Origin of the sequence: Parasynechococcus sp., assembly GCF_042954325.1 — a bacterium.
Classification (GTDB): Bacteria; Cyanobacteriota; Cyanobacteriia; order PCC-6307; family Cyanobiaceae; genus Parasynechococcus.
The window spans coordinates 1-51,775 of the sequence record NZ_JBGKDS010000017.1 but is presented as its reverse complement, the minus strand read 5'-3'; the positions used below and the strand labels follow the sequence as shown (position 1 = coordinate 51,775).

The 51,775-nt window shown below is 56.8% G+C and carries 66 protein-coding genes and 1 tRNA gene (1 of these 67 cut by a window edge); 40 read left to right on the top strand and 27 right to left on the bottom strand.

Annotation, left to right across the window (positions count from 1 at the left end):
* Both ACGVKB_RS02735 and ACGVKB_RS02730 read left to right on the top strand, forming a co-directional pair.
* Positions 1–1,640, top strand: the 3' portion of a protein-coding gene (locus ACGVKB_RS02735) for a M61 family metallopeptidase (protein ID WP_392349739.1). The gene continues 58 nt to the left of window position 1, outside the view; 1,640 of the gene's 1,698 nt are visible here — the last part of the coding sequence; its start codon lies off the left edge, out of view; its stop codon occupies positions 1,638–1,640.
* Entirely contained in the window at positions 1,622–2,557 is a 936-nt protein-coding gene (locus ACGVKB_RS02730; protein ID WP_392349738.1) for an N-acetylmuramoyl-L-alanine amidase, read from the top strand. Before ACGVKB_RS02735 ends, ACGVKB_RS02730 begins: the two co-directional genes overlap by 19 nt.
* Positions 2,558–2,561: 4 nt before the next feature.
* Here the strand turns inward: ACGVKB_RS02730 and ACGVKB_RS02725 are convergent, their stop codons facing one another.
* The gene (locus tag ACGVKB_RS02725) at positions 2,562–2,819 is read right to left on the bottom strand and encodes a hypothetical protein (protein ID WP_392349737.1); all 258 of its coding nucleotides are present in this window, start codon (positions 2,817–2,819) and stop codon (positions 2,562–2,564) included.
* 225 nt (positions 2,820–3,044) lie between these two features.
* Between ACGVKB_RS02725 and ACGVKB_RS02720 the strand changes: the two genes are divergently transcribed.
* The 3 genes from ACGVKB_RS02720 (at position 3,045) to ACGVKB_RS02710 (ending at position 4,477) form a co-directional block, all read left to right on the top strand.
* Complete coding sequence (locus tag ACGVKB_RS02720; protein ID WP_392349736.1) at positions 3,045–3,257, top strand: hypothetical protein; 213 nt, start codon at positions 3,045–3,047, stop codon at positions 3,255–3,257.
* A gap of 180 nt (positions 3,258–3,437) precedes the next feature.
* On the top strand, positions 3,438–3,734 hold the full coding sequence (locus tag ACGVKB_RS02715; RefSeq protein WP_392349735.1) for a hypothetical protein: 297 nt from the start codon (positions 3,438–3,440) through the stop codon (positions 3,732–3,734).
* 314 nt (positions 3,735–4,048) lie between these two features.
* Positions 4,049–4,477 carry a hypothetical protein gene (locus tag ACGVKB_RS02710; RefSeq protein WP_392349734.1) on the top strand — a complete coding sequence of 143 codons (429 nt, stop codon included), beginning with the start codon at positions 4,049–4,051 and terminating at the stop codon, positions 4,475–4,477.
* 82 nt (positions 4,478–4,559) lie between these two features.
* Here the strand turns inward: ACGVKB_RS02710 and ACGVKB_RS02705 are convergent.
* The 6 genes from ACGVKB_RS02705 to ACGVKB_RS02680 form a co-directional block, all read right to left on the bottom strand.
* Positions 4,560–4,633, bottom strand: a tRNA-Pro gene (locus tag ACGVKB_RS02705).
* A gap of 14 nt (positions 4,634–4,647) precedes the next feature.
* The gene (locus tag ACGVKB_RS02700) at positions 4,648–4,995 is read right to left on the bottom strand and encodes a hypothetical protein (protein ID WP_392349733.1); all 348 of its coding nucleotides are present in this window, start codon (positions 4,993–4,995) and stop codon (positions 4,648–4,650) included.
* A 74-nt stretch (positions 4,996–5,069) separates the two neighbouring features.
* A complete protein-coding gene (locus ACGVKB_RS02695; RefSeq protein ID WP_392349732.1) occupies positions 5,070–5,234 on the bottom strand; it encodes a hypothetical protein in 165 nt (54 codons plus the stop codon).
* Positions 5,234–5,941, bottom strand: coding sequence for a peptide-methionine (S)-S-oxide reductase MsrA (gene msrA, locus ACGVKB_RS02690; protein ID WP_392349731.1), 708 nt, complete (start codon positions 5,939–5,941; stop codon positions 5,234–5,236). The genes ACGVKB_RS02695 and msrA overlap by 1 nt, the downstream gene beginning before the upstream one ends.
* 24 nt (positions 5,942–5,965) lie before the next feature.
* Entirely contained in the window at positions 5,966–6,232 is a 267-nt protein-coding gene (locus ACGVKB_RS02685; RefSeq protein ID WP_392349730.1) for a hypothetical protein, read from the bottom strand.
* A gap of 67 nt (positions 6,233–6,299) precedes the next feature.
* A complete protein-coding gene (locus ACGVKB_RS02680) occupies positions 6,300–8,060 on the bottom strand; it encodes an ABC transporter ATP-binding protein (RefSeq protein ID WP_392349729.1) in 1,761 nt (586 codons plus the stop codon).
* 235 nt (positions 8,061–8,295) lie between these two features.
* On the opposite strand from ACGVKB_RS02680, the gene trpD reads away from it, so the two are divergent.
* The 8 genes from trpD (at position 8,296) to ACGVKB_RS02640 (ending at position 18,321) form a co-directional block, all read left to right on the top strand.
* On the top strand, positions 8,296–9,342 hold the full coding sequence (trpD, locus tag ACGVKB_RS02675) for an anthranilate phosphoribosyltransferase (RefSeq protein ID WP_392349728.1): 1,047 nt from the start codon (positions 8,296–8,298) through the stop codon (positions 9,340–9,342).
* A 29-nt stretch (positions 9,343–9,371) separates the two neighbouring features.
* Entirely contained in the window at positions 9,372–10,517 is a 1,146-nt protein-coding gene (carA, locus tag ACGVKB_RS02670) for a glutamine-hydrolyzing carbamoyl-phosphate synthase small subunit (RefSeq protein WP_392349727.1), read from the top strand.
* A 77-nt stretch (positions 10,518–10,594) separates the two neighbouring features.
* Entirely contained in the window at positions 10,595–10,942 is a 348-nt protein-coding gene (locus ACGVKB_RS02665; RefSeq protein ID WP_392349790.1) for an STAS domain-containing protein, read from the top strand.
* Positions 10,939–11,364: a ribonuclease III domain-containing protein gene (locus tag ACGVKB_RS02660; RefSeq protein ID WP_392349726.1), complete on the top strand. Its 426-nt coding sequence runs from the start codon at positions 10,939–10,941 to the stop codon at positions 11,362–11,364. Before ACGVKB_RS02665 ends, ACGVKB_RS02660 begins: the two co-directional genes overlap by 4 nt.
* Entirely contained in the window at positions 11,361–12,923 is a 1,563-nt protein-coding gene (gene rlmB / locus ACGVKB_RS02655; protein WP_392349725.1) for a 23S rRNA (guanosine(2251)-2'-O)-methyltransferase RlmB, read from the top strand. The genes ACGVKB_RS02660 and rlmB overlap by 4 nt, the downstream gene beginning before the upstream one ends.
* Before the next feature lie 54 nt (positions 12,924–12,977).
* The gene (locus ACGVKB_RS02650) at positions 12,978–13,217 is read left to right on the top strand and encodes a DUF1816 domain-containing protein (protein WP_392349724.1); all 240 of its coding nucleotides are present in this window, start codon (positions 12,978–12,980) and stop codon (positions 13,215–13,217) included.
* Positions 13,218–13,267: 50 nt separating this feature from the next.
* The gene (gene gatA, locus ACGVKB_RS02645; protein ID WP_392349723.1) at positions 13,268–14,728 is read left to right on the top strand and encodes an Asp-tRNA(Asn)/Glu-tRNA(Gln) amidotransferase subunit GatA; all 1,461 of its coding nucleotides are present in this window, start codon (positions 13,268–13,270) and stop codon (positions 14,726–14,728) included.
* Positions 14,729–14,799: 71 nt separating this feature from the next.
* Positions 14,800–18,321, top strand: a complete 3,522-nt coding sequence (locus tag ACGVKB_RS02640) for a DNA polymerase III subunit alpha (RefSeq protein WP_392349722.1) — start codon at positions 14,800–14,802, stop codon at positions 18,319–18,321.
* A 34-nt stretch (positions 18,322–18,355) separates the two neighbouring features.
* Here the strand turns inward: ACGVKB_RS02640 and ACGVKB_RS02635 are convergent, their stop codons facing one another.
* From ACGVKB_RS02635 to ruvA, 3 genes are all read right to left on the bottom strand, one after another.
* Positions 18,356–18,775, bottom strand: a complete 420-nt coding sequence (locus ACGVKB_RS02635; RefSeq protein ID WP_392349721.1) for a PAM68 family protein — start codon at positions 18,773–18,775, stop codon at positions 18,356–18,358.
* Positions 18,776–18,814: 39 nt separating this feature from the next.
* The gene (gene rpsO, locus ACGVKB_RS02630) at positions 18,815–19,084 is read right to left on the bottom strand and encodes a 30S ribosomal protein S15 (RefSeq protein WP_392349720.1); all 270 of its coding nucleotides are present in this window, start codon (positions 19,082–19,084) and stop codon (positions 18,815–18,817) included.
* Between the two features lie 63 nt (positions 19,085–19,147).
* The gene (gene ruvA / locus ACGVKB_RS02625; RefSeq protein ID WP_392349789.1) at positions 19,148–19,804 is read right to left on the bottom strand and encodes a Holliday junction branch migration protein RuvA; all 657 of its coding nucleotides are present in this window, start codon (positions 19,802–19,804) and stop codon (positions 19,148–19,150) included.
* An 85-nt stretch (positions 19,805–19,889) separates the two neighbouring features.
* Between ruvA and ACGVKB_RS02620 the strand changes: the two genes are divergently transcribed.
* The 11 genes from ACGVKB_RS02620 to ACGVKB_RS02570 all read left to right on the top strand — a co-directional run bounded on the left by ACGVKB_RS02620 (position 19,890) and on the right by ACGVKB_RS02570 (position 27,563).
* Entirely contained in the window at positions 19,890–20,261 is a 372-nt protein-coding gene (locus ACGVKB_RS02620; protein WP_392349718.1) for a hypothetical protein, read from the top strand.
* An 87-nt stretch (positions 20,262–20,348) separates the two neighbouring features.
* Positions 20,349–20,687, top strand: a complete 339-nt coding sequence (locus ACGVKB_RS02615; protein ID WP_392349717.1) for a cation:proton antiporter subunit C — start codon at positions 20,349–20,351, stop codon at positions 20,685–20,687.
* 5 nt (positions 20,688–20,692) lie between these two features.
* Positions 20,693–22,210, top strand: coding sequence for a proton-conducting transporter membrane subunit (locus ACGVKB_RS02610; RefSeq protein WP_392349716.1), 1,518 nt, complete (start codon positions 20,693–20,695; stop codon positions 22,208–22,210).
* Positions 22,210–22,659, top strand: a complete 450-nt coding sequence (locus ACGVKB_RS02605; RefSeq protein WP_392349715.1) for a hypothetical protein — start codon at positions 22,210–22,212, stop codon at positions 22,657–22,659. Before ACGVKB_RS02610 ends, ACGVKB_RS02605 begins: the two co-directional genes overlap by 1 nt.
* On the top strand, positions 22,656–22,943 hold the full coding sequence (locus ACGVKB_RS02600) for a hypothetical protein (RefSeq protein WP_392349714.1): 288 nt from the start codon (positions 22,656–22,658) through the stop codon (positions 22,941–22,943). Before ACGVKB_RS02605 ends, ACGVKB_RS02600 begins: the two co-directional genes overlap by 4 nt.
* 5 nt (positions 22,944–22,948) lie before the next feature.
* Complete coding sequence (locus tag ACGVKB_RS02595) at positions 22,949–23,224, top strand: monovalent cation/H(+) antiporter subunit G (RefSeq protein WP_392349713.1); 276 nt, start codon at positions 22,949–22,951, stop codon at positions 23,222–23,224.
* A complete protein-coding gene (locus ACGVKB_RS02590) occupies positions 23,221–23,778 on the top strand; it encodes a hydrogenase subunit MbhD domain-containing protein (RefSeq protein ID WP_392349712.1) in 558 nt (185 codons plus the stop codon). The genes ACGVKB_RS02595 and ACGVKB_RS02590 overlap by 4 nt, the downstream gene beginning before the upstream one ends.
* On the top strand, positions 23,775–24,473 hold the full coding sequence (locus tag ACGVKB_RS02585) for a Na(+)/H(+) antiporter subunit B (protein ID WP_392349711.1): 699 nt from the start codon (positions 23,775–23,777) through the stop codon (positions 24,471–24,473). The genes ACGVKB_RS02590 and ACGVKB_RS02585 overlap by 4 nt, the downstream gene beginning before the upstream one ends.
* 7 nt (positions 24,474–24,480) lie before the next feature.
* Complete coding sequence (locus tag ACGVKB_RS02580; protein ID WP_392349710.1) at positions 24,481–25,272, top strand: potassium channel family protein; 792 nt, start codon at positions 24,481–24,483, stop codon at positions 25,270–25,272.
* Positions 25,273–25,386: 114 nt separating this feature from the next.
* On the top strand, positions 25,387–26,232 hold the full coding sequence (locus tag ACGVKB_RS02575; protein ID WP_392349709.1) for a substrate-binding periplasmic protein: 846 nt from the start codon (positions 25,387–25,389) through the stop codon (positions 26,230–26,232).
* Positions 26,233–26,240: 8 nt separating this feature from the next.
* On the top strand, positions 26,241–27,563 hold the full coding sequence (locus ACGVKB_RS02570; RefSeq protein WP_392349708.1) for a cation:dicarboxylate symporter family transporter: 1,323 nt from the start codon (positions 26,241–26,243) through the stop codon (positions 27,561–27,563).
* Here the strand turns inward: ACGVKB_RS02570 and ACGVKB_RS02565 are convergent.
* Positions 27,554–28,438 carry a DMT family transporter gene (locus ACGVKB_RS02565; protein ID WP_392349707.1) on the bottom strand — a complete coding sequence of 295 codons (885 nt, stop codon included), beginning with the start codon at positions 28,436–28,438 and terminating at the stop codon, positions 27,554–27,556. The two genes, ACGVKB_RS02570 and ACGVKB_RS02565, sit on opposite strands and share 10 nt — an antisense overlap.
* Positions 28,439–28,533: 95 nt before the next feature.
* On the opposite strand from ACGVKB_RS02565, the gene dnaG reads away from it, so the two are divergent.
* The 3 genes from dnaG to ACGVKB_RS02550 all read left to right on the top strand — a co-directional run bounded on the left by dnaG (position 28,534) and on the right by ACGVKB_RS02550 (position 31,200).
* Positions 28,534–30,576 (top strand): DNA primase, encoded by a 2,043-nt coding sequence (gene dnaG, locus ACGVKB_RS02560; protein WP_392349706.1) that lies wholly within the window; start codon positions 28,534–28,536, stop codon positions 30,574–30,576.
* A gap of 66 nt (positions 30,577–30,642) precedes the next feature.
* Entirely contained in the window at positions 30,643–30,900 is a 258-nt protein-coding gene (locus ACGVKB_RS02555) for a hypothetical protein (RefSeq protein WP_392349705.1), read from the top strand.
* A gap of 3 nt (positions 30,901–30,903) precedes the next feature.
* Positions 30,904–31,200: a hypothetical protein gene (locus ACGVKB_RS02550; protein WP_392349704.1), complete on the top strand. Its 297-nt coding sequence runs from the start codon at positions 30,904–30,906 to the stop codon at positions 31,198–31,200.
* Between the two features lie 21 nt (positions 31,201–31,221).
* Here the strand turns inward: ACGVKB_RS02550 and ACGVKB_RS02545 are convergent, their stop codons facing one another.
* The gene (locus ACGVKB_RS02545) at positions 31,222–32,505 is read right to left on the bottom strand and encodes a Y-family DNA polymerase (RefSeq protein WP_392349703.1); all 1,284 of its coding nucleotides are present in this window, start codon (positions 32,503–32,505) and stop codon (positions 31,222–31,224) included.
* A gap of 5 nt (positions 32,506–32,510) precedes the next feature.
* On the bottom strand, positions 32,511–32,891 hold the full coding sequence (locus tag ACGVKB_RS02540) for a LexA family protein (RefSeq protein ID WP_392349702.1): 381 nt from the start codon (positions 32,889–32,891) through the stop codon (positions 32,511–32,513).
* 121 nt (positions 32,892–33,012) lie between these two features.
* On the opposite strand from ACGVKB_RS02540, the gene ACGVKB_RS02535 reads away from it, so the two are divergent.
* A complete protein-coding gene (locus ACGVKB_RS02535; protein WP_392349701.1) occupies positions 33,013–33,426 on the top strand; it encodes a hypothetical protein in 414 nt (137 codons plus the stop codon).
* Here the strand turns inward: ACGVKB_RS02535 and ACGVKB_RS02530 are convergent.
* From ACGVKB_RS02530 to ACGVKB_RS02510, 5 genes are read right to left on the bottom strand one after another with little or no spacing between them, the layout of a single operon-like run.
* The gene (locus ACGVKB_RS02530) at positions 33,396–33,989 is read right to left on the bottom strand and encodes a 2OG-Fe(II) oxygenase (RefSeq protein ID WP_392349700.1); all 594 of its coding nucleotides are present in this window, start codon (positions 33,987–33,989) and stop codon (positions 33,396–33,398) included. The genes ACGVKB_RS02535 and ACGVKB_RS02530 overlap by 31 nt on opposite strands.
* Positions 33,990–33,991: 2 nt before the next feature.
* Entirely contained in the window at positions 33,992–34,825 is an 834-nt protein-coding gene (locus ACGVKB_RS02525; RefSeq protein ID WP_392349699.1) for a hypothetical protein, read from the bottom strand.
* 54 nt (positions 34,826–34,879) lie between these two features.
* Positions 34,880–35,314: a 23S rRNA (pseudouridine(1915)-N(3))-methyltransferase RlmH gene (locus ACGVKB_RS02520; RefSeq protein ID WP_392349698.1), complete on the bottom strand. Its 435-nt coding sequence runs from the start codon at positions 35,312–35,314 to the stop codon at positions 34,880–34,882.
* A complete protein-coding gene (locus tag ACGVKB_RS02515; protein WP_392349697.1) occupies positions 35,311–35,733 on the bottom strand; it encodes a hypothetical protein in 423 nt (140 codons plus the stop codon). Before ACGVKB_RS02515 ends, ACGVKB_RS02520 begins: the two co-directional genes overlap by 4 nt.
* Before the next feature lie 11 nt (positions 35,734–35,744).
* Positions 35,745–36,233, bottom strand: coding sequence for a pentapeptide repeat-containing protein (locus tag ACGVKB_RS02510; protein ID WP_392349696.1), 489 nt, complete (start codon positions 36,231–36,233; stop codon positions 35,745–35,747).
* A 60-nt stretch (positions 36,234–36,293) separates the two neighbouring features.
* Between ACGVKB_RS02510 and ACGVKB_RS02505 the strand changes: the two genes are divergently transcribed.
* The 8 genes from ACGVKB_RS02505 (at position 36,294) to ACGVKB_RS02470 (ending at position 43,022) form a co-directional block, all read left to right on the top strand.
* Complete coding sequence (locus ACGVKB_RS02505) at positions 36,294–36,665, top strand: YraN family protein (RefSeq protein ID WP_392349695.1); 372 nt, start codon at positions 36,294–36,296, stop codon at positions 36,663–36,665.
* A gap of 407 nt (positions 36,666–37,072) precedes the next feature.
* Positions 37,073–37,897 carry a 16S rRNA (adenine(1518)-N(6)/adenine(1519)-N(6))-dimethyltransferase RsmA gene (rsmA, locus tag ACGVKB_RS02500; RefSeq protein WP_392349788.1) on the top strand — a complete coding sequence of 275 codons (825 nt, stop codon included), beginning with the start codon at positions 37,073–37,075 and terminating at the stop codon, positions 37,895–37,897.
* Positions 37,898–37,910: 13 nt separating this feature from the next.
* A complete protein-coding gene (ispE, locus tag ACGVKB_RS02495) occupies positions 37,911–38,843 on the top strand; it encodes a 4-(cytidine 5'-diphospho)-2-C-methyl-D-erythritol kinase (RefSeq protein WP_392349694.1) in 933 nt (310 codons plus the stop codon).
* Between the two features lie 10 nt (positions 38,844–38,853).
* Positions 38,854–39,174 (top strand): DUF3082 domain-containing protein, encoded by a 321-nt coding sequence (locus ACGVKB_RS02490; RefSeq protein ID WP_392349693.1) that lies wholly within the window; start codon positions 38,854–38,856, stop codon positions 39,172–39,174.
* Between the two features lie 183 nt (positions 39,175–39,357).
* Positions 39,358–40,341: a pyruvate dehydrogenase complex E1 component subunit beta gene (locus ACGVKB_RS02485; RefSeq protein ID WP_392349692.1), complete on the top strand. Its 984-nt coding sequence runs from the start codon at positions 39,358–39,360 to the stop codon at positions 40,339–40,341.
* Between the two features lie 4 nt (positions 40,342–40,345).
* Entirely contained in the window at positions 40,346–41,827 is a 1,482-nt protein-coding gene (secD, locus tag ACGVKB_RS02480; protein WP_392349691.1) for a protein translocase subunit SecD, read from the top strand.
* 3 nt (positions 41,828–41,830) lie between these two features.
* Positions 41,831–42,814 (top strand): protein translocase subunit SecF, encoded by a 984-nt coding sequence (gene secF, locus ACGVKB_RS02475; RefSeq protein WP_392349690.1) that lies wholly within the window; start codon positions 41,831–41,833, stop codon positions 42,812–42,814.
* A gap of 10 nt (positions 42,815–42,824) precedes the next feature.
* A complete protein-coding gene (locus ACGVKB_RS02470) occupies positions 42,825–43,022 on the top strand; it encodes a hypothetical protein (RefSeq protein WP_392349689.1) in 198 nt (65 codons plus the stop codon).
* Here ACGVKB_RS02470 and ACGVKB_RS02465 read toward each other — a convergent pair.
* From ACGVKB_RS02465 to mnmH, 5 genes are read right to left on the bottom strand one after another with little or no spacing between them, the layout of a single operon-like run.
* Positions 43,016–43,237, bottom strand: a complete 222-nt coding sequence (locus tag ACGVKB_RS02465; RefSeq protein WP_392349688.1) for a hypothetical protein — start codon at positions 43,235–43,237, stop codon at positions 43,016–43,018. The two genes, ACGVKB_RS02470 and ACGVKB_RS02465, sit on opposite strands and share 7 nt — an antisense overlap.
* A 45-nt stretch (positions 43,238–43,282) precedes the next feature.
* Positions 43,283–44,284 carry an AI-2E family transporter gene (locus tag ACGVKB_RS02460; protein WP_392349687.1) on the bottom strand — a complete coding sequence of 334 codons (1,002 nt, stop codon included), beginning with the start codon at positions 44,282–44,284 and terminating at the stop codon, positions 43,283–43,285.
* Positions 44,281–45,363 (bottom strand): AI-2E family transporter, encoded by a 1,083-nt coding sequence (locus ACGVKB_RS02455; protein ID WP_392349686.1) that lies wholly within the window; start codon positions 45,361–45,363, stop codon positions 44,281–44,283. The genes ACGVKB_RS02460 and ACGVKB_RS02455 overlap by 4 nt, the downstream gene beginning before the upstream one ends.
* Positions 45,360–45,755 (bottom strand): photosystem II reaction center protein Psb28, encoded by a 396-nt coding sequence (gene psb28 / locus ACGVKB_RS02450; protein ID WP_392349685.1) that lies wholly within the window; start codon positions 45,753–45,755, stop codon positions 45,360–45,362. The genes ACGVKB_RS02455 and psb28 overlap by 4 nt, the downstream gene beginning before the upstream one ends.
* A 24-nt stretch (positions 45,756–45,779) precedes the next feature.
* Positions 45,780–46,823, bottom strand: coding sequence for a tRNA 2-selenouridine(34) synthase MnmH (mnmH, locus tag ACGVKB_RS02445; protein ID WP_392349787.1), 1,044 nt, complete (start codon positions 46,821–46,823; stop codon positions 45,780–45,782).
* A 40-nt stretch (positions 46,824–46,863) separates the two neighbouring features.
* On the opposite strand from mnmH, the gene ACGVKB_RS02440 reads away from it, so the two are divergent.
* Positions 46,864–47,568, top strand: a complete 705-nt coding sequence (locus ACGVKB_RS02440; protein ID WP_392349684.1) for a GUN4 domain-containing protein — start codon at positions 46,864–46,866, stop codon at positions 47,566–47,568.
* 98 nt (positions 47,569–47,666) lie between these two features.
* Positions 47,667–48,107, top strand: coding sequence for an ATP-binding protein (locus tag ACGVKB_RS02435; protein WP_392349683.1), 441 nt, complete (start codon positions 47,667–47,669; stop codon positions 48,105–48,107).
* Here the strand turns inward: ACGVKB_RS02435 and ACGVKB_RS02430 are convergent.
* Positions 48,099–48,362, bottom strand: a complete 264-nt coding sequence (locus tag ACGVKB_RS02430; RefSeq protein ID WP_392349682.1) for a DUF6439 family protein — start codon at positions 48,360–48,362, stop codon at positions 48,099–48,101. The genes ACGVKB_RS02435 and ACGVKB_RS02430 overlap by 9 nt on opposite strands.
* 73 nt (positions 48,363–48,435) lie before the next feature.
* On the opposite strand from ACGVKB_RS02430, the gene ACGVKB_RS02425 reads away from it, so the two are divergent.
* On the top strand, positions 48,436–48,678 hold the full coding sequence (locus tag ACGVKB_RS02425) for a hypothetical protein (protein WP_392349681.1): 243 nt from the start codon (positions 48,436–48,438) through the stop codon (positions 48,676–48,678).
* On the opposite strand, the gene ACGVKB_RS02420 is transcribed toward ACGVKB_RS02425, so the two are convergent.
* The 3 genes from ACGVKB_RS02420 to ACGVKB_RS02410 all read right to left on the bottom strand — a co-directional run bounded on the left by ACGVKB_RS02420 (position 48,651) and on the right by ACGVKB_RS02410 (position 51,315).
* The gene (locus tag ACGVKB_RS02420) at positions 48,651–48,974 is read right to left on the bottom strand and encodes a copper-binding protein (protein ID WP_392349680.1); all 324 of its coding nucleotides are present in this window, start codon (positions 48,972–48,974) and stop codon (positions 48,651–48,653) included. The genes ACGVKB_RS02425 and ACGVKB_RS02420 overlap by 28 nt on opposite strands.
* Positions 48,975–49,050: 76 nt before the next feature.
* The gene (locus ACGVKB_RS02415; protein ID WP_392349679.1) at positions 49,051–50,124 is read right to left on the bottom strand and encodes a class I SAM-dependent methyltransferase; all 1,074 of its coding nucleotides are present in this window, start codon (positions 50,122–50,124) and stop codon (positions 49,051–49,053) included.
* Positions 50,125–50,319: 195 nt separating this feature from the next.
* The gene (locus tag ACGVKB_RS02410; protein ID WP_392349678.1) at positions 50,320–51,315 is read right to left on the bottom strand and encodes a matrixin family metalloprotease; all 996 of its coding nucleotides are present in this window, start codon (positions 51,313–51,315) and stop codon (positions 50,320–50,322) included.
* A 274-nt stretch (positions 51,316–51,589) separates the two neighbouring features.
* On the opposite strand from ACGVKB_RS02410, the gene ACGVKB_RS02405 reads away from it, so the two are divergent.
* Positions 51,590–51,775: hypothetical protein (locus ACGVKB_RS02405; protein ID WP_392349677.1), on the top strand; the 186-nt coding region annotated here is incomplete at its 3' end.

The window sequence follows — 51,775 nt, the reverse complement described above, 5'->3', positions numbered from 1 at the left end:
GAGTCCGTTTGCAGTGGCAACCGACCTCGCGTCGGCAGCTGCTGCAATTGCCGGTTTGGACGCCTGGCTCTTACACCGTGAGAGATCACGTCCAGCACCTCCACAGCCTGCGTTTATCCGCTGGATTGACCGAGGTTCCGACCCGCCGACTTGACCCGTCGCGCTGGGTGGCTGATCTGGATCAGCTTGAGCCTCTCACCCTCGAGTACACCGTTTCAGCAAGAGATCTCACGGTGCGCACGTGTTATCTCGATCCGGATCTGGCCTCGCTCTGTCTGGCGGGGCTGGTGATGGAACTCGATGGTTGCCGTTGGCTCACCCATGAGCTCAGTGTTTTGGCGCCAGAGCACTGGCAGGTCCATGTGCCTTTGCCCCAGGTGGGCAGGGTGTGGTCCGCGCCTGATCTCGATGGCCTGATCGACAGCCCGGTGCACGCCGGTCCGTTTCCTGCACAACCCTTCACGGTTCAGGGCCAGCACCATGAGCTGCTGCTGATCGATGCCCCGCCCAATGGATGGCCAGAGACCTTGCTGGCCGATGTGGAGGCGGTTTGCACGGCCACCTGCCGCTTGATGGGCACTGACCCTCCGGCCGGTGATCGCTATCAACTGGTGATTCAGCTGCTCGAACGCGGTTACGGCGGACTGGAACATGACCACAGCAGTGTCCTGCACTACAGCCGCACCGAGGTCCAGACGGCGGATGGTTATCGCAAGCTTCTGCAGCTGATTGGCCATGAATACCTGCACCAATGGAACGTGCGCCGGTTACGGCCGTTGGAGTACAGGCCGTACGACTACAGCCGTGCGGTGGTCAGTGAAGGCCTTTGGTTTGCTGAGGGCATCACGAGCTACTACGACCTTGCTTTTCCATTGCTTGCGGGCCGCAGTGACCGGCGCACGCTGCTCAAGGATCTCGGCGATGACCTGTCCAGGGTTCTGCTGACACCGGGCCGGCAGATTCAGTCGCTGGCGGCCAGTGCCCGTGAGGCCTGGGTAAAGCTCTACAAGGCCACCCCAGCCTCCCGTGATGAACAGGTCAGTTATTACGGCCTGGGAGCGGCAACCGCCTTTTGTCTGGATGTGCGGCTTCGCGCTTCAGGGTCGTCGCTGGCGAATGTGTTGCGTGCGCTCTGGTTCAGCCATGGTGTGAGTGGTCGTGGGTACACCCGCAGCGACATCCTGGGGTTGATCGGTCAGGACAATCCCGATTTGGCCGTGTCGCTGGCTGATTGGCTGGATCATCCCGACGCCCTGCCACTGCAGCAGACCGCTGCGATGGTGGGATTGGAGCTGGTGGCAGTGCCCACGAAGGACCCCGACCATGGACTGACCCTGAAGCTGGACCAGAGTTGCATCGTGATTTCCCGTGTTGCGGCGACGAGTCCGGCCCAGGCCGCACAGCTCGTGGCGGGAGATGAGTTGATCGCCATTGAGGGCTTGCGGGTGCGCCGCATCGAGGACGTGGCTCGGCTGCTCAGTGATCGTGCGACGTCGCGGATCACCTACGCCCGACGGGGCCGCCTGGCAGAAGCGTCACTTTCCCCGGTGTCTGGGGTGGACCATTGGCAACTCAGTTGGGACCCTGGAGCGTCAGTGCAGCAACGTGAGCTCCGCGATCGATGGTTCGAGTTCCTCTGAATCGAACTCTCCAATCCGCCTGGCAGCGTTGTCGCCGTCATCCATGGGCGACGGTTGGAATCATGGCCACCGCGGCCGTTGGTACATCAGCCGTCATCGTCTTGTCAGGGAGCAGTGGCAGCCCGCTGCAGGCCGATGGTCGAACCTCTCTTCTGGAGCTGCTGGAGCAGGTCAGCCGGGAGCGGGGGCAGACGCAGGACGTGGCCCCCATCGGCTCATCCCCTCAACCACCGTTCGCCCGCAGTTGGTCGTCGCCCCTGTCGCGCCAGTGTTCTGGCATTGACCCTGCCGTGCGTCGACGTCTGGAATCACTTCTCCATCGCGAAGCCTCATGGAGAGCAACGGTCGCCATTGACCCGACCAATTTCGGTGTGCGCCATGCTGAAGATGCCTTTGGGCAGCCCTTGGACACCACCCCACGGGTTGTTGTTCTCCATGAGACCGTCTATTCGTTGAATTCGGCGGTCAACACGTTCTTGACCCCGCACCCTCGGGATGAGGACCAGGTGAGCTATCACACCTTGATCGGCCTCAACGGTGAGGTGCTTGATCTGGTCCCACCGACAAAGCGGGCCTTTGGGGCGGGCTATTCCGCATTCCTAGGCGAATGGGCCATTACGAACAAGCGCTTTGAAGGATCCGTGAATAATTTCGCGCTCCATCTCAGTCTCGAGACCCCTTGGTCTGGAGCCAACAGCAACAGCTCCCACAGCGGGTACACGCGACAGCAGTACGACGCCATGGCCCTGGTGTTGTCGGACTGGATCAAGACGTTCAATCTGCCTCCGGCGGCGATCACCACCCACCGCCATGTGGACATCGGTGGAGAGCGCAGTGACCCGAGAAGTTTCAACTGGTCGGCGCTTCAGTCGCGACTGGCGGCCCTGGGTGACCTCTGTGTGGCCGAAGCGCCGTAATGGGTTAGCTCAGGTTGATCCCCTCGGGAAAACTGGGCAAGTCCAGTTGCGGTTCACGTCCCTCAAGAACAGCAGTGAGCGAGCTGACCATGACCTTGTTTCCGGCCTTCTGAGCCGCCGCAAGAGCCATCTCCAGCCGTTGCTGCCGGGTTTTTGTACCGTCAAATGTGGCGTCGCTGTTCGTGGTCACCACCGTCGTCATCCGTGTGGATGAGCGCACACTCTCCAACTGACTGGACAGGTTTTCCCAGAGAAGGGCCATGGTTCCCGATCTGCAGCGGCTTCCGTTCATAAGCCGTCGCTGATCGCTGTTTGCCTGGATGAGAGACAACGTCACATGGGACGGCAGGGTCTGTTGACTGATCCAGGTGGATGTGGCCTGTGCCACCGTGAAGCTGCAGGATTGCCCCGGCTTGATCTAATCCGTTGTTGACCACCTGTGGAAACCTTGGAACAGCTTGCCGCCGTCATTGTCACTGTCGGATTGGTGGCAGGAAACTTTCTGTTGTTCACACCCTGGCGTAATGGGGTTGATCCCCGTGAGCGCAACCGACGCAGTTCCACTCCAGGACTGTTGTTGTCTCAGCTGTCAGCGGTTGTTGCTCCGGAGCGTCAGCATCCAGACCCAGATGGCAAAGAGTGTCCCCACTGGAAGAATGATCACCAGAAGTTGCTGGATGATCAACTTCTGAACCTCTGAATCCATGGCCTCAGCGGGGAGCGGTTCTGTCGCAGATCATCTTGCTTGGATTGGTTTGCAGTTGTGGAATGGTTAAGTACCTAGTTACAGACAACGTTGCCACGGGTAGGACATGGAAACAGAAGCTTGATCGTTTGAGCAAGCTGAGCTGATTACTTGTTGTCCTTCGCCGGTGGAATGATGGCCACAACGCAGCGCTTCTTTCAGGACCACCCTCTTTTGATGTCGACCACTGCGGCGGAAGAGTGTCGGGTAAGGAATGATCGTCAGTCTTACTTTTCCATTGTTCGTGATCTTGTTCTGGCGCAATTTGTTCTTGGTGATCAGGAGTTGACCGCCCGTATTTGGAGAGATGTTGGGGATCGTAATCTTGATGTTGGCCGTATCGTTAATCTTCTTTATCGTTGTTCTGTTCATGACGACGATGAGCTGATGCGGCAGCTTGATGATGAGTTTCTATCTTTGGATTTGTATTGAGATTGTCCGCGTCATGGGGTTGTGTCTGAGTATCTAATTCATTGTGAGCACTGTGGCTTTCAGGGGAAGGGGAACTCCAAGTGGGTTCCTCTCAGTCAGATCCCGGAGAGGAACCGCCATTGCCCTCAATGTGGTCAAGAGGTGGAGCTTGAGGCCTGGTGCACGCTGCCGACGGACGTCTCCTTGCCCGATCGCTAGTTGAGTGGGGATGGCCGCCGCTGGATGGGCCGGCTGGTGAATCCAGCGGTGCGTGTTGCAGTTGCCGCCCGTTGGGTCGACAGGCATGGAACTTGCGATGAGTGTGGAGTGGTTCCTTGGCGGTCCCTGTCGTCGCGGCTCCCCTCACCATGCAGTTGTTGCCCATCAATGTCCGCTGTTGGCGCTACCGGGGGGACAGTGCCTTGGAGGACATGGTCCTCGGAATGGACGAGTGTGCCGTGCGTGATCAGGGCAATCAGCTGTCCTCTGAGGAGTTTGATGAATGCCTGGCGCTGGTGTTCTGTCAGATCCAGGACAACTATTTCGCCCACTTAGGTCAGATCGTGGGCCATTACAAAGGCCATGCGGCTGAAGTTTGGGATCGCAGTCGAGGCGCTGGTCCGGGGCCTGGTGCGACCTATGAGATGAAGTCGCTGACCCGAATTCATCGCGTGCCAACGGACCTTGTGGGCGACCCAGGAGATGGTGCGATTCAACCGCAGAAATGCATCGCCGTTGTGCACTATCTCCTGGATATGGGCTGACAGAGCGATCGGGGTTGCAGGCCAAAAAAAAGCGCCCCATGGCTGGGACGCTTTGAATCTGGGGTGACAAGGATGGAAAGGATCGGAGCGGCGGGATTTGAACCCACGACCCCCACTACCCCAAAGTGGTGCGCTACCAAGCTGCGCTACGCCCCGTCAGATTCAAGTTATCACAGTGCATTCCAGCGATGGCGCAAGCGTCGCCGCATCCGTCGCAGCAGCCGTCGGGTCAGCTTGTCCCTCGAGTCGGAGGCGTAGCCGATCAAGCGCATTCGGGAGGCCAGGATCCGCAATTCAGCCAGTGAAAGGGCTGCGAGTTGTAATTCCGGGATCGCTTTCCATGCCGGACCACTCATCGGTAGTGGGTTCCTGACGACCCGTCCACCGAGGTTGAGGGTTCCGTCGGCGATCCATTCCGGGATCAGCACCACCAAAACGGCGATCAGGCCGTAAACCTCCACAAGGCCTTTGGGGAGCGGGTGCAGTTGCCGTGGCTCACCTTGATCGCGGGAGTCCATCAAAGTTGTGGGGCTCCGCGCGACGCGTCAGCGACAGATTGCCATCTTGGCCGGACCGGCAAGCCCACCAGTGGTCAGATCTGCAAAGTTGGTGCGGGTGCGGCCGGTGAATCGCGCCAGAGCAAGGGAGCTCTGTTCTGCTCGACAGAATGCCGTAGGCCGAAGATCAACCCGAAGACGATCAACAGCGTTAACAGAATGGCCAGAAGCACTTGACGATCGCTCAGTTGGTCTGGCATCAGCTCAAGGCGATGGGCGCATTGTCTCCTCGTAGGACACAGTGATTGATGCTCCAGTCGTAGTGATTCCAAACCTGTTCCGGAAGTTTGTAGGAACTGCCAGGGAAGTCACCCAAACGGACTTGGGTTGGCATCGCTGAGCAGTAGGGACGACTGCCCGGTTTGGCCAGATATTGCTGGTGATAACCCTCGGCGAAGTGGAAGGTTTGGTCCGCTTTGATTTCCGTGGTGATCGGCCCGAAACCGGCCTCCGCCAGCTTCGTTTGATAAGTCGCTTGGCTGGCCAGAGCCAGCTCCATCTGCCGACGGGTGCTGGTGTAAATCGCCGATCGATACTGGCTGCCACGGTCATTGCCCTGGCGATCACCCTGGGTGGGGTCGTGGCATTCCCAGAACAGCTTGAGCAGGTCGCTGAAATCAAGTGCCGGAGCACTCCACACCACCCTCACCACTTCTGTATGGCCGGTGCGGCCTGAGCAGACCTGGTTGTAACTGGGCTGATCCACCTGGCCTCCGGCATAACCGACGGCGGTGGTGACGACACCAGGCAGACGCCAGAACCCCTTTTCTGCGCCCCAAAAGCAGCCGCAGGCAAAGATGGCTTCTTCTTGATCATCAAGCAGCGGCAGACGAAGCGGAGTGCCGAGGACGGCATGACGTTCTTCTGATTGGTTGTTCTGCTGGGGGGACAACCAGTTCGCGAACATGCAGGTTTAGACGTTCAATTAATCCTAGGAAGCTCCTGCATCCGGTGATCCCGTCGGTTCCAACTGAATGTGATTCAGCAGTGTGGTGACAAAGGCGAATAACAGGAAGGGGAGACTGAGCACAAGGATCAAGCCCACACCAACGAGGGCAAACAGGGGTCTGGAGGAGCCCATCAAGGCCAACCCCGAGGCCAGACTCACAAAAATGACGGCCATCCAAGCCAGAACCTGCCCGTAGATATCGCCAAACGTGAGCGTGCATCGCACTGAAAAGGGAGTGCCGCTGGTCATGACATCACCTCGATCGTTCTTAGCTAAGCCGTGATTGCCGGCTTTGGACCAAACACAAGAGAACTCTTCAGGAAGCGATCGCGTTGAGTTGGTCGGCGGCTTGTTCGCGCTCCCAAAGCCGTCGATAGACGCCAGGTTGTTGGATCAGATCACGATGGTGTCCCTGCTGGACCAACCGTCCTTGATCCATCACCAGGATTCTGTCGCAGGCGGCTGCCGCTGAGAGTTGATGGCTGATCATCACGATGGTGCGCCCATCCTGAGCACGGATCGAGTCGAGGATGGCTGCGGCCGTGTTGTTGTCGACACTGGCCAGGGCGTCATCCAGCACCAGGACTGGCGCCGTGACCAGTAGGGCTCGACCAAGGGCTGTGCGCTGGCGCTGGCCGCCGCTCAGGGTGATGCCGCGTTCACCCACCAGAGTCTCGAAACCATCGGGAAAGCCTTTGATGTCATCCATCAATCGTGCTTGCTCTGCGGCTTGTTCCACGCGGTTGAGATCGGCATCCGGTTCGCCGTAGCGCAGGTTGTCGGCCAGGCTGTTGGTGAACAGAAATCCCTCCTGAGGAACCATCGCGATGTCTTCGCGCAGTTCACTAAGTGGAAGATGATTGATGTCAATTCCGTCGAGGAAAAGCTGGTTTTCCTCAACGGGAATCATGCGACCGAAGGTCCGGGCCAGTGTTGTTTTTCCGCAGCCCACCGCACCGACAACGGCGACTAATTCTCCTGCTTCGATGGTGAAACTGAGGCTCTGCAGCGTGTCCCGATCAGCACCCTCGTAGCGAACACTGAGACCTCGGGCTTCAATCCGTCCTCGTTTGATGGCCCCACTTCTCCTCGGCGCAGTGGCCTTGGCATCGGTGATGACCGGTTGCCGTTGCAGCAATTGCTCCACGCGTTCGAGGCTCACCTGTCCGGTTTGGAACGTGTTGAGCGTGAAGCCGAGCAGGGCGGTTGGAAAGACCAGCCGTTCGACATAAAGGATCAGGGCGACCAGGCCGCCGATGGTGAGATCCCCGGCTTCGAGCTTTCCGCTTCCTAAAGCAAGGAGAAGCAGCAGGGAGATCGATGAAATTCCCTCAAGTAAAGGAAAGAGAGTGCTGCGGGTTCGGGCCAGCTGAATGGCACTGTCTCGATAGCGGCGATTGCAGTCGCTGAACGCGGTCAGTTCGGCGGCCTCCTGGCCATAGATCTTGATCGCTCCGATCCCTGATAGGTCTTCCTGAATGAGTTCGCTCAGCCCAGACAGCGCTTCCTGTTGTTTGCGTTGCTGTCGCATCATTCGCCCGCCGAACAGGCGCACGGTCCCCAGCATCAGGGGGTACAAACCGATCGCCGCAAGGGTGAGCCCCGGGTCGATGGCCAACATCGCTGGAAGGGTCAGGGCATAGGCCAACAGCGTGTTGGTCAAGCTGAGAACAGCGAAGCCAAGCAACCGGCGAATGTTTTCAACATCGCTTGTGGCCCGGCTGATGACTTCACCGCTGCCGGTGGTCTGCACCCAGGCCGGCTCCTGGCGAAGCATGTGATCGAACAAACGCTGACGCAGTTCGACTTCGACTTGGCGTCCAACACCGAACACCAGCTGACGCGAAATCAGCCGGATGATGCCCATTGTCGTGGCCAAGAGCACGATCCAACCGGCCTGTCGAAGGATGCCGGCATAGGAAAAACCCTCCTGGAGCTCGTCGATCACACGACGGACTTCCATGGGGATGGAAACGCTGAGGATGTTGACCACCACCAGTGCCAGTGCCCCGATCAAAACCGTTTTGCGATGCGGCCTCAGATAGCGGCCGATCAGATCGAGGCGGAGGGTCGCCATGGAGTACTGAGAGGACGGTCAACTTAGGAAGTCGACGCGCGGGATCCGAGGGCCCATGTTCAAGGGGCTCGGAATCATGCCGCTCTGGAGAGTTTTGGCATCAGCCGGAGGGACGCCCGGCGTTGCGTCACCCTCGGGGCTGGTCTGGATCGCTTGATCCGAGGGATATTGGACAGGTCCCCATCACCCAGCCCGGCGTGCTTCGCACCCGGGTTTTTTTGTTTTCACACCCTCGATGACCTCTACATCTGTCTCGTGGTCGGCTCTGTTGGAGCGCGTCGTTCAGGGAGAACACCTGTCAACGGAGCAGGCGACTGCCTTGATGCAGGCTTGGCTGGCGGAAACGCTCACCCCTGTACAAACGGGCGCCTTCCTCGCCGCGTTGCGTGCCAAGGGGATGGTGGCCACTGAGCTGGCGGCCATGGCCATGGTGTTGCGTGAGGCCTGTCCGTTGCCATGCGCCCGTCCCGGTCTGTTCATGGTGGATACCTGTGGCACCGGTGGTGATGGTGCCGACACGTTCAACATTTCCACGGCTGTCGCGTTCACTGCCGCCGCCTGCGGTGTGTCCATTGCCAAACACGGCAATCGCAGTGCGAGCGGAAAGGTCGGTTCAGCCGATGTGCTCGAGGGTCTTGGTTTGGAGTTGAAGGCTCCCTTGACCACGGTGGTTGAGGCGATCGGCTCAGCTGGCGTCACTTTTTTGTTTGCTCCGGCCTGGCATCCCGCCCTGGTGAATCTGGCTCCGCTGCGGCGCAGTTTGGGGATACGCACCGTTTTCAACCTGTTGGGCCCCCTGGTGAATCCCCTTCGCCCGGATGCGCAAGTGCTGGGTGTCGCCCGCAACGATCTTCTCGATCCGATGGCAGGAGCACTTCTCCAGTTGGGTCTGAAGCGTGCGGTGGTCGTCCATGGCGCCGGTGGACTGGATGAAGGCTCCCTGGCTGGCGCGAATCATCTTCGTTTCATTGACCAAGGCTCTGTTCGTTCCGAAACGTTGTCCCCGGAGGATCTGGGGTTGACGTCTGCGCCTTTGGAGGCCCTCCGCGGTGGAGATCTCGCTGAGAACCAGGAGATTTTGCAGGCGGTGCTCTCCGGTGCTGGAACCAAGGCCCAACGGGATGCCGTGGCCCTCAATACCGCTCTGGTGCTCTGGTCGGCCGGTGTCGAAGACGATCTCCGCAAGGGTGTCCAATCGGCCCAGGCTGTCCTGAGCGCCGGTGAGCCCTGGCAGCGGTTGGAGACGTTAAAAACCAGCCTGTCCCATCGAAATGGAGAATGAGGGGCGGAGACCACCGCTCGTTTGGGTTGATGTCTGAGTCCTCTTCAGCACAGGCCTACTTAGTCCTGGCTGATGGAACCGTTTTGACGGGCCGTGCTTTCGGCCATCGCGGAGCTGTTGTTGGCGAGGTGGTGTTCAACACCGGGATGACTGGGTACCAGGAGGTGTTGACCGATCCGAGTTATGCCGGCCAGTTGGTCACGTTCACGTATCCGGAATTGGGAAACACCGGAGTCAACCCCGACGATCAAGAGGCTGACCAACCGCACGCCCGAGGGGTGATTGCCCGTCAACTGGCGCCTCGTCCCAGTAGTTGGCGCTGCCAGCAGAGACTTGAAGACTGGATGACGACCCACGGCGTGGTCGGCATCGCCGGCGTTGATACGCGTGCTCTTGTGCGCCACCTCCGGGAAGGTGGTGCCATCAATGGGGTGATTTGCAGTGATGGACGTCAGCCGGCGGAGCTGGTGACGCTGCTCCAGGAGGCTCCGTCCATGGAGGGGCTCAACCTCGCCAATACCGTCAGCACAAAGACGACCTACACCTGGACCGACCCCTGTCGTGTCGGTTTCGATCAGCGCACGCGCTCCTCAGGGCAAGGGACTCCCTTCCGTGTAGTTGCTGTCGACTTCGGCATTAAGCGCGCCATCCTCGACCGTCTTGTCGCCCATGGTTGTCACGTCACGGTGGTGCCTGCGGACAGTGATCTCAAGACGGTCCTGGAGCACCAGCCCGATGGCGTCTTTTTGTCGAATGGCCCTGGGGATCCGTCATCGGTGGGCGCCGGGATTCAGCTCGCCACTGAGCTGTTGAACACAACAGACCTCCCGATGTTTGGAATCTGTCTTGGCCATCAGATTCTCGGGCTGGCCATGGGTGGCCGCACCTACAAATTGAATTACGGCCATCGCGGGCTGAACCACCCTTGCGGTACCACTGGCCAGGTTGAGATCACCAGTCAGAACCACGGCTTTGCCCTCGATGCCGAGTCCTTGAATCCCGACTTGATCGAGATCACACACCTGAACCTCAACGACCGCACCGTGGCCGCCATGGCGCATCGCCATAAGCCTGTCTTCGGTGTTCAGTATCACCCTGAGGCCAGCCCAGGTCCCCACGATGCGGACCATCATTTCGGCCGATTCATGACGCTCATGTCAGATCGCCGGTCCTGAGGTGGTTGAGCTCTGTCGAGCTCCCTAAACTTCGGCCCAACACGTCGGGGGAAGGACCCATCAGCGAACTTCAGCGGCTGACCGTCTCACTCCGCGGCGGTTTTGAGCATCACGATGGGGGATTGGTCCTCCATTTCACGGGCCAGTTGGACGCCTATTCCGAGAAGCAATTCCTCGGATATGTCACCGATGTCCTGCAGGCCAATCAACTGCCCATCGTTCTGGATCTCAGCAAGATTGATTTCCTGGATTCTTCAGGGCTGGGTGCTCTTGTTCAAATTGCCAAATTGTGCAAGGACGCCAAACGTCGTCTGCAGTTGGTTGGCAACACAAGGGTGAACCAAACCATCAAGCTCGTTCGACTGGATGGGTTCCTCAATCTTGTCGATGATTTATCGACAGCCTTGAGTCAGATCGCCGCTTGAGCACCTGGATTCGTTCGCAGCAGCCGGACCCTGTGTCCGGCTCGATTGGCCCCCTGCAACTGGCCTGGATTGGTGATGCGGTCTGGGAACTCCATCAACGCCTGCGGCTCGGCCGCGCGCCAGGGAAGGCTGATGCTCTGCATAAGGCCGTTGTCGCCGTTGTGCGTGCTGATGCGCAAGCAGAGGCCCTTGAGCGCTTGGAACCCTTTCTGGATGCGACGGAACAGGACCTGATCCGAAGGGGGCGAAACAGTGCCGGTCGTGGTCCAAGGCGTGCTGATGCAGCTATCTATGGGAAGGCCACAGGGTTTGAGACAATGGTTGGCTGGCTGTTCCTCAACAACCCAGCCCGGCTGGCCGATCTGTTTGATCATCTGGAGAACGCCGGGGCCACTTCGCCAACGTCACCGCCTAACCCATGACCCCTCGTTTTGAACGTCGTTCCGGCGCACCGTCTCGTGGCGGCCGCTCGGGCGCTGGAGGTCGATCCCCCGATGGTGGAGGTTCCGGACGAGGGGATCGCCGCCGATCGGGGGGTGGATCGAGGCCAGAGTCGTCGTGGCGGGGTGGTGGCGACGGCCCAAGAAAAAGTTTTCGTCCGCGGGGTGACGACCAAGGGAGACGCTCGGATTGGGCGCGACCCGGTGACGCAAACCGCGGCCGTGACGGCTACCGGGATCGCGACCGAGAGGGGTTCCGCGATCGGGGAGAGCGTGATGGCTACCGGGAGCGTGATGGCTACAGGGATCGCGACCGTGACCGCGACCGTGACCGTGGTCGATTTGAGTCCGGTCGTTCCCATCAGGGATCCGGCCGCGAGGATGGCTACCGCACCGAGCGGAGCAATGCTGGGTCAGGCCGTCGCTTCGACCGCGACTCCCGCAGCGGCCGCGATCGGGGTGGTGCGTCCCGACCGCCGATGGGGTCCTTTGATCGACGCCGTTCATCGGACGAACGGCGCTCGTCCGGCCCGCGGCAGCGTCCGAATTCCTCCAGACCCCCTGAAGCATCGGCGGCCACACCACCGCCAGATGATCTGATCTGGGGACGCCACGCAACCCAGGCTGCCCTCGAATCTGGCCGTCCGATCCATCGCATCTGGTGCACATCCGAGATGCGCAGTGCAGCCAAGTTTCTGCAATTGCTCAGGGATGCCAAGGCCTCAGGGGTGTTGGTTGAGGAGGTCACCTGGGCGCGTTTGGGCCAAATCACCGGTGGTTCGGTGCATCAGGGCATTGCACTGCAGACGGCAGCGGCCGAGACACTGGATATCGATGGCTTGATCCAGGGGTGTGCAGACCTCGGCGAACCGCCGTTATTGCTGGCCCTCGATGGTGTTACCGATCCGCATAATCTCGGCGCCGTGGTGCGTTCGGCCGAAGCCATGGGAGCCCATGGAGTTGTTCTGCCCCAACGGCGCAGTGCCGGCTTGACAGGGTCAGTCGCCAAGGTCGCTGCCGGTGCCCTTGAGCACATGCCCGTCGCTCGGGTGGTGAATCTCAACCGTTCCCTTGAGAAGCTCAAGGACGCTGGCTATCGCGTGATCGGACTCGCCGCTGAAGGCGATGTCACCTTGCCGGATGTCGACCTTGACGGCCCTCTGGTCTTGGTGACCGGTTCCGAGGACCAGGGCCTGTCCCTGTTGACGAGGCGCCATTGCGATCAGTTGGTTCGGATTCCCCTGCGCGGGATCACGCCCAGCCTCAATGCCTCCGTGGCCACGGCCCTGTGTGTCTATGAGATCGCCCGGCGCGGTTGGATGAAGGACATCCATGGCCAGGCGCCCTCGCCACCGATCAGCCGACCACGCACCTCCTATGAGGAGGCCTCGGACACCACCTCTGAGAACGCTGAGTCGGCCGACACGGTTGAGTCGACTCCTGCTGCCACCCCGAGGGAGGAGATCGATTTGTCGTTGACCGTCGAACCGTCCGACACGGCGGCGGTCCATTTCGACGAAAGCGTCCAGCTTTCAACGTGATCGGCTGATTTTGTCTCCGATCAGGTCACAATGAGGTGGATACCCTCCACCTCAATGAGTCCCGTCATTCGTCCCCTACGCAGTCTTGCCAATGGCTTTGGCTTGGCTTGGTGGGCTCGCGTTGAGACGAGTGCTCCGACTGTGACCTACTGGTTTGGCCCGTTCCTGACCCGTCGAGGCCTGACCAACGAATTGGATAGCTTCCTGGAGGACATCCATTCCGAATCACCTGGGTCCGTCGATCACGTCATTTTGCGGACCCGTCGCGGTGAGCCGTTGACCATTGAGGGCTAAGGCCTGACCGAGTAGCTGATAGCGTCGCTCCTGCGGTGGATTTCGGGTCAATGACGATCAGCGCGTTGCGTCAGCAGCTCCTGAGTGGCGACGTCTCTGCCCGGGAACTGGTTGACCAGTATTTGCAGAGGATTTCCTCCGTCGATTCGAAGGTTCATGCCTTTTTAGAAGTCACAGCCGATCGGGCCCGCGCCGATGCTGATCGCATTGATGCGGCCCGTTCAGCGGGTGAGACCCTTGGGCCTTTGGCCGGTCTACCCCTCGCCATCAAGGACAACCTCTGCACCAAAGGCATTAAAACCACCTGCTCAAGCCGAATGCTTGAGGGGTTTGTTCCCCCCTATGAATCCACCGCTACCGATCGTCTGTGGCAGTCGGGAGCCATCCTGATCGGTAAGACCAACCTTGATGAATTCGCCATGGGCGGATCCACGGAAACCTCAGCGTTCGGTCCGACGAACAACCCTTGGAACCCAGCTCACGTGCCCGGCGGCAGCTCCGGGGGAAGTGCCGCAGCCGTTGCCGCTGGTGAGTGCATCGCATCCCTTGGCTCCGACACCGGTGGTTCGATTCGTCAGCCTGCATCGTTCTGCGGCGTGGTTGGTCTCAAGCCCACCTATGGCCGGGTGAGCCGCTGGGGATTGGTCGCCTTTGCCAGCTCACTGGATCAGATCGGACCGTTCACGACATCCGTGGCTGATTCCGCCGAACTGCTGCAAGTCATCGCTGGCCACGACGTCAGGGATTCCACCTGCCTGACCGCTGAAGTCCCCGATTACAGCGCTGGTTTGAACAGGTCCATCAAGGGCCTCAAGGTTGGCCTGATCAAAGAATGTTTTGAGGCCGATGGGCTCGATCCAGAGGTGAAACGATCCGTTGAAGCCTCGGCTGCTCAGCTGGAGGCCCTTGGTGCTGAACTCGTCGAGGTCAGTTGCCCACGTTTCACCGATGGCATCGCCACGTATTACGTGATTGCACCCTCGGAAGCATCGGCCAATCTGGCCCGCTACGACGGCGTTAAATATGGCTATCGCGCTGACGATGCCGAGAACCTCGCGTCCATGACCGCCCGCAGCCGTGCGGAGGGATTTGGAGCTGAAGTTCAACGCCGCATCCTGATTGGTACCTATGCCCTCTCTGCCGGGTACGTCGACGCTTACTACAAGAAAGCCCAGCAGGTGCGCACCTTGATCCGGCGTGACTTCGATGCAGCGTTCGGCAAGGTGGATGTTCTGTTGACACCAACGGCTCCGACACCGGCTTTCAAGGCCGGAGCCCATGCGGATGATCCCTTGGCGATGTATCTCGCCGACTTGCTGACCATTCCGGTGAATCTCGCTGGGTTACCAGCGATCAGCCTGCCCTGCGGCTTCAGTCGCGCTGGTTTGCCCATCGGGGTTCAGTTGATCGGAAATGTGCTGGATGAGGCCACGATTCTCCAGGTCGCTCACCAGTACGAACAGGCGGCCAATGTGATGGCTGCACGGCCTGAGGCGGCCTTGGCTGTCTAAGTCGCCACCAGATCTTGTGTCGGCGCTCTGGTGCTGACACTGGATCTTGCGTCTGGTCCTAGGCTGTGGCTATGGCATTTGTACCTCTCCACAACCACAGCGATTACAGCCTGCTGGACGGCGCGTCCCAGTTGCCGGCCATGGTTGAGCGTGCCAAAGAGCTGGGCATGCCAGCCCTGGCCCTGACCGACCATGGGGTCATGTATGGCGCCATCGAGCTGCTGAAGCTGTGCCAAGGGGCAGGGGTCAAGCCGATTATCGGCAATGAGATGTACGTCATCAATGGATCGATTGATGACCCCCAGCCCAAGAAGGAGAAGCGATATCACCTGGTTGTCCTCGCCAAAAACGCGACCGGTTATCGCAACCTGGTGAAGTTGACCAGTCTCAGTCATTTGCGCGGAATGCGTGGGCGGGGCATTTTTTCAAGAGCTTGCATCGATAAGCATCTGTTGCAGCAGTACAGCGAAGGATTAATCGTTGCCACGGCCTGTCTGGGTGGTGAGATTCCCCAGGCCATTCTTCGCGGCCGTCCGGATGTTGCCCGTGATGTTGCGGCCTGGTATCAGGGTATTTTTGGCGAGGATTTTTACCTGGAGATTCAGGATCATGGATCTCCAGAAGACCGCATCGTTAATGTTGAAATTGCTCGGATCGCTAAAGACCTTGGCATCGGACTGATTGCGACGAATGATGCTCATTACCTCAGCAAGCAGGATGTTGAGGCCCATGATGCTCTGTTGTGTGTTCTCACTGGAAAGTTGATTTCTGATGAGAAAAGGCTGCGTTATACCGGGACCGAATACATCAAAACGGAAGAGGAGATGCTCCGCTTGTTTGCGGATCATTTGGATATCGATACCGTTCGCCAGGCTGTTCTGAACACGGTCTCTGTGGCTGAAAAAGTTGAGGACTATGACATCCTCGGCCACTACCAGATGCCGCGTTTTCCCATACCCGAAGGGCATGACGCTGTTTCTTACTTGCGAGATGTCACAGAGCAAGGGCTCAGGCAGCGTCTTGAACTGTCGTCCGATGATCCGATTGATTCGGTCTATTCCGAACGGATGTCCCATGAGTTGAAGATCATGGAGCAAATGGGATTCCCAACATATTTTTTGGTGGTATGGGATTACATCCGCTTTGCCCGTGAGAATAAAATTCCAGTTGGTCCCGGGCGTGGATCGGCCGCAGGGTCATTGGTGGCCTATGCACTGGGAATCACGAATATTGATCCGGTCAGTAATGGTTTGTTGTTCGAGCGCTTTCTGAACCCCGAAAGAAAGTCGATGCCTGATATCGATACCGACTTTTGTATTGAACGACGCGGTGAAGTTATTGATTATGTTACTGAGCGGTATGGCGAAGAGAAAGTAGCTCAGATCATTACTTTTAACAGGATGACATCAAAAGCCGTGTTGAAAGACGTGGCCCGTGTCTTGGATATTCCCTACGGTGATGCTGATCGCCTGGCCAAGTTAATTCCAGTTGCTCGTGGTAAGCCGGCCAAGCTCAAGGTGATGATCAGTGATGAATCACCCAACCCTGATTTTAAGCAGAAATATGATAATGATCCCATCGTTAAGCGTTGGGTTGATATGGCGATACGTATTGAAGGAACGAACAAAACATTTGGTGTTCATGCGGCAGGTGTTGTGATTGCTGCAGATCCTCTGGATGAGCTTGTGCCACTCCAGCGCAACAATGACGGCCAGGTCATTACTCAGTACTTCATGGAAGATGTTGAATCCATGGGTCTGCTGAAGATGGATTTCTTGGGTTTGAAGAATCTCACCATGATCGATAAAACCCTTGAACTCGTTGAAGTGAGTAGTGGTGAGCGTATTGATCCTGACAAATTACCCTCAGAAGATCCAGATACATTTGCTTTGCTTGCTCGAGGTGATCTCGAAGGTATTTTTCAACTTGAATCGAGTGGAATGCGGCAGATTGTTCGTGATCTCAAACCATCGTCCCTTGAAGATATTTCGTCCATCCTCGCCCTATATCGTCCGGGTCCTTTGGATGCCGGATTGATTCCAAAATTTATCAACCGCAAGCATGGTCGCGAGGCCATTGATTTTGCCCACGCCACCTTGGAGCCAATTCTCTCGGAAACCTACGGAATCATGGTTTACCAAGAGCAGATTATGCGAATTGCGCAGGATCTGGCTGGTTATTCCCTGGGTGAGGCAGACCTGTTACGTCGCGCCATGGGTAAGAAGAAGGTGTCAGAGATGCAGAAACATCGCAGCTTGTTTGTTGATGGTGCCTCATCCCGTGGTGTCGCTGAGAAGGTGGCCGATGAGTTGTTTGATCAGATGGTGCTGTTTGCTGAATACTGTTTCAACAAGAGCCACTCCACAGCCTATGGTGCTGTGACGTATCAAACGGCCTATTTAAAAGCACACTTTCCAGTTGCTTATATGGCAGCTTTGCTCACGGTTAATGCGGGCACTGCCGACAAAGTTCAGCGCTATATCTCAAATTGTAATGCCATGGGCATTGAGGTGATGCCCCCTGACGTGAATGCCTCACGGACCGATTTCACCCCACAGGGAGATCGCATCCTGTTCGGTCTCTCGGCCGTTCGTAATCTTGGGGATGGTGCGATCCGTCATCTCATTGCGTCGAGAGAAAGTGACGGTCCATTTGCATCCTTGGCTGATCTTTGTGACCGTTTGCCCTCGTCTGTGCTGAATCGTCGAGGCCTCGAATCTTTGATTCACTGTGGAGCCATGGATGCGCTTGAGCCCTCCGCAAATCGAGCTCAGTTGATGGCTGATCTCGATCTTTTGTTGGACTGGGCTTCGTCCCGAGCCAAAGATCGTGACAGTGGTCAGGGCAATCTTTTTGATTTGATTTCGGCACCTTCGGATGGGGATGCGTCCTCCTCCGACCTCAGCTTGGCCCCTAAGGCTGCAGCGGTGCGTGATTACCCACCAACCGAAAAACTGCGCCTTGAGAAAGAGTTAGTTGGTTTTTATCTCTCTGATCATCCGCTGAAGCAGCTTGATCCATCCGCGCGCCTGCTGGCTCCCATTGGATTGAGCTCACTGGAGGAACAGGCGGACAAGACCAAAGTCAGCGCCATCGCCATGATCTCGGAATACCGCCAGGTCACGACACGCAAAGGTGATCGTATGGCGATCCTTCAACTCGAAGATCTCACCGGAAGCTGTGAAGCGGTTGTGTTCCCGAAGAGTTATGCCCGTTTGTGTGATCATTTAATGGCTGAGGCCCGACTTCTCATTTGGGCAGCTGTTGATCGTCGCGATGAGAGGGTGCAATTGATCATCGACGATTGCCGGGCGATTGATGATCTTGAAATTCTCTTGGTTGAACTCACCCCAGATCGAGCCGCCGACATTGCCATCCAACATAAATTGAGAGAATGTCTGCAAAAACATCGTCCTGAGCGTGAGGAATTGGGTGTCAAGGTTCCCGTTGTTGCTGAGGTCCGTCAGGATCATTCAGTCCGCTACGTTCGGCTTGGCCCTCAATTCTGTGTCAGAGATGCGTCCGCTGCGCTGGAAAGTTTAAGCGCAGAATCTTTTTCCGCACGGACCTCCGCGCGGATGATTGCTCAATGAGTTGATTGCGATGCACTCACCGACGAGCGGTGGATCAAGATTTCGACTCTTTTTGTGCACGAATTGATTCACGCATCCGTTGCAGGTTCGGCTTGACGTTTTCAAGACCCAGCAACGATCCGTTGTTCTTCTCCCAGCTGGCTGAGAGCACTCCATAGCTCAATCCTGCTAACCCGAGCAGGAAAAAGAATCCCGAGCCAGCCAGGGTGACGCCCGGGGCAATGTCTGCAATGCCTCGAGTCATCAGCACGTAACTCAACACAAAAACCCCCATTCCCGCGAGGGATGGGAGTCCTGTGAAGATTGCAACACGGCGAGCCATTCTGTTGGCAACAGGCTTAGGAATGGCTTCCTGTCGTTGGGCTGGTGCTGAGCCTCCCTTGCGTGACCCTTGGCTTTGGCCTTTGGGAGCCGACTTCGGCTCGAAAGGGAGGGATTGACGTTGATCCGTCATGCAATCCGGTTAAGTTCCAGGGATTCTGACGGTCTTCGCTCAGCCGCGGATGCCCAACTTGGCAATGATGTCCGTGTAGCGCTGCTCGCTTTTGTTGCGCATGTAGCTCAGGAGACGCTTGCGACGTCCAATCATCTTGAGCAGCCCCTGGCGAGAGGAGAAGTCATGCTTGTTCTGCTGCAGATGGCCGCTGAGGCGGTTGATGCGCTCACTGAGCATGGCCACCTGGACCTCAGCCGAACCCGTATCGGTTCCGTGGGTCTGGTGTGCGTTGATCAACTGTTGCTTTTCGGTGGTATCGAGCGACATGCGTAGGGGGCCGGACCCTGACGGTTCAAACAACTACTTTACCGGTCGACGTTCCCGATGTCCCTAACCCGCGTCCTGACTGAGCCATTGCAAACAGCTCTTCAACCAGCTGTCGAGATCTCCATCCTCGGGCCGGACCCCAGCTCCCTGGTCATGGACGGCACGCAGGGCGCGTCTGATTTCCAGGTCGTCGTAGCCCAAGGCCATCAGTGTGCCTTCAAGGTCGTTCAGCAGTGGACTGGTCTCGGAATTGAGCTCATCCGGTAACCCTTCGACTAACGAGAGACCTGGAGGTTGCGGCCCATCGAACGCGGCAAGACCCGTGCGCAACTCCACGGCCAGGCGTTCAGCCGTACGTTTGCCGACCCCTTGGGCTTTGCAGAGTCGACGCAGATCTCCACCAGTGATCGCCCGGATCAGCTCCGTGAGTCCACATTCCTGAAGCAGGGCCAATGCCGCTTGGGGGCCAACTCCATTGACACTGATCAAGCGCCGGAACAGCTCCCGTTCGTTCTTGTCTGAAAAGCCGAACAGAACGCTGGCATCCTCCCGATAGACCTGATGAATCCAGAGATCCAGTGGTTCCCCTTCGACCAACGGAGCCTGTTGGCGTTGGGTCAGCTGTACTTCGTAGCCGACTCCTGCACAATTCAGAACAACACCGGCCTTTGGCCCTTGCGACCAAGTGTCCAGGATCGTTCCTTGCAGCCACCCGATCATGAAGCCTGCGTTCGTCGTCCCCATCGTGCACGATGCGCGGCGGTTGTGCCGCCTTGTTGTTGGCTGCTTGTTGAGCGTTTGTTTGGTGTCCTGCAGCCCATCGTCGGGCCCACCACGCTCTGTGGTGCTCGATGCCCTTGCCCTTCAGATTGAATTGACCCAGACGTCGATTGCTCAGTCGCTTGAGCTTCCTCCCACCGCCGGTCATCCCAGCGTGAGCCGGGTTCGGATTGAAGATCAGTCGGCTCTCAAGATGGCAGGCCACCGCGGTGTTCACCTCCAGGGCCGTTTTGATTGGCAGCTCCCCGGCGACAGGATCCAGGTCGACAGCCCGTTTGATCTCTATCTCGAACAAGGGGATCAACAGCAAAGCTGGCGCTTGGCTCAGCCCGCGGAACCAATGGAATCATCTGCGCTGAATCAGCAATGGTTTACCTATCCCCTTCCATTGGCATAACAAGCTTTGACTCGTTCCAATTGGTGACGCGTGCTTGACGCTTGTTTTCGTCCAGCCAGAATGGAAGAACGTTGAAATCGTTATGGCGTGACGCCGGAAATCGTCCGTTTGATCCCGATGGTCGCTTTGATCATCATTGGATGTTTTGGGTTGCTGAATTCAAAAAACATTTTGAATTCCTTGTTTTCCCTCGATGTTATTGATACGGCGACGATCAGTATTTTTGTTTTGATTGCCGCTGGCAATGGCTTCCAAACTCCGATCGTCAGTACCTTGCGTTATTCCAGCTATTCTGATCCTTATCCACAGGCAATCATCTTAACCGCCATTGTGATCGGTTTTGCCACCCAGGCCTTGCTCTGCTCTGTTGCTTTACGGCTCGGTCGTTCATCGCCTCTGCTTCGATATAAGGATCTGGAGCGCTGAAATAGATGAACTCTGAAATCACGCTAACGCTTCTTATCTTCCTGCCTGCCGTGTTCGGCTTTGCGGGATGTGTCTTTCCAAGGATCTTTCTGTGGTTGTCTGGCCTTCTCCTGGCAACTTATTCTTATCTCTCTTGGTTCGCGAATCAACAAGGTCTTGAGTTGAATTACCGACTTGTTGGAGTCGGCGGAATTGAATTTTCTTGGGATTCATATAGTTTTCCAATGATTTTCGGGGCATCGATTGCTCTGCTGTTGACGTTTTCTCTTTTTTCTTCAAGATTTTCCCATTATTTTTATCAAGTGTGCATGGTGCTGTTGACAGCACTTTTGATTTCTTTCACTACGGTCGATCTTGTCAGCCTTTTTATTGCCCTTGAACTCACTGGGTTCTCTGCTTTTCTTTTGATCGCAGACCGTAACGATAAGCGCTCTCTCTTTAATGCATTTCAGTATTTGATCGGCGGTGGCTTGGCCATGTTGATCTATTTGATTGGAGTTGTTCAAGCTTTTACTTTCTCAGGAAGTTTTCTGCTTGCTGATTTGACTAAGGCCCCGAACACGGCGATTTGTTTGATCATTGCTGGGCTGCTGACCAAGGCTGGAGTTTTTCTTTGCGGACTTTGGGTCCCGAACATCTATTCCCATGCCAACTGTCAAGCCTCCTCGATTCTGGCAGGTTGCGTCACCTGTGCAGGAATCGCTCCCATCGCTCGCCTAAGCCAAGCACTGACCCCGATTGCTGAGTCCATGGTTGTTGTCGGTGTGCTCAGCGGTGTCATCGCTGCGATCTATGCCGTGTTTGAACGCGAAAGTGGCCGAGCGCTTGGATGGAGTTCTGTCTCTCAGCTGGGTTTGGCGATGTTGTCTCCGTCCTATGCCTGCCTGTATGCCATGCAACATGGGATTTGTAAGGCGCTGCTGTTTTCAACACTCCATGCCCACGATCGTGAGGATTTTGAATCGAACTCTTCCCATGCCCCATCTGGTCAATCAACACAAGTTGGCTCAACGTCTGAACTCCTGAGAGTGGTGGTTTTTTGTTTGGCATCGTTGTCCATTATGGGGTTCCCTCTTTTAGCTGGATTCATCACTAAAAACCTCTTAAAATATGATTTACCGTATCAAGCTGATATTATCTTTACGACATCGGCTTTGCTGACCTCGACTGTTTATGCAAGGCTTATTTACGATCGGCTAGTTGCCTACAAGCATCATTTAAAATTGTTTCCTTTTTCAAAGGCGCAGTTTTTCCAGAATTTATTTCACTTCCCAAATATCATCTTGTTACTGTCTGCGTTCTTCTTGGTTGGATTCTCAGTTCGTGATTTTGAACTTTACAAATACGACAATATTGAGTCAGCTTTTGCATCTGCCATCCTTGGGGTCATTATGTTTGTTTCCGTTAAGGGGATACAGGCTGGCGATTTTGTTAAGCCTGTGACCAAGACGATCGACCTGGTTGGGGCTCCCTTCCTTGTGGCAGCCCTTCTGCTCGCCAATCTACTTTATTTTAAAATCTGATGACAAATTTTATTCGCTATCTTTTGACAGTTGCTTTCAAATTTACCTGTTGGCTTTTAATAACTGGGAGCTTGAGTTCGTTTAATATTTTTCTCGGTTTATTTTTCTGTGTCATCCTTCCTCCCGGTTCCTACAAGGATCTCAAGATCAAACCGATTTTGCCAGAGATCTTTAAGTCACTCTCTTTGCCATTTTTAATGATTAAGGAGAGCATAGAGCTGATGCTGATCAAGAACCCAACCGATCATTTTGTTGTTGAAAATGCCAGTAAATTTGCCGGTAAAGGCTCAAATTTTGCTGGTTTTTTAGATTTGTTCCGAATTACATTTACACCGATGTCTCTTGTTACCCAAAGATTAAATGCATCGGAATGGCGCGTTCATACCGTTAAAGAGTCCAATGAATTAAACAATCATGGACTGGACGTCAATCGGGAGCTGAGCTCATGAATGCCCTTACCACTCTGTTTAACCTAAGGCCCTATGTGGCTGAGTTGACGGTTGTCTACTGCATGCTTTTTATTAGCTTTATACCTTTAATTGCCGTTGCCCGTTCCAAGGATACACCAACGAGAATTGCCATTGCATCCAGCTTTAGTACCAAGTTGGCCATGATGATTCTTGTTTTTGGTGTTTTTCGTGGTGATTGGATGATTGCATGCATTGGTGCATTTGTTTTGATTGTTGGTGATGCAGGGATGTTGATTCTTTCGTTGATGGAGATGGAGATATGACGTTCATGAATTTGTTTGCTCAGGTTTCTGAGGTTTTTCTTATTGTCCTTGGATTAATCTTTTGGCTTTGGGGAACTCTTCCAATCCTCAACAAAAAGCATAGTCTTTTCTATAAGTTACATACACTGACTGTTTCTGATACCGTTGGGTCTCTTTGCATGCTTTTAGCACTTGTCATTCATTCTCCATCGAATTGGGTCTTGCTTTTAACCGCAGCGATTTCACTTTCACTTTGGAATACATTCTTTAGCTATATTCTTGGTAGCGTTGCGGATCGATGACAGAATCTGGTTACTTACTGACAGCAATTCTGCTGCCATTTGAGCTTCTTTTGCCTCTGCTGGGGATTCTTTTGATTCGCTCGCAGTCGCCTACGAACGGGTTGATTTATCGATCTTTTCTTGGAAGTATTGCTGCCTTGATTTATGCCTTGATCGGTGCTCCCGATGTGGCTTTGACAGAAGTTCTCATTGGTACTTTATTGTCGATGTTGTTGTATATTGTCACAATTAAATCATGTTATACCGTTGTAATGATGCAGGACTCGTCTGCTCTTCCAGATGATCAAACTTTGGATCATTTGCTTCAAGTCTTTGCTGAATTGCATCTCAAGCCAACAACAAAAGACTTTATTGACTCGAATCAATTCTCCATCCCGGAAATATTCTCTGAATGCAAAGGTCGTTCCGGCTCGCCCCATGCTTTCATTCGCCATCAAACCCTCTATGTCGAGTCTAATGTTTTGAAATCTGAAATTATTGAATCTGATTATTTTCAAGCCAATCCTTTTCTTGATTCGGTCATTGTTTTGGATTCTAAAGAGGAGGAATCATGAAGCTTTCGATGCCGCGTTTTTCTAGCAATGAGCTAAAATCAATTCTCTATCTCGTTGCCATCTCTACGGTGATGGTGATGCTTTTGTTTTCATCTCCAGTACCTGAGCGAGATACCGAAGTCATCGTTCAGTACTTGTCTGAGTATACAAATATTCCAAATACAGTCACATCTGTGATTCTTGGAACCCGCTTATTTGACACCATTGGTGAAGTCACTGTTTTTACAATTGCTGGCCTTGGAGTCAAGATTCTGTTGCATGATGAAGAGGAGGAATCCGAACTGATTGCGGTCCGTGAGCCCACGTTGGTGATCCTGCTCGATCTGGCTGCCATCTTTACAGCCTTTCTTGCCATCGATCTGGCCTTGAAAGGCCATCTGACCCCTGGAGGTGGTTTTGCCTCTGGTGTGTCTGGAGCAACATCGATCACGTTGTTGATGGTGACGGGTCGGCTTAAACAGGTTGAAGAATTTTATTTCAAATCAAATGCCGCTGCTCTCGAAAAATTTGCGGTGATTTGTTTTGTCTTCACTGCATTGGCAACGTTCATGGGTTTTGTCGATCCACAGTCAGTTTTTGCAACGATCCCTCCTGAGATATACCTCCCTGCACTGAATATTGTTGCTGCTCTTAAAGTGACGATAGGATCTTGGTCTATTTTGAGATTCTTTATATTGACTCGAGGATTAATGTAATTTTGCTATGGAGTTTTACCAATCTGATCATTGGTATTTTGGTGATTACAAGGGTGGCTTGCCTGGAAGAAATTACTCCTTTCTTCTCTATATCGTCATTGTGTTGCTGCTCGTGCAGATTGCACTGACGACCGAAGAGTCTCTCAAGGTTGACAGCATAACGATTTGGCTAAAATTCTTCCTCGATTTGATCGAGTTGTTTTTTATTAGTGATTATATTGGCAAGCTTACAAATAGCTGGGCCAAGCTTGATTATCGCCCTAGCCGTCTGCTCCCAATCTTTGTTTCAGGTCCAGCACTGGCTGATCTCGTGGTCTTGATGGTTCTGGTTACAAATAAGTTCGACAATGACTCCTTGGTTGTAATCGGATCTTATATCTTGAAGATGTCACTCTCTATCTATTATTCTAGCTTTAGAAAGATTCTCGACCGCCTCTCCTTTATCCTGTTAGATTCTCCGGCTCATACATTTTTTCCTGTTGTGCTTTTGACAATTGTGACATATGTATTTTCAGTCTTGATGTATGTCGTTGAGCGTTTTAATGACTCCGAGCATTTTGGATCGATTGTTCGCTCTTTTTGGTTTTCGATTGTCACCGTTACGACCATTGGCTATGGGGATGTGACCCCACCAACCTCTCTCGGGAAGTCCCTTGCAGTTCTTTTTGGAATTTTAGGCATCGTTTGCATCGCCTTACTGACTGCCAATATTCTTGAAGCGAATGCTCGCTTTGATCGGCTTGAGGAAGCCTCACAAGAGCTTGAGCCTGAGGCATCTCGGGAGGCATCTCGGTTTTAGCCGCACCTGTCAGTGTGTGTCTTGTGATCAAGAGAATCGGTTGATCTTTGCATTTTCGATTGAGCCGTTTAGAATTTAAGTGTCTGCTTGCTTGTCATTTATTAATTGCATATCATGTGCTCGTTTGTTTTGAGAATTATTTCTGTTTGTCTTTCGCTGACCATATTCTTCACCGCCGGACCCGCTTGGGCTGCTGAGAACCTGTTCATCCAACGGATTCAGGAGCGCGGGGTTTTAACGGTTGGGCTTCCTGCCTATAACACTCCCCCCGCCTATTACCTCAATGAGACATCTGGTGATTTAGAGGGATACGATATTGATATTGCTCGAGGTTTGGCTAAGGAGTTAAAGGTTGATATTCAGTTTGATCGTTCTTCTCCTGATTTGAATGAGCTTGTGCGTCGTGTTGGTGCTGGGGATTTCGATTTGGCAATCGGCAAGCTGGGTCGCACCTACGACAGAATGTTTGATGCCTTTCCTGTTCATTACTTGGACTTCAGGCACGCTTTAATGGCGAATAGAAGCTTTATTTCGACCTTGTCTGAGGAGCCTGGTTCTCCTGAGTTTGCGGCAGTTCTTGAGGCCTCTACGATTCGAATAGGTTCAATCGAGAAGACCATTTGGGAAGCGGAAACCAGGGATAACTTTCCAAATGCCACTTTCCAGGGATTTCCTGATTGGCTTGCTGCTCAGCAGGCTCTTTTTGATGGTGAAGTTGATGCGATTTATCGCGATATGACGGAAATCAAGAGACTGGTCTATGCCAGTCCAGACTTGATCATCGATTATGTCCCAATCTTGTTTGATGACATTGTCGATCAAAAATCAATCTATCTTTCCCTTGACGGAAGTATTAATTTTTCTCCTTTTATTGAGTTTTACATTTCAAAGGAGTGGGGTGAAGTCAAGACGGATTCAACCATTCTCGAAGAATACATGTCTTTTTATTCTGCCACTTAGTTTTTGCGATGACGTTCTCCTCTTTTGTTCAGCTCCTGCGTCGTGCCCGCTCTCCTAGGAGTTTTTTCCTTTTTATTCTTCCGCTGTCGATTGTCTTCGGGACAATTCTTCCGGATTCTGCTGCTCCGACCCTCAATAGTGCGGGCTTGGCGTTGGTTCAGTTGATTGCCTTCCCCGCCATCCCTTTGGTGCTTTCGGCTGTTATTATTTCGATCTCTAATATCTTTTCGATTCACTCTGACGAATCGTCTGGGCAGTTTTTATTTGCTAAACGCTTTTCATTGCCGCTTGTTCTGATCATCTTGTTCGGGGCTTTTCTGGCGGTTTTATTGTCGATTTATCAAAGTCCTGGTGTGTTGTCTCCGGATGGAAAGCTCTCCATCGGACGCATCATGCTCGATAGCACTGATATCCATATTTCCGATTCTGTTCCAGGTGTTGATCAGGTGGCGAGTCAATTTTGGCTCCAGACCCTTCTACCAAGGAATCTTTTGGGCGATGCTTCTGGTGGCCAGACCCTTCGCGTGATTACGGGTTCAATTCTGGCTGGTGTCGCGATGTCGCGATTGAATCCTTCGATCACGAAGCCCTTAATTTCCCTGCTTCGCAGCGTCAATAGCATTTCGGTGCAGGTGTTGAACATTGTTCTCTATCTCGCGCCGCTGGTCTTGATCTTCTTGATTGCTGGCGCTGTTTCCACGATTAATGCTGAAATTGTTGTCGCCCTTCTTAACTTCACCATTTGTGTTTTTCTTGCTGCAGTGGCCTCCCTTGGTATTGCACGTTTGATATTTCGGCGTTTTACCAGCACGAGGGAGCGATCTACTTTGTCAGAAAATCCGATCGATAGTGTTTTTCTCCTCGCCTTTTCAACGGGTTCGAGTATGTCCTCCTACTCGTTGATTTTCCAGTCCATGAAGGGCATGGGGCGTGATGAGTCCGAGGTTGAGGCATCGGCATCATTGAGTCTCTTGATTTCCCAGGTGGGAAACGTGACTTACAACGTGATTGCCATCATGTTTGCTCTCAATCTCTACAACATCCCTTTGACGCCAAAGACGTTGGTTGAGGTCCTTGCGTTGGGCATTGCCACCGGTATTTCTGCGGCGGGTCTCGATAGTGTCGCTGTGACGTCATCCATCACCCCCGCGCTTCTGTTCTTTCAGGTGCCAGCTGACACCGTGCTGGTCATGTTGATGGCGATTGATCCAATCCTCACCTTGCCCCGTGCTGCCACCACCAGTGCACTGGCGATGGCGATCACGGTGATTGCCTCCCAGCGTGAACCATCAACCCCCGCAGGCCAACTTGACGCTTCCCCTCAATCCTGAGCATCGGTGATTGGGCTTTTCAGCCGTGATCTCGCGCTGATCAGACTGGCTCCCAGGATCAAAACTCCGCCCCAGGCTGTGGTTCCATTGATTTGTTCGTTGAACCACAACCAACCCCACAGCGCAGCAAACACAACCTGCACGTAATTGATGGTTGTGGCTTGTCCGGCTGGCAGTCGTCGCAGTCCCTCTGTGATCCAGATTTGCCCCAGCTGAGTCAGCACTCCGACCCCAAGCAGCCAGCCCCATTCCATCCCTGATGGCATGACGCCGTGATGAATCACGCCTGGAAGCGTGACTGGGATGGAAATCAGTGGAAAATAGAAAATAATCACGAGCGGATGCTCCGTGATGCTCAAGCGCCGAACGCACACATAGGCCATCGCGGTGAAGAAGGCACCGGCGACCCCCACCAGAGCTGGCCCCATTGCTAATCCTTCGCCCGCCTGGCCCACCCATCCCGGTTGGACCACCATCACCACACCAATCCAACCCAGTGGCAAGGCCAGCAGAATCAATCGTCCGAGTTGTTCTTTTAAAAGCAGGGCAGCTGCCGCCGCTGTAAATGTTGGATAGGTGTACTGAAGCACTGTTGCGGCCCCGAGCGGCAAGGCTGCGATTGCATAAAAGAAACACAGCAGGGCGACCGTTCCCGCGGTGCCTCGCACCAACAGACCGACTCTGTTCTGGCCCCACGGAGACAGTCCTAGCCGTTTGATGGCCACCGTGGTGATCGCCAGGCTGATCACCGCCCTGACGAAGACGATTTCCTCGACAGGTAGCCGTCCTCCCAGCTGTTTGACGCAGACCGTCATCAGGCTGAAGGCCAGTCCACTGAGCACCAAGGCCCGTACTCCCTGTTGCGCGTTCCCCATGCCTGTTCAGGGTCCGCCCTGCTGATGTCGCCGTTCAGAGCTTGTCAGATCCAGTTCGTCTGGACTGAATCGCCGCCATCGATCAGACTCCCCCCATGGTGAGTCCACGCCTGCATCCGCGCACCATCGACGCCGTCAAAGAGCGTGCCGACATCGTTGATGTTGTGGGTGAGCATGTTGTGCTCAAAAAAAAGGGACGAGAATTTGTTGGTGTTTGTCCTTTTCACGACGACACCAAACCATCGATGACTGTTTCGCCAGCGAAACAGTTTTACTATTGTTTCTCCTGTGGTGCTGGCGGTAATTCCATCAAGTTTTTGATGGAATTTCAACGGCAAAGTTTTAGCGATGTTGTTCTAGATTTAGCGCGTCGGTATCAACTGCCCGTTGAAACTGTCGAAGGGCCCCAGCAGGAACGTCTGCGCCAGCAACTGTCCCGGCGTGAGTCACTGCAGAAAGCCTTGTCCTTGGCGGCCGGTTGGTTTCGCAGTCAGCTGCTGTCGGATGGTGGCCGTGATGCTCTGCGCTATCTCACCGAAGAGCGTGGTTTTTCCCCATCGACGCACGAGGCGTTTGGTTTGGGTTATGCCCCGGACCAATGGGATGGTCTGCTGAATCACCTGACCCGTGTGGAAGGGCTCAAGGTTGAACTTCTGGAGGCTGCTGGTCTGGTCGTTCCCCGCAAGGGTGGTTCAGGTTTTTATGACCGCTTTCGCCATCGGGTCATCGTTCCGATCCATGATCGCCAGGGTCGGGTGATTGGCTTTGGTGGTCGCAGTTTGGATGGCAGTGAGCCCAAATATCTCAATTCGCCGGAAACAGAGATCTTCGAAAAAGGAAAGCATCTCTTTGGTCTTGATAAGGCGTCCAATGCCATCCGCAAAGACGACCGTGCGGTGGTGGTTGAAGGCTATTTCGATGTCATTGCCCTCCATGCCGCCGGTGTCACCAATGCGGTTGCCTCTCTTGGCACCGCCCTGAGCAGTCAACAGATCACGCAGCTCTCCCGCTGTACCGATCGAAAACGCATCGTTTTGAACTTCGATGCCGATGGAGCGGGGATCCGTGCCGCGAACCGAGCCATCGGTGAAGTCGAGCAACTCGCCCTTCAGGGTCAGCTGGAACTGCGCGTGCTTCACCTTCCCTCTGGGAAGGATCCGGATGAGTTCCTCCGTGATCACGGTTCCGGCGAGTATCAATCGTTGCTGGATCAAGCGCCGCTCTGGTTGGACTGGCAGATCGATCAGGTGTTGGCGGATCGTGATCTCAGCCAATCGGATCAGTTTCAGCAAGCGGTGAGTTCCCTCGTGGCGCTGCTGGGCAAATTGCCTCAGTCCGCTGTTCGGACGCATTACCTCCAGCGGGTTGCGGAACGTCTCAGTGGTGGCCAAGGCCGGCTTGCCCTCCAGCTCGAGGAGGATCTGCGCCAGCAGGTCAAAGGTCAACGTTGGCATGGCCGTTCCAGTCGCCATGAACAACCCGGTGAGGCCACGCAGCGTGAGCGCTGTGAAGCGGATCTTCTGCGGTTGTATCTGCACTGTCCCCGCCATCGCCCGGCGATTCGTCAGGAACTACGCCAGCGTGATTTGGAGGATTTCGCGCTTCAGCATCACCGTCTTCTCTGGGTGTCGATCACCGAGCTGGAGGAAACCAACCTTGGCAGTGGACGTCTGGAGGCGGTCAGTCGCGGCGACGATCCTGGCCATGAACTCGGTGATCTTGATCTACCCAGCCTTCTCACCGATCAACTCTTGCTGGAGAACAGCCCGTTGTTCTCTCGTCTCACCCCTTTGCTTGAGCCCGGTGAACTCCAGCGTGTAGCCCTCAGTGATCCGCTGGTGCAACTCCGTGGAACCGCAGCGTTGCTGGAACGGCAAAAAAGTCTGAAACGCTGCCGTCATCTCCTCGAAGCCTGGAGTGGACAACGTCTTGAAACGTTGGAGCGTTGTATTGCCCGTTTGATTGAACAGGAGCAACAGGATCCGTCGTCATCCAATGATGCGGAACGACGTATTGATCAGTTGTTTGATGAGCTGAATCATGATGCTCTGAACTATCAAGAGCTTTATTATTCCGAGAGGAAACATATTGCTTTTCTTGATCAACAGCGTTGTGGTGGTTTCCCCGCATCCGCCTGACGTTGTCGCTGACCAAGCGCTTCTGTGTTGAACTGTCTTCAGGGTTGTCATCGGTGTTGAAGCGCCATGTCTGAATTCTTCGAAGCCATCTGGCAGGGCGAGGGTGTTGGTGATGGTGGTGATCTCGACGAAGCGTTGCAGGCTTATCTGGTGGTCAAGCCCGAGGACGGTGACTGGCCTCAGGCTTGGGCGGCAGCCAGCATCAAGCCCCACGTCGAACGGTTCGCCTCCTTTGATGCCTATCTCGATAACGCCGATCCACTGGAACGGATTGACGTGACCGCAGAGATGATCATCGATGCTCTGGCTCAGTTGCCGACCTGATTCATGTCTGATGCCCGTCTTGATTTCTCAGCGCTTGAGCAGGTGAATCACCTGTGGCCCGCCTTCGTTGAGCGACTCGGATCCGATAAGGCCCAGCAGGCTGTTCGTCAGGCCCTTGATTTGCAAGGCATGCGTGGTCATCCGGGCTCGTTGCCTGTTTTGTTCGTGGAAACCTGCGGGCTGGCTTTGGCGAGTTCCGATCTTGTGCGCGAGCAGACTGGTCTCAATGCCCATGGGGTTCGCATGGTCTTGCTGATCAGCACCCGTGAGCAAGCGCTTCAGTTGTTGCAACAGGCCTGAACCGTTCCGGGTCTCACCGGCTTAGCGATCGGCATGGACGATCGGCACATCGCTGAGTCGGGTGGTCGCACTGTGGCTGAGGCGTCCGCGGCGCATCGCCCAGGTCGGTGTCAGTCCGCAAGCGGCCCATTGCACGGTGCCGCGTCCGTAGCGGCGGTTCAGTTGGTCGATGGTGGACATCAGGCTGTCGCGCTTGTGCTGCTCAATCCCCTCGCAGGGGGTCATCAGGTGATGCTGCAGGTGATGGTGGCCCTGAAGGTGCTGCATCAGGACGCCTGCCTTGGCCAGGTGGCGGTGGGGTTGAAAAATACGTGACACCAAGGGCATCGCGGCCTTCAGCAGGGCCGTGGTGTCATTGCTGGGTAAATCGAGATGTGTGCTGGCGGCCTGGCTATAGAAGGCGGTCGGCTGGAAGGGACTGGTGCGTGTGTACACCGTCAACGCCCCTGCCAGCTGTTGCTGTTGTCGCAATTTCTCCGCAGCGCGCACCACATAGCTGGCGATCGCCTGTTGCAGTTCGTCCAGCGAACTGATTGGTCGGCTGAAGCTGCGACTGACGCAGGTTTCCCGCTTGGGAGCGGGTGCCAACGTCAGGGGGAGGCAGGCGTGGCCTTGCAGTTCCCGCTGCAGGCGCAGGCCGACAATCCCGGCTTTGGCCCGCAGTTCTCCGCTGGGCATGTCCCGCAGCTGTCGCGCGTTGATGACGCCCCGCAGCCGGCACCAGCGCGCCATCTTGCGACCGATCCCCCAGACATCGTCAATCGCGACGGTTTCGAGCCAATGATCCGGTGTCTGGCACTGTTCCAGGTCGAAGATCCCGGCATGCGCCGGTACGGCCTTGGCCAGGTGGTTGGCGAGTTTGGCTTGGCCTTTGCTGGCTCCCAGGCCAATGGCAATCGGGAGTCCGAGATCGCGTCGGACCCGTGCACGTAGCTGTTGGGCCCATGCCTGCAGATCACCATTCGCCGGACGACTCAGGCGTCCGAAGGCTTCATCGATGGAATAGATCTCGAGCTCTTCACAATGCGCTTCCAACACACTCATCAGCCGCTGGCTCATGTCGGCGTACAGCGCGTAATTCGAGCTGCGCACGATCACGCTTTGCTGTTCCAGTTGGCGACGGGCTTTGAAGTACGGCGTACCCATGGCGATCCCGAGTGCGCGGGCTTCGGCGTTCCGGGCGACGATGCAGCCGTCGTTGTTGGACAGCACAACCACGGGCCGACCGATCAAGGACGGGTCAAGGCTTTGTTCGCAGGAGGCGTAGAAATTGTTGCCATCGATCAACGCCGTGGCTTGCGGCATGGCTGTCAGAGCGGATGGATGACATGAATGGCGACGCCCCAGATCTGCACGTCATGGCTGTCGTGCAGCTCGAAGGGGGGGTAGTCCGGATGGGCGGCCTCCAGCCTCAGTCGGCCGCGATGCCGGGTCAGCCGCTTGAGCGTGAAGGCGCCATCAAGAATGGCCACCACGACCCGGCCCGGCCGTGGATCCATCCCTCGATCCACGACCAGTAGGTCTCCGTCATGGATTCCCGCCCCCGTCATCGAGTGACCACTCACCCGGAGAAAAAACGTGCTGGTGGGGTGACGAATCAGCTGTTCATTGAGGTCGATGCCGACCTCCACATAGTCATCCGCCGGGGAGGGAAAGCCAGCGGCAACCCGCTCTTCCGCGAGAGGCAGCATCAGGCACTGGCGCCTCGAGCGCAATGGGAGCGGCTGGTGCTGGACGTCCACAGAACAATGCCGTCAGTTAATTGAATAGTACAAGTGTTCTACTCGCTTGGGTTGGTGCGTTCCGGCGAGGATGGCCTCGATTGCAACGGCGTCTGTGGCTGACTCTCCTTATCTCGTCGCGTTGGCCTTGTGTGAGCAAGGTGGACGGCGGCTGATGCCGTTGGCGGGTCGGTCGCAGCAGGTGGTCGCTGCGGGCGGTGAGGCGCCTGAGGTGCTGGGTCATGCCCTGGCTCTGGAGCTGTTGCTGCGGGTCTGGCAGCGCAGCGATGACGGCGCTCTGTCCCGGGCGGCAGCCTCCTCGAGCCTGCTGCTGGTTGAGCTGCCGATGGATGCCTTGCCGGAGCAGCTGCCTGCGCTCAAGGCGGATTGGCTGACCAGTGGCGACACCGACGCTTGCCTGCTTGCGTTGAAGGGCATCGCCCCGCGGGCTTGGGCGATGTCGGTGGCCAAATTTCAGCCGGTCGCACTCACACCGCTTTGGTGAGGCCAAGCATTGGCGGCCACGGAATAGCGCTCGCCCTCCAAAGGGTTGATGCGATGCAGCAGGCCGGGTGAAAACACCACGAGCCGATTCAGAACAGGAGGAATCGTGATCACAGACCGGAACTGAGGCAGGGGGCCACGGCTGCCGTTCTCGATCGGTGGATGGTCCGCCAGTAGCAGTTCGCCGCCGGAGCAGCTGACATGTGGATAAAACACCGTGGACATCAAGGGCAGGACATAGCGGCCGCTGCGCTTGCCTTCGGCTTCGTCTTTATCGATGTGCCAATCGAGGTCGTTGTTGGTGTTGCACCACCATTCGATGTCATATGTGCCGTGAAGAAATAACGACAAAACGGGCTGCAGTTTGTGGGATAAATAGTGATCAATCGCTGCGATGGCCTCTGGGGTATGGGGCGACCGTTCTCTCTTCGGGGCGTGGGGGGACCACCAGCTGAACAACTCATCGCCACTGAGGTTCTCACGCAGTTCAGCATGGTCATCGCAGACCATCTTGAGGCGCAGGAGCTCTGGCTCTGGAAGCACATTGTCGATGATGTGAAGCATGATTAGTTGTCGTTCTTGGCTTCCTGTTGAAGGGTCTGGAGGTACTCCAGGGCGTCGAGATTGGATGCTCTGGCGATCTTTTTGAATCCAAAGCAGTCTTCTCTTCTGAGGCTCCGTTTGATCATGGCCTGTGAAACCTTCTTGTTTTTAGGTGCCTTGATCAGTGGTGGTTGAAAGGCGCAATCAGGGCCTTCTAAATACCTCAAGATGGTTGGAATGGCGATTTCAGTCACCGGCCAGTGACGTTTGGGATGTCGTTCGAGGTAGTTGTTGTCGAAGTAGTGGTTGTAGATCACGCCAAAGGTTTTGAACACGCTCCAGGGCATATAGGCGCCGCAGACGCGTCCGATCCGCAGGGCCGATGGATCGCCATCGAGCAGTTCTTTGACCAACCTCTGAATGCGTGGATCAGCGGTGGCCTTGGTCGTCCATTTCCAGCGGCCGTTCGTTCCACGAAAGGGTTTATCTCCGCAACCAATGCGGTGGTTCTTCAGCCGAGCTGTTGTTGCACGGGAAAACAGCAGGTCCGTATCGGTGTGGATCAGAACGGCATCCGAGGCCAGCGCATCGGCCAACACCGCCTTGATCAGTTCCGACAGGGCATAGGCGGTGCAGGGACGCCAGGTGGGGCGGGAGCGTCGGGTCAGGACGATGCTGTGCTGCTCGCGCTCGGCGAAGGCCAGTAGCTCATCGCCCAGCGTCGGGCTGCTGTCCTGGGAAATGTGCAGGTAGTGGCGTAGTTCGCAGGGAGCGAGGAAGGTGCGGTAGTTCTCCAGCTGACGGGCGATGTGGTCAATCGACTGCCCATGAACTGGTGAAAGCAGAGCCAGGCGCATGGGTGGGAGAGGAGTCCGGCAAACCCTAAGGAGAGGGGGGACGGACGGCCAGCCTCATTCGCGGTGGTAGGGACTGCCTTGACGGATGGCCTGGGCGCGGAAAAGCTGCTCGATCAGCATCAGGCGAGCCAGCTCATGGGGAAAGGTCATGGGCGACAGGCTGAGTTGCCAGCGGGCCTTGGCCTTCAAGGCTGGCGTTAAGCCATCGGCGCCACCGATCACGAAGGCGATCCGCTCATTCCCCAGTTGTTCCAGTCGCTGGGAAAATCGAATCGAGGACAGGGTCTCGCCCTGCTCCATCAGAGCGACCAGGGTTTCATCCGGGCGAAGGGCGGCCTGGATCGCCTCGGCTTCTTTGTCCGGTGTGCTGTCACGCAGTTCGGTGATGCTGAAGCCGGGCAGGCGTTTCAAGTAGACGTCGATGCCGTCCTGAATCCAGCCACGGCGGACTTTCCCGACGGCCAGGATCCGGCAACGGCTGGGATTCAACGCTCGTCCTCGTCGTCTTCCAAGAGCAATTGGCCGAAGGCCACATAGAGGCTCTCCTCCTCGCTTCCCGGACTGACGCGGGGACGGGTGGGTCGGGTGGTTTTGCCTTTGCCTGTCCGACCCGTCGGCGGTGGAGGCAATTGCTCGCTCTGGATCGGTTGTGCCAGAGGATTGGCCCGCTGCGGATTCCGCCGCTGTTCGAGCTCCTTGAGCCGATGCAGGAGATGCTCCGGTACGGTCCCATCCGCACTCGCCTCCATCAGCTCCCGAAACAGCGCGTCTGGGTCCTCCTCCGTTTCGACTTTGTGAAGCGGGCGCTTGGTTCTGGTTGTCGCCTTGGGCTCAGGGTCGGGCAGAGGCTGGGGCAGCTGTCGCCCGAGCTCCTGAAGCCGTTGCAGGCTGCGGGGATCAAAACTCATGGCAGTGGATTTCAGGAACAACCGAGGGTGGAACGGGTGTCCCGACCGGTGACCGGATTGGTGCCGCTGGCAGCGGCGCACAAGCTTTTGAGTTGATCACCGCGCATCGGAACATCGGTGAAATCAGCCCCGGTGATCGTCACATCCTTGAACCGGGTGTTGAAGGCGAAGGCGCCTTCAAGCACGGCATCGTTCAGGTTGGTTCCGGTCATCACGGCGGCGTCCAGGGTCGCTTCGCGGAGATCGGTGCCGTGCAGATCAGCGTCCTGCAACTTGGCGCCGTAGAGGCTGGCCCCACGCAGATCGGATCCGGAGAGATTGGCTTCGCGGAGATTGCTGAGGTTGAAGGTGGCACCCCTGAGATCCCGCTCGGAGTAGTCAGCACCAATCAGGACCTGTTTGGCCACATCCATGGCGGCATGGACACTGCGTACGGGCAGCAGCATCAGCGGAAGAATCAAGACCGCGGCGGTCAGAGCAGCCAGGAATCGTTGGCGCATCACAGCCTTACGACAGTGGCTGAACCCTAGGGCGCCTGTTACGGCAGGGGAATTCTTCCGTTGCCGACGGGACGCGAAGAAGTGACCAGAGAGCGGGGTGCTCAGGCGGAAGCCCGGGTCTGCAAGCTTCTGCAGGCCTGGGGTTGGCGGTTGCTGGACCGCAATTGGATCTGTCGTTGGGGTGAGCTGGATCTGGTGATGCTGAAGGCAGAACGGCTCCTTGTTGTGGAGGTCAAAGGGCGTGGTTCACCGGCCAAGGCCTTGCGTTCGGTTGATCGCCGCAAACGCCGCCGGATCGCCCGGACGATTGATTGCTGGCGAGCTCAACACCCCGACTGCGGGAGCCATTTGTTGGAGGTCAAAGTCGCTGTGGTTCCCTTGCCTCCCGCGGCGGGGCCGGTCCGCTGGATCGGGGTGGAGCACCTGGACTGATGGACCGTCTGTGGTGACCGGTTCAGGCTGTTGGCGGGGGCGTGGCTGTTGGCGGTTCTGCTCAGCACTGATGCGGATGCTGGCGGTGATCGCGTCCCGACAGGCATTGGGCCTCGATCGGCCATGGACGCAGATGAAGCCCTGCCGTCCGAATGAGGCCCAACCCTGACCCTGCTCAGCGGCCAGGGCCGGACTCGGAACCGTCAGAAGCAGCAGCAGAGCATGGATCGGGACTGGCTGCGACATGGCTGGACCCCTGTGCGCGTTGGTTTGGTTTAAACCGCGGCAAGGGGAGCGCTGCGTTGAATCGTGTGAGAGCTGGCTTCAGATGTCCTGAGTGGATCGTCCGGCGGCACGACGGGTGCGTCGTGGCTGATGCTCCGTCGTTGCTGATGCACAGTGAAGCCATGGGTTTTTCAGGACATCAGGCACGGAAACGCTTCGGTCAGCACTGGTTGCGTGATGCATCGGTGCTGGCCTCGATCATCGAAGCCGCCGAGCTTCAGCCGGAGGACCGCGTGCTCGAGGTTGGCCCGGGTCGTGGTGTGCTCACCGAACGTTTGCTGGCCACTGATGCAGCTGTGGTTCAGGCGATTGAGCTCGACCGTGATCTGGTCGCTGGTCTGACCGAACGCTTCTCCACGGACCCTCGCTTTCATTTGCATCAGGGCGATGTCCTCGAGGCGCCGCTGGTGCTCCCGGACGGCATGGCCGCCACCAAGGTGGTGGCCAACATTCCATACAACATCACGGGGCCTTTGCTGGAGCGCCTGATCGGGCGACTCGATCGTCCGGTGGATCCGCCCTATCAACGCCTGGTGCTGCTGGTGCAGAAAGAGGTTGCTGAACGGATCCGTGCCCGACCTGGCCAGAGCTGCTTCAGCGCCCTCAGTGTGCGGATGCAGCTCTTGGCGGACTGCCGCAGTGTCTGTCCGGTTCCACCCCGTTGTTTCCAGCCGCCGCCGAAGGTGCAGTCGGAGGTGATCGCTTTGGATCCATACCCAGCCGAGAAGCGCTTGGATCTCGCCCGGGCCCGTCAGGTGGAGTCGTTGTTGAAGCAGGCGTTTCTGAGTCGCCGCAAGATGCTGCGCAACACCCTGGCCGGTGTTGCCGAGCCCGAGCGATTGCAGACGGTTGCGGCGTCGGCCGGCATCAGTCTTCAGCAACGTCCCCAGGAGATCTCTCCCCAGGCCTGGGTGGCTCTGGCGAAGGGTTTGAATCAGGGCGACTAACGGCTGGATCCCGATGAGCACAATCACGGTGACAGCACCGGCCAAGGTGAACCTGCATCTGGAGGTGCTGGGCCTGCGGCCGGACGGCTTCCATGAACTGGCGATGGTGATGCAGAGCATCGACCTCGAGGACCGTTTGAGTTTCCGTAATCGCGCTGATGCTCAGGTGGTTCTGAGCTGCGATGACCCATCCCTGAGTCTTGGTGAGGACAATCTGATCGTTCGGGCGGCACGGCTGCTGCGGGATCGATCTGGGTTCAGCGAGCTGGGGGCCACGATTGATCTCACCAAGCGCATTCCGATCGGCGCCGGCCTGGCCGGTGGCTCCAGTGACGGCGCGGCCACGTTGGTGGGCCTGAATGAGCTCTGGGGCTTGGGGCACAGCCGCCAACAGCTTGAAGCGTTTGCGGCGGAGCTGGGATCCGATATGCCCTTCTGCGTCTCCGGTGGTCGTCAGCTCTGTTTCGGGCGGGGCGAACGGCTGGAACCCTGCGCCACCGTTCACACCCCTCTAGCGGTGTTGCTGGTGAAGGATCCAACGGTGAGTGTGTCGACCCCTTGGGCCTACAAACGTTGCCGGGAGCTGAATGGTCCGACCTATCTCAAGGGTGAGGAGGCCTTTGAACAGCGCCGTGAGGATCTGCGTTCCGCCAGATGGTTAAAGCAGCTGGCGGCGGACTGCCCGCCGCCGCTGCGCAACGACCTCCAGCCGGTGGTGGAACCGGAAACCAAGGCTGTGCAACAGGCGCTGAAGCTGTTGCATCGCCTGCCGTCCCCACTGGCCGTCGCCATGAGTGGTTCCGGGCCCAGTTGCTTTGCCTTGATGCCGAGCATGGACGCCTGCGAACAGGCCCGTGATCAGCTGGCGGAGGCCTTCGCTTCCGCTGGCCTGCGGGCCTGGTGCTGTGCCCTGCAGCCGGACGGCGTCACGATCCAAGTGGAGTGAGAATGCAGGGATGAATGATTCCGTCGACTCCCCATCCGACGTGTCGGATCAACAACCGCGGAAAGGTCCGCTCAGTTTTTTCTCCGGTGCTCTCACCGCTGGTGTTCTGGCCTGGTTGGCCTTGGGGTTAAGCAAGCGGATGGTGGTGTATTTCGCCATGCACCCGCCGCATTACAGCTCCCCGATTGCGCAGAACATCGCGGTCACGCTCAAGACGTTGCTGGTGGGGCTGTCGTTTTTGGCCACGTTCAGTACGGCGTTTGTCGCCCTGGGATTGACCCTTGTGTTTCTTCGCAGTCTTTTCACTGGGCAGGACCGGAACCCTGCCTAGCGTCAGCGCATCGGATCTGATGTCGGTGACTCCTCACGATCTCGGCCAGTTGGTGCTTCTGCTCTCGCCGGCCATGTTGCTGTCAGTGCTGTTGCTGTTCACGTTTGCGGCTGGCGGCTGACCCAGCGGTGACTGAGATAGCTTGGCTTCACCACCCGGATTGGCCGGGATCACTGTGACGCCGTGGCAGGAACACTTCTCTTCAACGCCCTCCGGGAAGCCATCGACGAGGAGATGGGGAGAGACCCCCACGTCTGTGTGATGGGAGAGGACGTCGGTCACTACGGCGGCAGTTACAAGGTCACCAAGGATCTGGCGGAGAAATACGGCGACCTCCGCGTTCTGGATACTCCAATCGCTGAGAACGGCTTCACAGGGATGGCCGTGGGCGCAGCGATGACGGGTCTTCGACCGATCGTTGAAGGCATGAACATGGGATTTCTGTTGCTGGCCTTCAACCAGATCTCCAACAACATGGGGATGTTGCGCTACACCAGTGGCGGCAACTTCACGATTCCCACCGTTGTCCGTGGTCCCGGTGGCGTGGGGCGCCAGCTCGGCGCTGAGCACAGCCAACGTCTTGAGGCTTATTTCCACGCGGTTCCGGGGATCAAGATCGTCGCCTGCAGCACTCCCACCAATGCCAAGGGGCTGATGAAGGCAGCCATTCGGGACAACAACCCGGTGTTGTTCTTTGAGCACGTGCTGCTCTACAACCTGAGCGAAGAGTTGCCGGAGGGAGAGTTCACCTGTGCCCTCGATCAGGCTGACATCGTCCGCGAAGGCTCGGATGTGACGATCCTGACCTACTCACGGATGCGTCACCATTGCCTCAAGGCCGTTGAACAACTGGAGGCTGACGGCATCAGCGTGGAGCTCATCGATCTGATCAGCCTCAAGCCCTTCGACATGGAGACGATCAGCCGCTCCATCCGGAAGACCCACAAGGTGATTGTGGTTGAGGAATGCATGAAGACCGGTGGCATCGGGGCTGAACTCATCGCGTTGATCACCGAGCAGTGCTTCGATGATCTCGATTCCCGTCCGATCCGGCTGTCCAGTCAGGACATCCCGACGCCCTACAACGGTGCGCTTGAAAACCTGACGATCATCCAACCCCATCAGATCGTTGAGGCGGCTCAGCAGATCGTGCGCCAGGGACTCTGAATTAATGGCTCGTCAACAGGGCTGGTTCGCCCTCGTGCTTGCGCTGGCGATCGCGTCAGCATCACTGCTGTTCACAACACCGCTCCAGTTAGGTCTGGATCTGCGTGGCGGTAGCCAGATCACTGTGGAGGTTCAGCCCGCCGGGGAGATCACCCGAGTCGGTGCTGAACAGCTGGAGGCGGTGAAGGTCGTCCTCGACAGGCGTGTGAACGGCCTTGGTGTGGCTGAATCCACCCTGCAGACCGTGGGAGACAACCAGCTGGTGCTGCAACTCCCCGGCGAACAGGATCCGACCCGTGCGGCACGGGTCCTCGGTGACACGGCGTTGATGGAGTTCAGGTCCATCAGCGAGGGTGCGGAAACCGACTTCCGTCGCCTGCAGAGTCTGCGCACCCAATCCGAGTCTGTCCTCGCCCTGCGCGAAGAGCAGGAACGCCGCGGTGAACCCCTGGCCGAACTGGATGAGAACCAACTCGCAGAAGCGCGGTCGAGTCTCGGCGTTTCCAATGCCGACGGCACGGATAACGAACAGCTCCGACGTCTGATCGAGAAGGTGGACGAGCAAATGCTCTCGTTGCTGACGCCGACGGCATTGACCGGCAAGGATCTGGTCAGTGCCGGTCGTCAACCGCTTCAGAACAACCCGAGCAATTGGGAAGTCACGCTCAATTTCAATGCTGAAGGGGCCGAGGCATTTGCGGCTCTCACCAAGTCGATCGCTGGCACCGACCGCCTTCTGGCCATTGTTTTGGATGGTGAGGTGATCAGCGCCGCCAGTGTCGGACCGCAATTCGCCACGGCTGGTATTTCCGGGGGAGCCGCCACGATCAGCGGCAATTTCACGGCGGAAGCGGCCCGTGAATTGGAGGTGAAGCTGCGGGGTGGATCCCTTCCCTTACCCGTCGAAGTGCTGGAAGTGCGCACCATCGGACCCACTCTCGGCGCGGAAAACATCCGCCGCAGCTTGATGGCTGCCTTGTCCGGACTGGCCCTGGTGGCTGTGTTCATGGTGATTTTGTATCGCCTGCCTGGGGTGGTGGCCGTCGTTGCTCTCAGCCTTTACGCATTGTTCAACCTGGCGGTGTATTGCCTGATCCCGGTCACGTTGACGCTCCCGGGCATCGCCGGTTTCATCCTCAGCATCGGCATGGCTGTGGATGCCAATGTTCTGATCTTTGAGCGGATTAAGGATGAATTGCGTCGCGGCAATACCCTGATCCGTTCGATCGACACCGGTTTCTCCCAGGCCTTCACCTCGATCGTGGATGGTCACCTCACCACCCTGATCAGCTGCTCAGCGCTGTTTGTGCTGGGGACAGGATTCGTCAAAGGCTTTGCGGCAACACTGGGAATCGGCGTTGTTCTGAGCCTGTTCACGGCCCTGACCTGTACCCGGACCTTGCTGCGCTTTCTGATGGGCTATGCCGGCCTGCGGCGACCTGCCAATTTTCTGCCCCTTCGGCAGCTGTCCTCTCCTTCCGTCTGATCCATGGCTGTCTCGCCGTCGCCTTCCGCCACTGGAGCCAACGGGGGGCGATCCATCCCCCTCAGCCGTTCTCGAAACCGGGTTTGGCTGGTGTCCGCTGTCGTGGTGCTGATCAGCATCCTGGGCCTTGTATTCAGCACGGTTCAGCTGGGAACGCCCTTGCGTCCTGGTCTGGATTTCACCGGTGGTACACAGATTCAGTTGGAGCGTGATTGCGGGGAGACCTGCTTGGACCTTCAGGTGTCTTCCGTCTCAGAAGCCCTTTTGGGTTTGGATCTTCCCTCGAGCGCCGAAGAGCCCCTTCCCAAACTCAGTGCGACCCGTGTTCAGTTGCTCGATGGTGGCGAATCGCTGTTGTTGCGTTTGCCCACCTTGAGTGCAGCCCAGGGTCAGGGAGTGATCACGGGTTTGGCGGATGTGGCCGGTCCTTTCGTTGAGGGTGGTCAATCGGTCGACACGATCGGCCCGTCGCTGGGAAGCCAGTTGCTGCGCAGCAGTCTGGTGTCGCTGTTGGTGGCCTTCGCCGGAATTGCGGCCTACATCACCATTCGCTACGACGGTCGCTTTGCCTTCCTTGCCTTGGTGGCCCTGGCCCATGACGTCGTCATTGTCTGCGGGATCTTTGCTTGGTTGGGCCTCGGCATTCAGCTTGAAGTCGACAGCCTGTTCGCTGTGGCACTGTTGACGATCGCTGGCTATTCGGTGAACGACACGGTCGTCGTGTTTGATCGCATCCGTGAGCGCAGCCGCGCCAATGCTCAATTGCCCGTGTCTCAGCAGGTCGATCTGGCCGTGTCAGCGACGCTGACACGGACCCTCTACACCAGTGGCACAACGCTCTTGCCACTGCTGGCTTTGATCTTCTTCGGGGGCCTGACTCTTTACTGGTTTGCCATTGCCCTTGCTTTAGGGGTTGTGGTTGGTAGCTGGTCCAGCATTGCCCTGGCTCCCTCCTTGCTCACCCTGTGGGATCGCGGCAGTGCGTGATCCGTCATCGATGCGGGGAGGGCGCCGCACGGCAGCCCGTTGGTTCCCCGCATTGTTGATGGCACTGGCGCTCCTGGATCTCCGGACTGAGCTGCTGTTGCTCGTGGATCATTTCACGGTTACATCGCTTGTTTTTACCGTGCGATACCACCTTCTGGCCGTCGTTGTTTTGAGTGCCTCAGGCTCACTTTGGCGGCGTTATCAGTGAAGGTCTGCTGATCCGAATTCCTTCCAGATCGAATTCCAGGTTTGACGTTTAATTTCCTCATTCCATTCCCCTGAGGTGTGGGTACTGCTCCACCAGGACTCAAACAGATCCTGCGCCTCTTCGAAGAGCGAATCAACGTCAAGGTTGTCCCGTTTGAGATCGAGAACAGCTTGTCGTAATTCCTCGTAGCGCGAAAAATTGAAGATGTAATCCATAGGGCCGTCAGCCTCATGGTCACCGTATTGGATGGTTGCACCGATTCAGGTCCAGCGATCCATCACCTGTTGAACCACAACGGTCTGCATTACCACCTGCATCACCACAACAAGCGGCAGCGCCAGCAACACACCTGGCAGGCCCAGTAGGGCTCCCAGGCTGAGTTGAGCGGTCAGGGCAACCGTTGGCAGCAGGTTGACCGTGCGTCTGAGCAGCAGAGGCGTGAGCAGGAACGCTTCGACGTTCTGAAGAATCAGTCGGAAGACGAGCACGGATACCACCAGCTCGGGCGATTGGAGCAGTGCCAATCCGGCTGGCAACAAGGTGGCGGCGGTGGGGCCAATCGTGGGGACAAAGGTCAACAGTCCGCAGATCAGGGCGCTCAACAGGGCCAACGGTGCGTGGAGGAGAGCGAGGCCAGCCCAGGTCAGCAGAAAGACGGTCGTTGCGGAAATGGTCATCCCACTCAGCCAGCCGCCGAGGGCTAAACGGCAGTCGTGAAGCAGGCGCGTCATCGACTGCCGTGCCGGTCGGGGTGTGATGGCCAGCACCATCCCTTGGTGCGCGTCGGGATCCAAGGCCAACAGCACAGCCAGCAAGATCACGAGGAAAACCTGGATCAACGTGTTGGCGGCTCCGCCGGCGAATCCAAGCAATTGGGCGCCGATCGGTTGCAGACGATCCAAATTCCATTCACCGACCCACCCTTCCGTGAATCCGCTCAGTCGGGGATCGGCGTTGAGCAGTGAAGACACCTTCTCAATCAATTGCGGCAGATCCTTGCCGAGCTGCTGAACCTGTTCAATCAGTTCAGGAACCAGCAGTTGCCCCAGCACGGTGGCACTGATCACCAACAGTCCCAGGACGACCACCAGGGCCTGAGGCCGTTGCAAACGACTCTTCGATTGAACCAGTGCAATCAGCACATCCAGTGCAACGGAGACCACCACGGCACTGAAGACAATGAGGAGGACCCAGCGCAGGTTCCATAGCAGCAGGGTCAGCACGACCGAGAGCAGGGCCAGCAGGACGGTTGGAACGGTCATGCGTTGCCCGATGAGAACTGCTTCTTCCAGGGATCGAGAAGGTCACGGATCACGACTTCCCGAATCAGCACCTGCAGCACGACGGCCATCGGCAAGGCCAGCAGCAGACCGAGTGGACCAAAAATCACGGTGAACAGAAACTGGGCGGCCAGCGTGAGGCCAGGCAGCAGTTTCACCTGGTGGTGCATCACCGATGGTGTGATCAGATAGCTCTCGATGTTCTGAATCAGGACATAGCTGCCGAGCACCGCCGCCGCTTTCCACGGAGCGTCCAACAAGGCCACAGCCATTGGGAACACCGTGCTGATGGTGGGACCCACGTTGGGGATCACATTCAGCAGCCCAGCGATCAATGCATTAGCCAGCACAAGCTTGACGCCAAGAAGGGAGAGCGCGATGCCGCAGAGCAAAGCCACCGCCAGGGAGCTGATCAGAACCCCAACCATCCAGCTGCTGAGGGCCTCGCCCATCTGATGCAAGATCTGCCGGGCCCGTCGCCGATAAAACGAGGGCACCAGCTGGAGCCCAACGCTCCGGTAGGACTCCGGTTGAACGCTGATCATCAGGGCAACGGCAACCACAAACAGCAGTTGCAGCGTGCCGCTCCCGACATTGCCGGCGATGCCGAGAAGACCGATCAGTCCTGTTCCAACACCTGAGGCCAGCGTCGGGGCGTCGGGGATGAGAGAAAGGTTGCCCGTGCCCATCGCATTGAGATCGGGCAGCGCATCCGCTCCGTAGATCGCATCGCTGATGCGGTCGAGACCACCCAGGCCCAGCTCCATCAGGGCACTGGCCGCCTTCGGCAGTTTGGTCAGCAACAGTGAAAATTCGTCGATGAAGGGGGGAACCACAACGGCTGTGGTGACCCCAAGGATGCACAGCAGACCAACCAGGCAGAGCACAAGAGCCAGTGGGCGAGGCATCGATCGACGCTCACGCAGGCTGCCCACCAACGTGCAGAGGGCCATGGCTAAGACCAGGCCCGCAAACAGCAACAGCAGGAACTGACGAAGGCTCCAGAACAACAGCGAAACCGCAATCAGCGCTGCTAGAGCCAACCAGTTCGGCAGTGTCACCCTTCGTCTGTCGAAGCTGCGTCAGTCTGATCGGAATCCTGGTTCTGTGAATAGCCAAGGCCGTTGGATGCGGCATAGCGTTCTGCAAAACGCATGAAGCGTTCAAAATCCTCGAGGGTTTTCCAGGTGTAAGTGGCTTCCAGGGCACTGGGTTTGCCGTTGATGAACTTGCCGTTCACTTCACGGGTCACCATGGAACCCTCTTCATCAACCATCCACATTCCGGCGATGGCTCCGAGGGTCTCAGGGGCCAGGGCCTGGGGTTGTTCAAACACGAAAGTCGCTTGACCGGTGCGACCGTCACGGCTGCGGGTCAGCCGGATGTCAGCGACGACGGGTTCATTCACACCACGGAAGAACTGAATTGCGGCGCCTGTTCCTGCTTCAGCCATGACTCGCCATGAAGAGGGGCGATCCTAGGGGGAGAGTGGAATCAATCCGCGTTCGGTCAAGATTCCCGCAGCTTCATCAGCACTGAGACCGCTGATGTCGATGCTTTGGCGCTGGGGTGACCTGGACAACTCGTGGTCGTAACAGCGGTCGTAGTAATCGAGCATCGCTCGGCATGCGGTGTCCCAGTCCGCCACAGCGATCGCATCCATGGCCTGTTTTGTGCGTTGGGGGCCCAGTCGTCGGCTGATCCGGAGGGTCGCCTCGCCCAGGCCTTCAGCACCTTGTTCGCCATAGACCTGAACCAACTGGCGCACGCGATCGTCGAGATTGCGCTGGATTTCGAGCACCGGCGCCGCACTCATCTGGTCGAACAACGCCTTCGGGATCCGGCAATGCCCCACCTGAATGCTTTCGGCTTCGAGCCAGATCTGCTGGCTTCCTTGCCCATGGAGAGTCTGCAGGGCTTCCGCCAATCGATTCTCGTAATGCTCTGTGCTCGGTTGGGCGGGGAGCCCAAGACCGCCAAAGCTGCTGCCACGGTGATGGGCGAGGCCTTCGAGATCCACAACCCCCACCCCCCGACGTTGGAGTGCCAGCAGGAGATCGGTTTTACCCGTTCCGGTGCGACCTCCCATCAGGTGGATGGGCCATTGGTGTTCAAACCGGCTTTGCGCCCAGCGTCGGTAGGCCTTGTATCCACCCTCCAGAACCACGGGGGACAGGTCGAGCAGGTCAGCGAGCCAGGCCACGCTTCCCGAGCGCATGCCACCTCGCCAGCAGTAGATCCGCAGCGGGCCCTCCGATGCGCTGGCTTGCAGCTGCTCGGCGAGGGCGGCCAGTTTCGGGCCGGTGAGGCTGAGGCCCAGTTGGATCGCTTGTTGACGGCCTTTCTGTTTGTAGGTCGTGCCGACCTCCGCCCGTTCGTCGTCCGTGAACAGGGGAATGTTCAGCGCTCCAGGCCAATGGCCTTTGGCGAATTCCGACGGGCTACGGACATCCACCACCGGACCAGCCAGATCACGCAGGACCTCGATCGATTCGCGACGGACGTTGGCCATGCCTGACATAGTGGGCCAACGACGATCCAGACAGGGCCGGTTGCCCGTCATGCTTTCCGGTTCTTCCCCCTCAACGACCCTCAGTGCCGAGCAACTGCTCGATCGCTTTGCGACTGGCAGCCCTCGGCAGCGCCGCAACCTGATCCGCAGCATTGAGTCCCGCGTGGATGAGCTTGCGGCCTTGGGTCCAGCTCTTTTTCAGCCCTTTGATCCCAACGCTGACGATTGGGCCGTCGGTTGGATCCTGCAGGTGTTGCGCCGACATGCTCCGGAGGGTGCACCGACGAGCAGCTGGCTGGAAACGCCTTCGGGGGTTGGAATCGATTACGACCCTCTTCAGCAGCATCTCCTGGCTGAGGAATACGAGGAGGCCGATCGGATCACCAGTGCTCTCCTTCGTCAGCTCGCCGGAGAACAGGCGGTGCGGCGTGGCTATGTGTATTTCAGTGAAGTCGCGCCGATGTCCGGTGTGGATTTGACGACCCTCGACCGGCTCTGGCTCGTTTACTCACAAGGTCGGTTTGGCTTCACGGTTCAGTGGCGACTGTTGCAGTCGTTTGATGGCCGCTACGACCAGCTTTGGCCGCGGATCGGCTGGAAAAACGAGGGTGTGTGGACCCGATATCCCGGGGCTTTCGATTGGAGCCTCAAGGCCCCTGAGGGGCATATGCCCCTGATCAATCAACTCAGGGGTGTTCGATTGATGGATGCCTTGCTGAACCACCCTGCCCTGGTGGCCCGCCGCCCGACTTGAACAAGTTTTGGACAGTGGGTTTTCAGCCACTCTGAAACCGGTAGGTTCGGAACAGGTCGGTCGTTGCGCACCTTGGCGGTTTCCAGTCAGCGATCGTTATGCCTGTTGTGAGTGGTTTGCTTCCGCGGGTTCCAAGGCAGCGTCTGCGTTGGGAGGAGTTCATCCTTCCCAGCACGCTTCAATTGGCACCGCTGATGGAGCTGTTGGTTGAACCGGTCAGCTGTGATGTCACCAGCCAGCGCATTCAGCTGGGGTTGCATGAAGCCCTGGTGAATGCCGTGCGTCATGGCAATCAACACAATCCTGAGAAGCGCCTGCGGGTGCGACGGGTGCTCACCCCGAACTGGCTGATCTGGCAGGTTCAGGATGAGGGCCGGGGGATGCCGTGTTCAGCCCGTTGTGGCGCCTTGCCCGAAGAGGCTGATGCCCTCAGTGGTCGCGGAATGTTTCTGATCCATCAATGCTTTGAAGATGTGCGGTGGAGCCGCCGTGGGAATCGGCTGCAACTGGCTTGCCGCCGTCCCCAGCGCTCATCCTGATGAACGGTGGGGGCAGCCCGGGTCCTTGAGCTCTCCCTGCAGCCAACCGATGGCCTGGTGGGCCAGAGCCTGACTTTCGTCCATGGATCCGTCCTGGATCAGGTTCACCAGAGCAGCGGAGAGCAGCTCAGCAGCGCGTCGCTTCCGATCGGTTTTGAGACGATGCCAGTCGCGGTCTCCGATCCGTAGTTGGTGGTGGAGCTGTCCGGCAAGGTCGGTTGTGTCCTGTGACCAGGACGGTGTCGACGGGGTCATGGCTGGGTGGTGCTGGCTCTAACTTTGCCCATAGGAGTGTGGTGAACGGGTGCCTCAACGTCGGTTGACATGGATGCACGCTGTGTCGCGTCTGCTCGTTCAAGGGCAGGTTCAAGAGCGGACGTCCCGTTCAGCGGCGACCCGGAGATGGTCGCAACGGCAGAAAGCTGCCCAGCGTCTGCTGGATCAGCCGATCAAGGGTTGGTTGCAACCCAAACGGGATGGGGAGCGATTCTGGCGATCGCTGCGCTGGGGTGGCGCTGGAATGCTGCTTGGTTGGCTGTTGTCTCAGGCGACCAATTCAGGTCGTTCCTGACCAACGACCACCAGGGATGTCGGCTGCTCCGATGTTGCATCTTCGAGCGGCGCGTAGGCGCGGTCGCTGTTGTTCTGAAGGTCCTGACCTTTTAACCAGGCGTGGTGCAGGGCACGCCTGCGGCGGTCCTCCGCCAGGACCAACCGATCAGCTGCTGAATGGGGGGTTTCCCCTGGAAGAACAGCGGTGCGAATGCAGATGCCAAATCCATGGGCTTCGACCTGGACATGGCCTTCCATCAGAACGATCTGAAAGGTCCAACCCTGCAACCAACGCAAACGGAAGGGATTGCTCATGAATTCCCTACCTCGGATCTCGGCTCACCATATGGCGTTGACCGACGTCCGCAAGGGAGGTTGTCAGGGTTCCCGCTCACACGTGGGCGACGATCGGCTTACGCGCTGACCAAACGCGGGTCATGAAATGGGACTCTGCGGTGATGGCTTCAAAGCCTGCATCCCTGAGGCGGGCATCGATGTCATCCGCGATGTAGTCCCGGTAATAGGGCTCATGGAACACCCGACGGAAGTTTTCCATGGCTGTGCTGAATTGCGGTGAATCAGCCAGTTGAACGGAATCTGCGATCACCAGAACACCACCGGGCTCCAGAACGCGCCAGGCGTCATTGATCACGTTCTGACGTGCCTCACCGGGCAGCTCATGGAACAGAAAAACGCACGTTGCGCCTTGGATGCTGTTGGAGGCCAGTGGCAACTCCTCCGCATTGGCGCGGACCAGTTGGACCAATCCTTGATTGCCGGCGTTGAGCCAGCGGTTGGCTTGCCGTAGATAGGCCCCTGATAGATCCGTTCCGGTCAGCTCCGCATGGGGCAGTGCCCCCCTGATCTGATGCAGTGTTCGGCCCGTGCCCGTGGCGATGTCCAGGATGCGAAGGCTGGCCGGAGCGCGATCACTGAAATGGCGCAGAGCTCGCTTCAGCGGGGCGATGACTCGACGTCGCATGGCATCGGCGGTGCCGTTGAACAAAATCTCCACCTGAAGGTCGTAGAGCTCGGCGGAGTGATCGCTGAGGTAACCGTCGGTCTGGTGGTGGAAGTTCTGGAGGTAGTAGTCCGGATAAAGGGACGGTTCGGTGTCGTTGGGCAGATCGCGGACATTGCGCTGTTGCCGCCGGGACCACGTCGATGGAAGGTCCAACCACACCTGTGGATAGCGGCTGGCCCAGTCCAGCCATGGGGCATCGAACAACAACTCGGTTGGGTACACACCACGCTCGGCCTCGTCCCAGTCGCGCTCCTCGAGGGCTGCCATGGATCCGCGAAGTTCTTTCAGCAGATCAGCGGGGATGGCCTCCGTTTTGGGTACAGCATCCGGGGCCATCAGCTCCATGAGCTTCGTGCTGAGCTCCTTGTGGGCCAGTCCGGCAATGCTTTTACCCTGCTGCAGGGTCTGATACGCAAACTTGCTGAGGGGCGTCGACGCCATAGGAGCTCTGGACGAACACCCATTTCAACAAAAAAAGCCTTCCCCCGGAGGATGGGGGACGTTGATCGGCGGAGTCACAACGGGAGAGGTTCCAGTCGAGACGACAACCGTTTGGCTGTTGCTCCTGAACGATGCATCGCGGTGAGGCCGATGGATCCGATCTGCCGGCATGACCTCATGCCTGGTGAAGTGGGTTTAAAAGAGAAATCTGTCTTCGATGAAGAATTCAATTTCTCCCTTGATTTCAATGTAGTAATTGTCCTTCCGGTCTGAGATGTAGGTCCAGCCATTGTCAAATTCATAAAAGAGTTTTTGTGGAAGATCGATCACATCAATCTCATCCTTTCCGATTTCAAAATCCATGATGATTGCGTAACCATTTGGATCGGCAATTACCCTGTCATGCCCTGGGCCCGTCTTGATGATGTCGCCCCGTTGCCCCGAACTGCCGGGATAAATCCAGTCGTCGCCGCGTTTGCCGATCAGTTTGTCGTCGCCATCTTCTCCGTAGAGGTCATCGTTGTTACGTGTCCCTCTGATCTTGTCGTTGCTACTGCTTCCAAGTGATTGCTTGATCAGTTGAAAACCATTTCCGCCGAAATCGCTTTCTTCGCCCCAAATCGTTTGTAATGCCTCAAGATCTGTCTCTGAGTACCAGCCATCCCACGTTGCCTCGTCGTAGTTGTAGGACATCACCGTGTCTGAACTGTTCCAGGCCGGATGTCTCGGTTGTTCTAACGGGTGAGACAATCCCAGTGAATGTCCAATTTCGTGGATGATGATGTATTTTTCGAATGTGCTGAGCGAAGCATCGTTGTTGCTCTCTTTCCAGAAAACGTCCCAGTAACTCAGTGATTCGGTGTCGTGATCACGCACTTCTCCGGCTGTGTCATTTGCCCAGTCTTGATGTGAGTAGACCGAATAAATATCGAGGATCGTGCCTTCGTTGTTGTCATTGCGTTCAAAGTCGATGTCGATCAGAGGATCAAGTCTCGCAAAGACACTGTCGATAAAGCTTTGGTCCTCCGCAGAGCTTCCCGCCGATGTGTAGACATAGCCATCTTGGCCCGTACGCTCGCCCTCGTCCTCGTGAATGTAGTAATTGAGTAATGTGTTATTCGGGCCGAGCCCCCATTGTGTATGGGTCGTAAAGCGATCACTGATCAGATAAGAAGGGTAGATGGATTGCATCAATGCGACCAAGGTGCTGATCTAAATTTAGGTTCTAGACCTCTTCGGTGATGAGGAATTTTCTTTTTCTTATGATAAGTGTGTTTTTTTTTTGATTCCATTGAGCGGAGTCTTCGCGAGCCAAAAGACTCGCCGGTGTCACGTGTTCGCGCGATGGTGATTCCACCGCCGCCGAGGGGATCTCTGCGCGAGGGCGTGAGTGTTGTCGATCCTTTGAGGTCAAAGCTCCATGTCGGATGGATGGCTAAGGTTTTTTAGCTCTCGATGTAAGGCAATGTCCATTTCGCCTGAAATGCAAATCAAGTTGGATCGCATTGAATCGCTGATTGAAAATGGTTACAGCCTTCAGAAAAAATGGGGGTATTACCCCGATCTCCAGAATTCATCGGGAAAATCCATTAATATTTTTGGCCCTCTCTTCCGACTGTCCGGTCCTGCAGGGTTCTCTTGGGTCGCTTTT

What these genes read in the sequence shown, in the direction of transcription:
- ACGVKB_RS02730 (WP_392349738.1), top strand. Translation starts at nt 1,622, where the DNA reads ATGGTTCGAGTTCCTCTGAATCGAACTCTCCAATCCGCCTGGCAGCGT.
- ACGVKB_RS02725 (WP_392349737.1), bottom strand. Translation starts at nt 2,819, where the DNA reads ATGGCCCTTCTCTGGGAAAACCTGTCCAGTCAGTTGGAGAGTGTGCGC.
- ACGVKB_RS02715 (WP_392349735.1), top strand. Translation starts at nt 3,438, where the DNA reads ATGGCCACAACGCAGCGCTTCTTTCAGGACCACCCTCTTTTGATGTCG.
- ACGVKB_RS02700 (WP_392349733.1), bottom strand. Translation starts at nt 4,995, where the DNA reads ATGGACTCCCGCGATCAAGGTGAGCCACGGCAACTGCACCCGCTCCCC.
- ACGVKB_RS02695 (WP_392349732.1), bottom strand. Translation starts at nt 5,234, where the DNA reads ATGCCAGACCAACTGAGCGATCGTCAAGTGCTTCTGGCCATTCTGTTA.
- msrA (WP_392349731.1), bottom strand. Translation starts at nt 5,941, where the DNA reads ATGTTCGCGAACTGGTTGTCCCCCCAGCAGAACAACCAATCAGAAGAA.
- ACGVKB_RS02685 (WP_392349730.1), bottom strand. Translation starts at nt 6,232, where the DNA reads ATGACCAGCGGCACTCCCTTTTCAGTGCGATGCACGCTCACGTTTGGC.
- ACGVKB_RS02680 (WP_392349729.1), bottom strand. Translation starts at nt 8,060, where the DNA reads ATGGCGACCCTCCGCCTCGATCTGATCGGCCGCTATCTGAGGCCGCAT.
- trpD (WP_392349728.1), top strand. Translation starts at nt 8,296, where the DNA reads ATGACCTCTACATCTGTCTCGTGGTCGGCTCTGTTGGAGCGCGTCGTT.
- carA (WP_392349727.1), top strand. Translation starts at nt 9,372, where the DNA reads ATGTCTGAGTCCTCTTCAGCACAGGCCTACTTAGTCCTGGCTGATGGA.
- rlmB (WP_392349725.1), top strand. Translation starts at nt 11,361, where the DNA reads ATGACCCCTCGTTTTGAACGTCGTTCCGGCGCACCGTCTCGTGGCGGC.
- ACGVKB_RS02650 (WP_392349724.1), top strand. Translation starts at nt 12,978, where the DNA reads ATGAGTCCCGTCATTCGTCCCCTACGCAGTCTTGCCAATGGCTTTGGC.
- gatA (WP_392349723.1), top strand. Translation starts at nt 13,268, where the DNA reads ATGACGATCAGCGCGTTGCGTCAGCAGCTCCTGAGTGGCGACGTCTCT.
- ACGVKB_RS02640 (WP_392349722.1), top strand. Translation starts at nt 14,800, where the DNA reads ATGGCATTTGTACCTCTCCACAACCACAGCGATTACAGCCTGCTGGAC.
- ACGVKB_RS02635 (WP_392349721.1), bottom strand. Translation starts at nt 18,775, where the DNA reads ATGACGGATCAACGTCAATCCCTCCCTTTCGAGCCGAAGTCGGCTCCC.
- rpsO (WP_392349720.1), bottom strand. Translation starts at nt 19,084, where the DNA reads ATGTCGCTCGATACCACCGAAAAGCAACAGTTGATCAACGCACACCAG.
- ruvA (WP_392349789.1), bottom strand. Translation starts at nt 19,804, where the DNA reads ATGATCGGGTGGCTGCAAGGAACGATCCTGGACACTTGGTCGCAAGGG.
- ACGVKB_RS02610 (WP_392349716.1), top strand. Translation starts at nt 20,693, where the DNA reads ATGAACTCTGAAATCACGCTAACGCTTCTTATCTTCCTGCCTGCCGTG.
- ACGVKB_RS02605 (WP_392349715.1), top strand. Translation starts at nt 22,210, where the DNA reads ATGACAAATTTTATTCGCTATCTTTTGACAGTTGCTTTCAAATTTACC.
- ACGVKB_RS02600 (WP_392349714.1), top strand. Translation starts at nt 22,656, where the DNA reads ATGAATGCCCTTACCACTCTGTTTAACCTAAGGCCCTATGTGGCTGAG.
- ACGVKB_RS02595 (WP_392349713.1), top strand. Translation starts at nt 22,949, where the DNA reads ATGAATTTGTTTGCTCAGGTTTCTGAGGTTTTTCTTATTGTCCTTGGA.
- ACGVKB_RS02590 (WP_392349712.1), top strand. Translation starts at nt 23,221, where the DNA reads ATGACAGAATCTGGTTACTTACTGACAGCAATTCTGCTGCCATTTGAG.
- ACGVKB_RS02585 (WP_392349711.1), top strand. Translation starts at nt 23,775, where the DNA reads ATGAAGCTTTCGATGCCGCGTTTTTCTAGCAATGAGCTAAAATCAATT.
- ACGVKB_RS02580 (WP_392349710.1), top strand. Translation starts at nt 24,481, where the DNA reads ATGGAGTTTTACCAATCTGATCATTGGTATTTTGGTGATTACAAGGGT.
- ACGVKB_RS02575 (WP_392349709.1), top strand. Translation starts at nt 25,387, where the DNA reads ATGTGCTCGTTTGTTTTGAGAATTATTTCTGTTTGTCTTTCGCTGACC.
- ACGVKB_RS02570 (WP_392349708.1), top strand. Translation starts at nt 26,241, where the DNA reads ATGACGTTCTCCTCTTTTGTTCAGCTCCTGCGTCGTGCCCGCTCTCCT.
- ACGVKB_RS02565 (WP_392349707.1), bottom strand. Translation starts at nt 28,438, where the DNA reads ATGGGGAACGCGCAACAGGGAGTACGGGCCTTGGTGCTCAGTGGACTG.
- dnaG (WP_392349706.1), top strand. Translation starts at nt 28,534, where the DNA reads ATGGTGAGTCCACGCCTGCATCCGCGCACCATCGACGCCGTCAAAGAG.
- ACGVKB_RS02555 (WP_392349705.1), top strand. Translation starts at nt 30,643, where the DNA reads ATGTCTGAATTCTTCGAAGCCATCTGGCAGGGCGAGGGTGTTGGTGAT.
- ACGVKB_RS02550 (WP_392349704.1), top strand. Translation starts at nt 30,904, where the DNA reads ATGTCTGATGCCCGTCTTGATTTCTCAGCGCTTGAGCAGGTGAATCAC.
- ACGVKB_RS02545 (WP_392349703.1), bottom strand. Translation starts at nt 32,505, where the DNA reads ATGCCGCAAGCCACGGCGTTGATCGATGGCAACAATTTCTACGCCTCC.
- ACGVKB_RS02540 (WP_392349702.1), bottom strand. Translation starts at nt 32,891, where the DNA reads ATGCTGCCTCTCGCGGAAGAGCGGGTTGCCGCTGGCTTTCCCTCCCCG.
- ACGVKB_RS02535 (WP_392349701.1), top strand. Translation starts at nt 33,013, where the DNA reads ATGGCCTCGATTGCAACGGCGTCTGTGGCTGACTCTCCTTATCTCGTC.
- ACGVKB_RS02530 (WP_392349700.1), bottom strand. Translation starts at nt 33,989, where the DNA reads ATGCTTCACATCATCGACAATGTGCTTCCAGAGCCAGAGCTCCTGCGC.
- ACGVKB_RS02525 (WP_392349699.1), bottom strand. Translation starts at nt 34,825, where the DNA reads ATGCGCCTGGCTCTGCTTTCACCAGTTCATGGGCAGTCGATTGACCAC.
- ACGVKB_RS02515 (WP_392349697.1), bottom strand. Translation starts at nt 35,733, where the DNA reads ATGAGTTTTGATCCCCGCAGCCTGCAACGGCTTCAGGAGCTCGGGCGA.
- ACGVKB_RS02510 (WP_392349696.1), bottom strand. Translation starts at nt 36,233, where the DNA reads ATGCGCCAACGATTCCTGGCTGCTCTGACCGCCGCGGTCTTGATTCTT.
- rsmA (WP_392349788.1), top strand. Translation starts at nt 37,073, where the DNA reads ATGGGTTTTTCAGGACATCAGGCACGGAAACGCTTCGGTCAGCACTGG.
- ispE (WP_392349694.1), top strand. Translation starts at nt 37,911, where the DNA reads ATGAGCACAATCACGGTGACAGCACCGGCCAAGGTGAACCTGCATCTG.
- ACGVKB_RS02490 (WP_392349693.1), top strand. Translation starts at nt 38,854, where the DNA reads ATGAATGATTCCGTCGACTCCCCATCCGACGTGTCGGATCAACAACCG.
- secD (WP_392349691.1), top strand. Translation starts at nt 40,346, where the DNA reads ATGGCTCGTCAACAGGGCTGGTTCGCCCTCGTGCTTGCGCTGGCGATC.
- secF (WP_392349690.1), top strand. Translation starts at nt 41,831, where the DNA reads ATGGCTGTCTCGCCGTCGCCTTCCGCCACTGGAGCCAACGGGGGGCGA.
- ACGVKB_RS02470 (WP_392349689.1), top strand. Translation starts at nt 42,825, where the DNA reads ATGCGGGGAGGGCGCCGCACGGCAGCCCGTTGGTTCCCCGCATTGTTG.
- ACGVKB_RS02465 (WP_392349688.1), bottom strand. Translation starts at nt 43,237, where the DNA reads ATGGATTACATCTTCAATTTTTCGCGCTACGAGGAATTACGACAAGCT.
- ACGVKB_RS02460 (WP_392349687.1), bottom strand. Translation starts at nt 44,284, where the DNA reads ATGACCGTTCCAACCGTCCTGCTGGCCCTGCTCTCGGTCGTGCTGACC.
- psb28 (WP_392349685.1), bottom strand. Translation starts at nt 45,755, where the DNA reads ATGGCTGAAGCAGGAACAGGCGCCGCAATTCAGTTCTTCCGTGGTGTG.
- mnmH (WP_392349787.1), bottom strand. Translation starts at nt 46,823, where the DNA reads ATGTCAGGCATGGCCAACGTCCGTCGCGAATCGATCGAGGTCCTGCGT.
- ACGVKB_RS02440 (WP_392349684.1), top strand. Translation starts at nt 46,864, where the DNA reads ATGCTTTCCGGTTCTTCCCCCTCAACGACCCTCAGTGCCGAGCAACTG.
- ACGVKB_RS02435 (WP_392349683.1), top strand. Translation starts at nt 47,667, where the DNA reads ATGCCTGTTGTGAGTGGTTTGCTTCCGCGGGTTCCAAGGCAGCGTCTG.
- ACGVKB_RS02430 (WP_392349682.1), bottom strand. Translation starts at nt 48,362, where the DNA reads ATGACCCCGTCGACACCGTCCTGGTCACAGGACACAACCGACCTTGCC.
- ACGVKB_RS02425 (WP_392349681.1), top strand. Translation starts at nt 48,436, where the DNA reads ATGCACGCTGTGTCGCGTCTGCTCGTTCAAGGGCAGGTTCAAGAGCGG.
- ACGVKB_RS02420 (WP_392349680.1), bottom strand. Translation starts at nt 48,974, where the DNA reads ATGAGCAATCCCTTCCGTTTGCGTTGGTTGCAGGGTTGGACCTTTCAG.
- ACGVKB_RS02415 (WP_392349679.1), bottom strand. Translation starts at nt 50,124, where the DNA reads ATGGCGTCGACGCCCCTCAGCAAGTTTGCGTATCAGACCCTGCAGCAG.
- ACGVKB_RS02410 (WP_392349678.1), bottom strand. Translation starts at nt 51,315, where the DNA reads ATGCAATCCATCTACCCTTCTTATCTGATCAGTGATCGCTTTACGACC.